The sequence below is a fragment of the Billgrantia gudaonensis genome, from assembly GCF_900100195.1.
Lineage (GTDB): Bacteria > Pseudomonadota > Gammaproteobacteria > Pseudomonadales > Halomonadaceae > Halomonas > Halomonas gudaonensis.
Map to the genome: position 1 here is coordinate 1 of NZ_FNES01000014.1, position 56243 is coordinate 56243.

A 56243-nucleotide genomic window follows, 5' to 3' on the forward strand; every position below is an offset into this window, starting at 1 on the left:
CACCAGCTCCGAGGTGCCGGGATGGGCGGAGTGGGCCTTGACGATCACCGGACAGCCGGCGGCCAGCGCCGAGGCGGTGTCGCCGCCGGCCACGCTGAAGGCGAGCGGAAAGTTGGAAGCGCCGAAGACGGCGACGGGGCCGAGTGGAACATGACGCTGGCGCAGGTCGACTCTAGGCATGGGTTCGCGCTCGGGCAGCGCCGGATCGAGGCGCACGTCGAGCCATTCACCGGCGCGCACCACGGAGGCGAACAGGCGCAGCTGGCCGCAGGTACGGCCGCGCTCGCCCTGGATGCGTGCCTGGGGCAGGCCGGTCTCGGCCATGGCACGCTCGACCAGGGCATCGCCCAGGGCCTCGATCTCGCTGGCCACGGTTTCGAGGAAGGTCGCGCGTTCTTCCAGCGTGGACTCCCGGTAGCTGGCAAAAGCCATTTCGGCGAGTTCGCAGGCCTGGACCACCGCATTGCGATCCAGTCCGGGGTAGTCCGGGGCCAGAGCCTCGCCGGTGGACGGATCGATGGCGCGGATGACCGCCTGGCCGCCGGTAACGGCTTGCTGGCCAATCAGGGAAGTGCCTTGTGGGGTCATGCTGTCTCCTTGGATTGCCGGATTCAGTTTTCCTGGTACTGCAGATAGAGGTTCCGGGACCTGTTGAGGTGCTGGAACATCGTTTCCCTGGCCGCCTCGGCATCGCGGGCCAGGATCGCCTCCAGGATGTAGGCATGCTCTTCCTGGACGCGTTCCAAATAGCGCGCCGCCGCGGCGGGATTGATATCGATGCTGAGCAGCTTGGCCCGTGGGATGCCACTGGGACTGAGCTGCTCGTAGAGTTGATCGAAGACGGGGTTGTGAGTGGCCCGAGCAATGGCATGGTGGAACTCGTAATCCTCGACCCTGGCCAGGCTCTGCTCGGCGTGAGCCTGAACGAAGGCGGCATGCGTGGCCTCGATACGGCGACGATCCTCGGCATCGTGGCGCAGCGCGGCAAGCTCGGCCGCCGCAGGCTCCATGGCCAGACGCAGCTCGAGGACGTGCAGGATGTCCTCTACCGTAGTGGAACTGATGCGCTCTGCCGGGCGCGCCTCGACGGCCTCGGCGCGCAGCACCGTGGTGCCCACGCCGCGCCGGGTCGCCACCAGGCCCAGGGACTTGAGATGCGTCATCGCTTCACGGATCACGGTGCGGCTGACGCCAAAGGAATCGCACAGTTGGCTCTCGGTGGGCAGTTTTTCACCCACCTTGACCTTGCCCTCCAGGATCAACGCTTCGAGCTGATCGGCGACGTGGGCGGAGAGGCTGCCTTGCCTCGCCACCCTATTCAGCTTGAGTCCCGCTGTCTCTGCCGACATCTCCCTACCCCTTGCTAAGCAATGACGCCACGTCCAAAAAGTATGACTTTTAGTCTAACAGCCAGTTGCCCCTCAACGCACCAGCGCCGGACGCTTGGGATCGAACTCCCAGCCGGGGATCAGGTACTGCATCGCCATGGCGTCGTTGCGACTCGTCACGTCAAGGCTCTGGTAGAGGCGGTGGGCTTCCATCAGTTTCTCTTCATCCAGCTCGACACCCAGGCCCGGCGTCTTGGGTACGCTGAGCTTGCCGTCGCGAATCGGGAACGGTTCTTTGGTGATGCGCTGCCCATCCTGCCAGATCCAGTGGGTATCGATGGCCGTGATCTCGCCCGGACAGGCCGCGGCCACATGGGTCATCATCGCCAGCGAGACATCGAAGTGGTTGTTGCTGTGCGAGCCCCAGGTCATGCCCCACTCGTTGCACAACTCGCCGACCATCACGGCGCCCTGCATGGTCCAGAAGTGGCAGTCCGCTAGGGGAATGTCCACCGAGTTGAGCTGCACGGCGTACTGCAACTGCTTGAAATCGGTAGCGATCATATTGGTGGCGGTGGCTAGGCCGGTGCGCTTCTTGAATTCCGCCATGGTCTCACGGCCGGAGAAACCGCCCTCTTGACCGCAGGGATCCTCGGCATAGCCGAGCAGGTGCTTGATCGGCTCCAGCACGCGCACCGCCTCGTCGAGCTTCCAGGCACCGTTGGGGTCGAGGGTCAGACGCGCCTCGGGGAAGGCCTCGTGCAGCGCGCGGATGCAATCGGCTTCTTCCTCGCCGCGCAGTACGCCGCCCTTGAGCTTGAAGTCCTTGAAGCCGTAGCGGTCGTAGGCGGCCTTGGCCAGGCTGGCGACGGCATCGGGCGTCATGGCCTCGCGATAACGCACCTCGTCCCAGGCATCCTGCGGTGCGTCCGCCTTGGGATACGGCAGGTCGGTCTTGTCCGGGTCGCCGAGCAGAAACAGGTAGCCCAGGGCCTCGACCTCGTCGCGCTGGCGACCGTACTGGCCCAGCAGGTCGGCCACCGGCATGCCCAGTGCCTGGCCGAAGAGGTCGAACAGCGCGGACTCGATGGCGGTGATGACGTGGACAGCCACCCGCAGGTCGAAGGTCTGACGGCCGCGCTCCTCGCGCCCATTCTTGGCCAGAAGCTGGCGTGCCCGGTTCAGGGTCTGCTTGACGTCGTTGACGCACGCTCCCTCGACCAGGGAGCGGCATTGCTCCAGCCCCTTGAGAATGCCGTCACTCGAGGGGATCTCCCCAACCCCGTTGTTCCCGGCATCATCCTCGAGAATGACCACGCAACGGATGAACCAGGGCGCGTGCCCGCCGCTGAGGTTCAACAGAAAGCCGTCGTAGCCGGCCACGGGAACGACCCGCATGCTCTTGACCTTGGGAAACCGAGCCATTTTCACGGTTGAGCTCCATCGCCATCCCTGAGCTCGACCAGTTCATCGTAAAGCTCAGCGGGAATCGCCACGCCCTCAGCCTGACTGCGCTCCCGGGCCGCATGACGACGCTGGGACGGTAGGCGCGCCCCCTGTACCACGACACCCTCGAATAGCGCTTCGGCCTGCTGTAGCCGTGCCTCGGCATCGGGTCCCAGGAAAGAGCGGGGGTCTAAGGCCAGGAGGAATTCACCGTGCTGAGGGGTTCCTTCTCCGCTGCCGTTCGCTGGCTGGGTCTGATGGCCCAGGCGATCACCGATCAGCGGACCGGCAAGCAGCTCGATCATCATCGACAGCACCGAACCCTTGTGGCCGCCAAAAGGCAGTAGCGCGCCAGCCAGCGCGGCTGTCGGGTCGGCCGTCGGCCGACCCTCAGCGTCAAGCGCCCAGCCTTCCGGAATCCGCTTCCCGGCACGGCGGTGGAGCTCGACCTCGCCGCGTGCCACCACACTGGTGGCGAAATCGAAGGTGAACGGCATGCCATCCGGACGCGGCCAGGAGAAGGCGATGGGGTTGGTGCCCATCAGCGGCGACCGCCCTCCCGCGGGGGCAACATAGGCATGGCTCGGCGTCATCGCCAATGCCACCAGACCCCGTTCAGCCAAGGATTCCACCTCGGGCCATAGCGCCGAAAAATGAAAGGCATTGTTGACGGCCAGTACCGCGACCCCGTAGGAACGGGCTTTCTCGACCAGGTGTTCCCGACCGGTCTCGAAAGCGAGCAGCGAACAACCACCCCGCGCATCGACACGTACCACCCCCGGTGCCTGGTCGATCACCTCGGGAACGGCGCGCGGGTCGACCCCGCCGTGCCGGAGAGTGCGCACGCAGTCGATGAGTCGATACAAGCCATGCGAGTGACACTCGTCGCCCTGGGCAGCCACGACGCTGCGAGCGATGGCGGCCGCATGGGCCGCGGAATAACCATGCCCCTCGAGAATGTCGACACTCAGTGTCCAGGCCTCATCGAGCGACAGTTTCACTGCTTCATCCATGGTTGCCCCGCCGATGTACAGGTCTTCATATGCCGCTCAAGCGTCATCGGGATGGCCTGATGTGGCAAACGGCCCGCCCTGGTAGATCACCGCCGGATCAGTGGGCAAAAGCTTCGCATCGAGCGCTTCCATTTCTTCGCGCCAGGGCTCCGAGCTGTCTTTGGGTACCCAGCCAAGAAAAGCGGCCTTGCTGTTGTCCCACCAGCGTTCGGCATTGTTCGAAAAGCCATAGACCACGGTATAGGCCAGTCGCGGGGTAACAATGGCACGCTGCACTAGGCTGATGAAATCCTCGGCACTCAGCCATATTGCCAACTTGCGCGTATCAGTGGGCTTAGGGTGGCACCAGCCGATACGCACACTGAGGGTCTCGACCCCGAACTTATCATGGTACAGGCATGCCAGATCTTCGCCGAAACACTTGGTTACACCGTAGAGCGAGTCGGGGCGATGCGGCACACCAGTGTCGATTCTTTGCGTCCGTTCGTAGTAACCAGTCACATGATTGGAGCTGGCGAAGATGATGCGCACGCCGTCGTCCTGCTGGCGCACAGCCTCGTAGAGATTGTAGGTGCCAACGATGTTGGCCTGCAGCAGGCTCTCCCAGGGCTTCTCCAGTGAAACGCCCCCCAGATGCACGATGGCGTCACAGCCCTGGACCAGCTCACTAACGGCCGCAGCATCGGCAAGATCACACGGTACTAGCTCCTCATGGCTGGCCGCCTCTCCGAGGTCAGCAATGTCCGAAAGCCGTACCGTATGGGCCAACTTCGACAGGTGTGGCCGAATGATGCGCCCCATACCACCAGCGGCCCCCGTTACCAGCAGACGATCGATCATATGCTTACTCCTTCAAGTAGTTACAGGAATCAGAAGCCGTACAAGGCCTCCGGGTTGTCGACCAGGATGCGCTGTTGCAACTCGGGGGAGGCCCAGTCGAGCAGCACGTCGAGCTGCTCGGCGTCGTCAGGATACTGTTCCCGGGGAACGCCCACATGCGGCCAGTTGCTGCCCCAGAGGATGCGCTCGGGGGCATGCTCGATGACTCGCCGCGCGATGGCCCCGATGTCGCCGTAATGCGGCCCGCCGATGACGCTGGCCTCGTAGCCGGCACAGATCTTGAACCAGGCATTGCCGTGATCCAGCAGGCGCAGAATCTCGTCGACACGTCGGTCGTCGGCAGCCACCGGCGGCATGAACTTGCCGATATGGTCGATGATGTAGTCGCCCTCGATGCGCTTCAGGCCATCGAGGTAGTCGTCGAGATAACGGCCGTTGAACTGCACCATCAGGTGCCAGCCGAAGGGACGAATACGGCGTTCCACGGCCAGCATGTCGTCATGCGTCACGGCGCCGCCGGGCAGATTCATGATGCGTGCACCACGCACGCCTCGCGCGTGCCAGTCGCGCAGCGTGGCCTCCGAGGTATCCGGCACCACGGCGGCCACGCCACGGGCCGCCTCGGTGCCCAACTGGTCGAGCGCTTCGAGCAGCGCACCGTTGTCGAGTTGATAGGCGTTCGATTGGGTCACCACCACCCGCTCCAGCCCCAGGCGCTGCTGTACCCGGCGGTAGTCGGCCACCGTGGCCAACTCGGCAATCGGAGGCCCCCCTGCCTGGCCGTCATGGCCCGGCAGGTAGAGATGGATATGGCAGTCGGTGGCGCCCCGCGGTGTCTCGAGCTGCGGTCGTGGTCCATCCAGCGGGCGGGTATTGGGGGGAATCGTCGCCATGCTTACGCCTCCTTCAATGCGTAGCGTGCCAGCGCATCACGCTCGATCTCGATGCCCAAGCCCGGTCCGTCGGGAATGGAAACCACGCCGTGGCGGTGCTCGAGGGGCGTCTTGACCACCGCTTGGCGGAAAGGGTTGTCGGTGCGATCGAACTCGAGGATCGGCTCGATGGGGTCGCGCCGCGGCGGATTGGGCAGCATCGCTGCCATGAACTGCAAACTGGCAGCGATGCATACGGCGGTACCCCACACGTGCGGCACCAGACGCACGCCATGCAGGGCCGCCATGTCGGCCACGCGGCGCATCTCGGAGAAGCCCCCCACGCCGCAGATATCGGGCTGCACAACGTCCACCGCGCGCGTAGTGAGCGGCTCGAGCATGGCATAGCGGCCGTGCCAGGTTTCGCCGCCGGCCACCGGGATGGGTTGGTCGGCACGCACCGCCCGATAAGCCGAGAGATGCTCGGGCAACACCGGCTCCTCGAACCAGTCGACCCCGAAGCGGGCGGCACGCTTGCCCACTTCCACCGCCTCCAGATAGTCGTAGCCGTGGTTGGCGTCGATCATCAGGCGCATCCCGGGGCCGATGGCCTCGCGTACCGCCTCGATGACGCGCAGATCCTCCTCGACGTCGAAGCCGATCTTGATCTTCACGGCGTGGAAGCCCTCGTCTCGATAGCCGGCCACCTCATGCGCGATGTCGTTGACTCGGTCCACCCCTTCGCGACGAAAGGAACCGGTGGCGTAGGCCTTCACGCTGTCGCGAAAACGCCCACCCAGCAGTGTCGAGACGGGCACCCCGAAACGCTTGCCCTTGATGTCCCAAAGCGCAATGTCGATACCGCTCAGAGCGGTGACGGTCAAGCCTCGCTGGCCCTGATCACGCAGACGGTTGTAGAGCTCGAGCCAGAGCTTCTCGGTCTCCAGCGGATCGCGGCCGATCAGGCCCGTGGCATAGGCTTGGACGACGGCGGCATTGAGCAGGGCCGGCCCAAGGCACTCGCCCCAACCCACGGTGCCATCATCGCAGACGATCTCCACCAGACAGTGCTGGCGTCGCTTGAAGTGCATGGAAGCACTCTCGAAGGCCGTGTCCAGCTCGTGGTCGAGAACATGAGTGTGTACAGCAGCAATCTTCATGTCGTATCAATCCTGTTGAGCGGGTCGTCACTGAAAGAAACGGGGTAGCGTCATCGACACCGCCGGCACGTAGGTCACCAGCATCAATGCCACGAACAGGGCGAGATAGAAGGGCCAGATGGTGCGCACGGCCTGCTCGATCTTGATCTTTCCGATGACGCAGCCGACGAACAGACAAGCTCCCACGGGCGGGGTGCACAGGCCCAGGCCCAGGTTCATCATCATGATGATGCCGAACTGGATCGGATCCATGCCGAACTCAGCGGCGACCGGCAGGAATATCGGCGTGCAGATCAGGATCAGTGCCGCCATGTCCATGATCATGCCGAGCCCCAGCAACAGCAGGTTGAGCAGCAGGAAGATCACGATGGGATTGTCGGAGAGCGCCATCAGCGCTTCAGTGAGCAGCTGCGGCACGTTGTACATGGCCAGGAGATAGGAGAACGCCGAAGCGCAGCCCACCAGGATCATGACCAGAGCCGTGGTGCGTACCGACTGCAACACTGCGGTCTTGAACGATTCCCAGCGCAGTTCGCGGTAGACCAGCCCAGTCACGACGATGGCGTAGATCGCCCCGAAGGCCCCGGACTCGGTCACGGTGAGAACCCCGGAAAGCACGCCACCGACGATGATCACTGCCGTCATCAAGCCCGGCAAGGCCTGGGCCAGGCTGATGATCAACACGTACCAGCCCGGAAAGGTCTCTCCCTTGTAGCCGCGCCGCACGGCCACCAGATAGGCGGCCAACCCCAGGGTCAGGCACATGAGGATACCCGGCACGATGCCCGCCATGAACAACTGGGTAACCGAAATGCCGCCCCCGGCAGCCACGGCATAGAGAATCATGTTGTGGCTGGGGGGGATCACCACCCCGGCCACCGACGAAGTGACCGTGACGTTCACCGCATAATCCGCGTCGTAGCCCTTTTCCTTCATGACCGGCACGAGAATGGAGCCTAGCGCCGAGGTATCGGCCACCGCGGATCCGGAAATTCCACCGAACAGCATGGAGGAACTCACGTTGACGATGCCCAGCCCACCGCGCAGCCTGCCCACGGCCGCCGAGGCCAGGCGTACCAGACGGGTGGAAATGCCGCCGTGCAGCATCAACTCACCGGCGAAGATGAAAAACGGAATGGCCAGCAGGGAAAACACCGAGATCCCCGACAGAATCCGCTGGAAGGCCACGAACAGGGGTAGACCTTCGTACATGAAGGTGACTACCGCAGCCAGGCCCACGGCAAAAGCGACGGGCGCCCCGGCCAGCAGGCCCAGGAAGAACAGGCCAAACAGAATGGCAAGCCCCATGGTCAGTGTTCCTCTTGACGATTGATGCCAAACAGGCGAGCCAGAATGTTGGCCAGAGCGAACACCGTGATGAGAACGCCACAGATCACCAAAGGAGCCGCACGCCAGCTTTCCGACAGACCGATCATGGGTATCGCCCTCTCCAGGTTGGTAGCGACCAGCCCCCAGCCTTCATGGGCCATGAAGCCGCCGAAGACGACCACGAAAAGATCGGCCAGGTAACGCCCTAGGGTTCGCAACGGTTCGGGCAACCCCTCACGCACGAAATCGATGCTCAGATGGGTATTGGCACGCACGCCGGCGGCTGCGCCCAGGCAGGTGATGTAGACCACCATCACCAGCGAGGCCTGCTCGACCCAGGTTGGCGTGTCATTGAGCACATAGCGCCCGAACACCAGCCAGCCGAAGATCGCGATCAACGCAACGAGCAGCACACCGGCCACCACCATGCAGCACCAGGCGATACCGTCCAGAATGCGACGGAGGATTTGTTGGAGTCGGTCCAGGTTCACGGTTGCCTCGGGCGATTCGAGATGAACTCTCACGCAGTACGCCTCCTGCCCTCCCGGCTTCATACGTCCGGGAGGGCACCATGGTCAGCGATCAGTTGGATGAACGGATGGCGTCGATGAGCTCTTCCAGATCGGGGTTTTCCTCGATGAAGCCGGCATAGACCGGTTCCATCAGGTCCTGGAAGGGAGTCTTGTCTTCGATCTCATTGATTTCGACGCCGGCATCCAGAACGATCTCACGGCTCTCTTGCGAGCCCTCGACCCAAAGTTGGCGCTGCATTTCGGAAGCCTTGATCGCCTCTTCGCGAACGATCTCTTGGTCTTCCTCGGAAAGCGACTCCCAGCTCGCCTTGGCAATGCACAGGCACTCCGGAATGATCAGGTGCTCGGTGAGTGAATAGTATTCAGCGACCTCATAATGGTTGCTTGACTCGAAGGATGGGTAGTTATTCTCCGCGCCGTCGAGAACGCCCGTCTTCAAGGACTGGAAGACTTCCCCGTAGGCCATGGGCGTCGCATTGCCGCCCAGCGCCTCGATCATTTCGACATAGAGGTCGTTGTTCATGACGCGAATCTTCAGACCTTCGACATCCTCCGGCGTCTCGATCGGATGGCTGGTGTTGTAGAGGCTACGTGCCCCGGAATCGAACCACGACAAGGCAATCAGGTTCTTATCGGCCAAGGCATCGGCAAACTGCTGACCAATCTCGCCGTCCATCACTTCATGCATATGATCGATGCTATCGAAGATGAATGGCAGAGAAAGCACGTTGGTTTCATTCACGATGGGACCCATGGGACCCATGTTGAAGTTGGCGAAATCGAGGGCGCCATTGCGGGTCTGCTCGATGGCATCCGGCTGATCGCCGAGCACGCCATTATTGTAGACCTGCGGCTCGATGCGACCTTCCGTTCTCTCGGCCACGCGCTCGGCGAAAGCCTCCAGTGCCTCGGTATTGGGGTAGCCCTCGGGGTGGATGTTCCAACCCCGCCAGCCTTCTGCCTGCACCGGCAGCGACATGGCACCCATGGCAGCCGCAACGGCCGCAGCGCAGACGGTTTTCTTCATGAACGTTGTTGTTTGCATGATGAGTCCTCGTTAGATTTCTGGCGATTCGGGAAAGGCGTTATAGTTGTTTAGCAGTTTCCACCAGCGTCTCCAGCTGATGGCACTCTTCGGAAGTCGGCATGATCAAAGGCGCCCGGACACTGCCGGCCGGGCGGCCGATGATCTCGGCGCCGGCCTTGATCAGACTGACGGCATAGCCTTTCTTCCGATCCCTGAGGTCCACGAAGGGAATGAAGAAGTCGTTGGTGATCTGCTTGACGACCTCACTGTTTCCCTTGCGCAGCTCCTTGTAGAACTTCACTGCCATATCGGGCACGAAGTTGAACACGGCAGATGAATAGGTATTGACACCGATGGCGAGATAGGCTTCGGCAAAAATCTCGGCGGTCGGCACGCCACCCACATAAGCGAGTCGATCGCCGACCGTCTTGACGATCTTGTTGAGTGCTTGTATGTCGCCCTTGCCATCTTTCAAACCGACGAGATTCGGGCACTGGGCAACGAGCTTCTGTACCGAGAAAGCATCGAGCACCCCGTTTCCACGGTTATAATAGATGACGTTGAGCTCGGTCGAGTCGCAGATCTGGCGTGCATAATCGACCAACCCCTCCTGAGGACACTCCGTCAGGTAAGGAGGCATCAACAGGATGCCGTCGGCACCCGCCTCTTCGGCTGTCCTGGCAAAGGCCTTGCCGCTCTCGACGCTCAAACCCGCACTGGCGATCACCGGCAGTTTGCCGTCAACCGTCTCCACGGCCACGCGCACGATCTCGCGGAACTCGTCGAGTGACAGGTTGAAGAACTCTCCGGTACCGCCGGCCACGAAGATGGCGGAAATATCGTGGCTGATGAACCATTCCAGCCGCTGACGATAGCTCTCGCCATCGAAACGACCCTCGGTATCGAAGTCGGTGATGGGGAAGGACAAGAGCCCATCGCTCAGGGCCTGCTTGACGTCTGCTCTGGAAAACTTCACCCGGTCGTCCTCTCGTTGCGCCGCTAGTGAAGTCGACTGACATCGCGCATACGGCATGGCAATCGACTTTGTAATACATCATACAATGAACCCTAGACGGAGAGCGCATGTATGACAATATCGACCATGGTCGAATCCCATGAACGCGTGATGAGCCTGCAGAAAAGCGACGGCCGTTCCCGAATCGTCGATTCGGTACGGCAATGGCGGCAACCGTGTCAGCCGCGACGCTGAATCACCGAGCGGCTTCAGGTCACCGCCTGAGGCGGTTCGATCAAACGAGATCCGCCGGGGCAGTGAAGTGCAGCAGCCGCGCGCAGCCTGCCGCCCAGACGTCGGCCTCGAGCTCGGCCACGGCGGCAGTGGGAAAACCGAGGCCACGCTCGGCTCGCCCCTCTACCAGCAGGCCAGTGAGCGCCCCCACCAGCGGCATATGGCTCACCAGCATCACCGGACCCTGCCCTGTGCGTTCGAGCAGCCAGTCGACGACGGCCTCAGGTGGATCGTCGGGAGTCACGATCGGCAGCCTTTCATGCGCGATGTCCAAGGCCGCGGCAACCGCTTCGGCCGTCTGCTGCGCACGCACGTAGGGGCTGGCGACCAGTCGCAAGCCGTCGAGGTCGTCGCGTCCGGCCAACCGGTTCGCCATGCGCTCGACCTCCCCTTGTCCGCGAGCGGTGAGTTCACGCGCCGCATCGGGGCTTCCCGGCCCGGCCTCGCCATGGCGCATGATCAGCAGGCGCTCACTCATCTCGGGCCTCCCCTTCATCGCCGGCCTCCACGCGTCGATGGGCCTTCTGGACGTCTTCCCGCGGCAGAATGAACTCCACGTCGCTGCTCTGTTCGCCGCGCATCAGCAGACGGGCCATCTCGCGCGCCGGCACGCCCTCGAAGAGCACCTGATAGAGACCCTCGGCGAGCGGCATGTAGACGCCCTCCTCTCGCGCCTTGTTGCGCACCAGGCGAACGGTATTGACGCCCTCGGCCACCTGCCCCAGCGCCTCGACGGCTGCGTCCAGCGTCTTGCCCTCGCCGAGCGCATGGCCGACACGGTAATTGCGCGACAGGCTGGATGAGCAGGTGACGATCAGATCGCCCACGCCGGCCAGCCCGAGAAACGTCATGGGGTTGGCACCGCGTGCCACGGCGAAGCGCCCCATCTCCGCCAGGGCTCGCGTCATCAGCATGCTGCGGGTGTTCTCGCCCATGCCCAGCGCCGCAGCCATCCCGGCCGCGATGGCATAGATGTTCTTGAGCGAGCCTCCCAGCTCGACCCCGTAGCGGTCGTTGCTGGCATAGACGCGGAAGTAGTCGCAGCCCAGCGCCTGCTGAACCCGGGTGCGCGTCAGGGCATCGTCGCTGGCCACCACCGTGGCGGTGAGCTGCTTCTGGGCGATCTCGGTGGCCAGGTTGGGGCCCGAGATCACGCCGATGTGACTGAACCCCGTCTCCTCTTCGAGGATCTGGCTCATCAGCTTGAAGCCATCCTCCTGGATGCCCTTGGTGGTGCTGACCAGGATCTGCTCGGGCTCGAGCCAGGGAAGCGCCTGACGCACTACATCGCGAAACGCCTGGGAAGGAATCGCCACCAATACCAGCTCGGCCCCGGCGAGTACCTCGGCCATGTCGTTGGAAGCCCGCACGTTGGGATTGATGGCATAGTCGGGCAGATAGCGGACGTTGCGGTGTTCACGGTTGATCTGGGCGGCGAGAGCGGGGTCGCGTAGCCACTGGCGAACCTCGGCGCCGTTGTCGGCGGCGATGCTGGCCAGGGCCGTGCCGAAGCTGCCGCCGCCGAGCACCGCCACCCGCTTGAGTTGATCTGACATGGTCGCCCCATAGCAAGACAAGGATGCTGGCATTGTAACGAAAAACGCCCTCGCCACGGGACGATCCCGGCGAAGGCGTCACGCTGGCCGGGCCGGATGACGACCCGGGATCGAACGTCAGTCGATGAGGGGTAGCAGCGAGTCGATGCTTTGCCGGGCATCCCCATAGAACATCCGCGTGTTCTCCTTGAAGAACAGCGGGTTCTCGATGCCTGAATAGCCCGTGCCCTGGCCGCGCTTGCAGACGAAGACATGCTTGGCCTTCCACACCTCGAGAACCGGCATGCCGGCGATCGGGCTGTTGGGGTCTTCCTGGGCGGCCGGATTGACGATGTCGTTGGAGCCGATGACGATCACCACGTCGGTATCGGGGAAGTCGTCGTTGATCTCCTCCATCTCCAGCACGATGTCGTAGGGTACCTTGGCCTCGGCGAGCAGCACGTTCATGTGCCCCGGCAGACGACCGGCCACCGGATGGATGCCGAAGCGCACGTTCTTGCCGGCGGCGCGCAGCTTGCGCACCAGCTCGCTGACCGCATTCTGGGCCTGAGCCACCGCCATGCCGTAGCCCGGCACGATGATCACGCTGTCGGCGTCGTTCAAGGCGCTGGCCACGCCGCCCGCATCGATGGCCACCTGCTCGCCTTCGATGGCCGCGGCTTCGCCCTGACTGCCGCCAAAGCCGCCGAGGATGACGTTGATGAAGTTGCGGTTCATCGCCTTGCACATGATGTACGACAGAATGGCACCCGAGGAGCCCACCAGTGCCCCGGTGACGATCAGCAGATCGTTGGAGAGCGTGAAGCCGATGGCCGCCGCCGCCCAGCCGGAGTAACTGTTGAGCATCGACACCACCACCGGCATGTCGGCACCGCCGATGCCCATGATCAGGTGCCAGCCGATGAAGAACGACAGTGCGGCCAGCAACAGCAGCGTCCAGAAGCCCGCACCGTTGAGATAGGCGACGGCCAGCACCAGGCACAGCACGGCGGCTACCGCATTGAGCATGTGTCCGCCGGGCAACTGCCGTGGCTTGCCGTCCACCTTGCCGGCCAGCTTGCCGAAGGCGACTACCGAACCGGTGAAGGTCACCGCACCGATGAAGATGGCGAACACCACCTCGAGCTGCAGGAAAGTCAGCTCGGCCGGCGTCTTGGTGGCCACCAGGGCGGCGAAGGCCGAGAAGCCGTCAGTCGCAGCACCGGCCGCCTGGGCTGCGGCGACCCGGGTACGCTCCATGTCGGCATTCCAGGCCACGAAGACCGCGGCCAGGCCAACGAAGGAGTGCAGCGCCGCCACCAGCTGCGGCATCTCGGTCATCTCGACCTTCTTGGCCACGTACCAGCCCGCTCCGGCGCCGACGATCATCATCGGGATCATCCACCAGTAGCCGCCGATGCCCGGCCCGAAAGCGGTGAAGAACACCGCCACCGCCATGCCGACGATGCCGTACCACACCGCCCGTTTGGCCTTTTCCTGGTTGCTCAGCCCCCCCAGCGAGAGGATGAACAGCACGCTTGCCGCGATCGAGGCGGCAGACACGAATCCTTGACCCAACATAGTCTCTCTCCGCCGCTCAGGATTTCTGGAACATGGCAAGCATCCGGCGCGTGACCAGGAAGCCCCCCACGATGTTGATGGTGGCGATCAGCACCGAGATCGCTGCCAGCAGCGTCACGATGCCGCTGCCCGAGCCGATCTGCAGGATCGCCCCCAGCAGGATGATGCCCGAGATGGCATTGGTCACCGCCATCAGCGGCGTATGCAGTGAGTGGCTGACCCCCCAGATGACCTGGAAGCCGACGAAACAAGCCAGCACGAAGACGATGAAGTGCTGCATGAACGACGCCGGCGCCACCTGGCCGAGCAGCAGCATCAAAGCCCCGCCAACGCCCAGCAACGTCACCTGACGCTTGGTCTGCGCCTTGAAGGTGGCAAGCTCGGCGGCCTTCTTCTCCTCCGGAGTCGGCTCCTTCTCCTTGGGTTTGGGCTTGGCCGCAGCGATGGCCTTCACCTTGGGCGGCGGCGGCGGGAAGGTGATCTCGCCCTGGTGGGTCACCGTGGCGCCACGGATCACGTCGTCTTCCATGTCATGCACGATCTTGCCGTCCTTCTCGGGGGTAAGATCGGTGAGCATGTGACGGAGGTTCGTGGCGTAGAGCAGCGAGGCCTGGGTGGCCATGCGCGAGGGAAAGTCCGTGTAGCCGACGATCGTCACGCCATTGTCGGTCACGATCTTCTCGTCCGGCTTGGTCAGGTCGCAGTTGCCGCCCTTCTCGGCGGCCAGGTCGACGATCACCGAGCCCGGCTTCATGGCCGCGACCATGTCCTCGAGCCACAGCTTGGGCGCCGGCTTGCCGGGGATCAGCGCCGTGGTGATGACGATATCCACGTCCGGCGCCTGCTCGCGGAACAGCGCCAGCTGCTTCTCGCGGAACTCGGGGCTGGAGGGCGCCGCGTAACCGCCGCTCTCGGCACCGTCCTGGCTCTCATCGAAGTCGAGGAACAGGAACTCGGCGCCCATCGACTCGATCTGCTCGGCCACCTCGGGGCGCACGTCGAAGGCGCGCACCACGGCGCCCAGGCTGGTGGCCGTGCCGATGGCGGAGAGTCCCGCCACCCCGGCGCCCACCACCAGAACCTTGGCCGGCGGCACCTTGCCCGCGGCGGTCACCTGGCCGGTGAAGAAGCGTCCGAAGTTATTGCCGGCCTCGATCACCGCCCGATAGCCGGCGATGTTGGCCATGGACGACAGGGCATCCATCTTCTGCGCCCGCGAGATGCGCGGCACCATGTCCATGGCGACGACGGTGGCGCCCTTGGCGCGGCACTGCTCGAGCAGCGCCTCGTTCTGCGCTGGCCAGAAGAAGCTGATCAGCGTCTGTCCTTCGCGCAGATGGCCCACCTCCTCGTCGAGGGGCTCGCGCACCTTGATCACCACCTCGGCATCGCGCCACAGCGCCTCAGCGCCATCGACCACGGTGACGCCAGCACGGCGGTAGGCATCGTCGTCGAAACCGGCAGCGGCGCCGGCCCCGGATTCTATCAAGCAGTCGTGTCCAAGCTTCTGGATGAGCTGCGCGCTGTCAGGTGTCAGCGCGACGCGCGCCTCACCGTTGGCGAGCTCCTTGGGTGCACCAATCTTCACGTTGGATCTCCCTTGTGGTTATTGATAAACCTGCAAGTGTCGGCACGGTCATTCATACCTGACGGTGCCGCGATGCACAACCGGCGGCCGGACGGACGACAGCCTCCCCCAATGTAGCACTATCCGGCTGAAATTTCGGGAGAAGCGCACTCCGTTACGTTGACGTAAAGCGCGCCAGTAACGCAGTAGCGGATACGCTCAGGCCGCCCGAAGGCGGCCTGAGCAGGACATCGGTGCCGCCGTGGCGGCGCCGATAGCGGGGTTGCGTCAGGCGCTCAACAGGGCGTTGAGTCGCTTGACGTAGGCGGCCGGGTCGTCGAGCTGACCGCCTTCGGCGATGATCGCCTGATCGAGCAGTACGCGCGCCAGGTCGCCGAACCCCTCGCCCTCGGCCGCCTCGAGGCGAGCCACCAGGCCGTGTTCGGGGTTGAGCTCGAGGATCGGCTTCACCTCGGGCAGCTTCTGGCCGGCGGCCTCCATGATGCGGCGCATCTGGAAGCCCATCTCGTGCTCGGGCAGCACGACGCAGGCCGGGGAATCGGTCAGGCGATGGGTCACCTTGACGTCCTGGACCTCGTCGCCGAGCGCTTCCTTGACGCGCTTGACCAGCTCCTCCTTGGCCTTGGCGGTTTCTTCCTGGGCCTTCTTCTCCTCCTCGCCCTCGATCTCGCCGAGGTCGAGTTCGCCCTTGGCCACGTCGACGAAGCTCTTGCCGTCGAACTCGGTGAGGTGGCTCATCAGCCACTCGTCGATGCGGTCGGAGAGCAACAGTACCTCGATGCCCTTCTTGCGGAAGATCTCGAGATGCGGGCTGTTCTTCACTGCATTGAAGCCATCGGCGACGATGTAGTAGATCTTCTGCTGGCCCTCCTTCATGCGCTCGATGTAGTCGGCCAGGGACTGGTCCTGGGTGGCGCTGTCGGTGTGGGTGGTGGAGAAGCGCAGCAGCTCCGCGATCTTCTCGCGGTTGGCGAAATCCTCCGCCGGGCCTTCCTTCAACACGCTGCCGAAGGTGTTCCAGAAGGTCTGATAGGCCTCCTTGTCCTTGGCCAGTTTCTTCAGCATGTCCAGCGCCCGTTTGGTCAGTGCGCTCTTGATCTTCTCGACCTTGGGGTCCTGCTGCAACAGCTCGCGGGACACGTTGAGCGACAGTTCGCGGGTGTCCAGCACGCCCTTGATGAAGCGCAGGTAGAGCGGCAGGAACTGCTCGGCGTCGTCCATGATGAAGACGCGCTGCACGTAGAGCTTGACGCCGCGCGCGCCGTCACGCTCATAGAGGTCGAAGGGCGCACGCCCCGGCACGTAGAGCAGGCTGGTGTACTCCAGCTTGCCCTCGACCTTGTTGTGGCTCCAGGTCAGCGGATCGCTGAAGTCGTGGGCAACGTGCTTGTAGAAGGCCTTGTACTCGTCGTCGGAGATCTCGCTCTTGGGGCGCACCCACAGCGCGGTGGCCTCGTTGACGGTCTCCCAGACGGTACGCTCGGTGCCCTCGATCGGCTTGCCCTCGTCATCGCGGTCGCTTTCGACCTTGGGCATGCGCACCGGCACCTCGATGTGGTCGGAGTACTTGCGCACCAGGCTCTTGAGACGGAAGTCGTCGGCGAATTCCTGAGCGTCTTCCTTCAGGTGCAGGACGATCTCGGTGCCGTGGCGCGCCAGCTCGGCGTCGGCCACGGTGAACTCGCCCTCGCCCCTTGAGTGCCACTCGACGCCCTCTTCGACAGGGGTGCCCGCCTTGCGGGTGCGCACCGTGACCTCGTCGGCGACGATGAAGCTGGAGTAGAAGCCCACCCCGAACTGACCGATCAGTCGGGCATCCTTCTGCTGCTCACCGGTGAGCTGCTTGAGAAACTCGGCGGTGCCGCTGCGCGCGATGGTGCCGAGATTCTCGATCACCTCGTCGCGGTTCATGCCGATGCCGTTGTCGCGCACGGTGACGGTACCGGCCTCGCTGTCGTGCTCGATCTCGATGCGCAGTTCGCTGTCGCCTTCATAGAGCGCATCGTTGTCCAGTGCCGCATAGCGCAGCTTGTCGCAGGCGTCGGCGCCGTTGGAAATCAGCTCGCGCAGGAATATCTCCCGATTGGAGTACAGGGAGTGAATCATCAGATGCAGCAGCTGCTTGACCTCGGTCTGGAAGCCGAGCGTTTCCTCGCGGGTAGCAGTGGACATGGACCTTTCACCTCATGGCTTGAACCAGCGGCGACGCCCCGATGGCGCCGCCCGTCAATGAACTGCCAAGCGATATGGGGGTCCATCGAGCGATTTCAAGCGTCCTCCGCCGGATGCATCAACACGAAGTGAAGTCGGGCCGTGGCCACGGGTTCGGCCTCGCTGCGCTGCCAAGCCGATACCTGCACGTTGGCCAGACGCCGGCCCTCGCGCAGCAGCGCACAGCGCGCATGGGTGGGCTCGACGCGGGCGGTACGCAAGTAGTCGATGGAGACGTCGACGATGCGTGGCAGCCGCGGTTCTCGGGTGGCGAGCATCAGATCCAGCGTCGCGGCGGTCTCCATGAAGGCCGCCACCACGCCGCCGTGCAGCGCCGACAGCAGCACGTTACCCACGTTGCCTTCACGGGGATCGAGCCGAAAGAGCACCCCTTCGCCTCGGGGGTCCGGCCCGGCGCTGACGCCGATGCGACGGGCATAAGGGATCAACGCAAGCCAGGCGGCAACGTCGCCCTCGGCACGGGTCTTCTCCAGCCAGGCCACGTCGTGGAAACCTTCAAACATGGGATGGCTCCTCGGCAAACAGCGCTTCGACGAGCCCCGCCGGCGTATTGCGTGGCCCCAGGCGCACGAAGTTGGCAATGCCCCGGGCGACGGGACGCTCCTCCGACTCCTGCCACAGCAGTCCCTCGGTGAAAACGATCGACTCGGAGACACGCACTGCCCGCGCACGCGCCCAGATCGGATACCCGCCCACGGCCGGCCGATAATGATCGACGCGCAGGTCGAGCGTCGGACACACCTCGGGAGTCGGCAGCGCGCAGAGCACCGAAGAACCGCAGGCCGTATCGAGAAGCATGGTGAGTAGCCCGCCGTGAACCAGGCCGCGAGAGACATCCCCGAGCAGGTCGTCATGCCAGGGCTGACGCATGAGCACCTCGGGAGGGTCGACCGCCATCACCTCCAGGCCCAGCTCACGGGTGTGGGGGATCACTGTCACGAAACGCGTCAGCGCCCGCTGCCACCCTTCGGGACTCACCCTCGCGCTCACCCCGCCTTGCTCTCGCTGACTCACGCTGGCCTCCCGCACTGAAACTATCGTTTGATCGACATTCCCGAAGCCTAGCGGCGAGCCACGGGCAAGGCAAGCGAGGCTAGCGCTCACTATCCTCACGAGACGCTAATATATGGGGATTTGGCATCTACCCTCTACTCAAAACGCCTATCTTGGGCGAGGATGACGGACGTTGACCCCAACCGGCCGGAGGCCGATATCATGCGCCCACGCCCCCTGACTCGCCGTATCGCCGCCTGGTTCACCGCAGCCTCCCTGTGTTTGATGGCCCCTTCCCTGTTCGCGCAACCCGGCGATGCCTCGCTGCGCCACGCGCTCGAGGCGGCACGCGCGCAGCAGTGGAACAAGGTCGACATGGCAGCCATCGAGGGACACCCGCTGGTCGGTTACATCGAATATCATCGCCTGCGCGAGCGGCTGCCCAACATCGAACCCGAGCGCATCCTCGCCTTCATCGAGCGCTATGCCGACTCGCCGCTGGGCGAGTGGCTGCGCGGCCAGGCCATCGCCCGCTATGGCGCGGCCGGCCGTTTCCGCTTCCTGCGTCAGGTCGCCGACGGCGAGCCGAAAGGCACGCATCGCCGGTGCTATTACCATACGGCCCTGCTGGACACCGATCCCCAGACCGCAGCCGAAGGGGGCCGCGCGCTCTGGCACGTCGGCAGCTCCCAGCCCGAGGCCTGCGACACCCTGTTCGATACTCTGCGCAGCCGAGGCGAGATCGGCGAGCAAGAGATCTGGGAACGCCAGACCCTCGCCTGGCAGCAGGGCGAATCCGGCCTGGTGCGCTACCTCGGTGGCCTGCTTGGCAATCGCTGGCAAGAAGCGAATGCCGCGCTGAACCGTTTGCAGCAGGATTTTTCCGCCGTCACCGAGGTACCCCGCTGCATCGGCCCCGAATGCCGCGGCAGCGATGCGCTGTTTACCGCAGCCATGCACGGCTTCACGCGCGCCGACACCGAAGCCGCGCTAGAGGCCTGGCAGCGGATCGCTCCACACCTCCCCCTTTCGGAAAACGCCTACGATGCCATCGAGCGCGACCTGGCCTTCTACCTGCTGGTGCGCGACATCGACGCCCACGCCGGCTGGCGCGACGAAGTGGTCGCCCGCCTGAACGAGCCGGATCTACTCGAGCTGCGCGTGCGTACTGCACTCGCCGAGCGCGATTGGCAAGGGGTGATCGACTGGGTGCATCGCATGCCCGACGACCCACGGCAGGAAGCGCGCTGGCAGTACTGGCTGGGTCGCGCTCTGGAGCAACTGGGCGATCCGTCCACAGCACGCCAGGCCTATGCAGCGGCGGCGGACCAGCGCAGCTTTTTCGGGTTTGCCGCAGCCGATCGACTGGGTCAACCCTATGCACTCAACCTGGAGCGCAACGCCGTTAGCGAAACGGACCGCGAGCGGGTGGCCGCCTGGCCGGCCGTCGAACGCACCGAGGCACTGCTGCGCATCGACGAGCCGGGGTTGGCCGCCAGCGAGTGGTATGCCGCCGTGGCTCGCGCAACCCCCCAGGATGCCCGGGCCCTGGCCGACTATGCCGCACGCCGGGGCTGGCACGCCAAGCTGGTCCAGACCACCATCGCCGGCAATCTCTGGGATGCCCTGGAATGGCGATTCCCCTCAGCCTACCGCGATGACTTCCAGCGCTGGGGCAGAACCACGGGGGTCGACCCCTATCTGCTGATGGGCATCGCCCGGCGCGAAAGCGCCTACAATCCCAAAGCACTCTCCCCCGCCGGGGCGCGGGGGCTGATGCAGCTGATGCCAGGGACCGCCCGCCAGGTCGGCCAGCAGTTGGGCATCGGCGATCCGGGACTCCATGGGGTGCTCGATCCGGCCCTCAACATCCGACTGGGAAGCACCTACCTGCGCGACATGCTGGAGCGCTACCGCGGCAACCGACTCGCCGCTGCTGCGGCCTACAATGCCGGCCCCGGCCGCGTCGACCGCTGGCTGCGCGATGGCCCGGAGGCGTTCGACCTGTTCGTGGAAAGCATTCCCTTTCGCGAAACCCGCGACTACGTCCAGGCCGTGCTCACCTATCGGGTGATCTTCGAGAGCCTGGCCAATGGTGGGGACAGCGACGGGGTCTCGCTACTCAGCGCGGCAGAGAAACGCGTTCGCTACGACGCCTCGTTGCTGGCTAGGAACTGAGCTGCGGGCTGCGGGCTGCGGGCTGCGGGCTGCGGGCTGCGGGCTGCGGGCTGCGGGCTGCGGGCTGCGGGCTGCGGGCTGCGGGCTGCGGGCAATAGCCTAACTCGCCCCTCGAAACCCGCAACTCGAAACCCGTGGCTCGAGGCTCGTGGCTCGAGGCTCGTGGCTCGTGGCTCGTGGCTCGTGGCTCGTGGCTCGTATCTCGTAGCTCGTAGCTCGTAGCTCGTGACCTCGAGGATCAGCCCGGCTGACGCTCCAGCGCCAGCTTCAGTCCAAAGACGATCAGCACCGTGCCGGTCAGCCCATTGAGCCAGCGGGAGAAGGCACGGCTCGCCAGCAGCCGCCCGATGCTGCTCACCATGACCGCAATGGCGATCTGCCAGAGGTTGGCAATGACGAAGTGCACGCCGGCCAGGAACAACGACTTGACCAGCGCCGGGTCGCCCGGGGCGATGAACTGCGGCAGAAAGGCCATGTAGAAGACCACGGTCTTGGGGTTGAGCACGTTGGAAAGCAGTCCTTCGCGCAGCGGCCGCCACGCCGGCACGCGCGACTGCCCGTCTTGGCCCACGCCAGCCACGGGCAGCGCCTGTCCTCGACGAGCCGCCAGGAGGCTGGCCAGCCCCAGCCAGATCAAATAGGCCGCCCCCGCCAGCTTGAGCACACCGAAGGCCCAGGCCGACTGCAGCAGAATCAACGAGATGCCCAGCGCCGAAATGGCGGCGTGCACGAAGAGCCCACAGCAAATGGCCAGGCTGGTGAGCACGCCGTCGCGCACGCCACCGCGCGCCGTGTTGCGGATCACCAGCAGCGTGTCCACCCCGGGACTAAGGGTCAGCAAAGTGATGGCGATCAAGAACGGCCAGAACTGGGCATCCAGCAGCATGAAGGGGCTCCTCCGCAGGTCGAACTGCCAATGGCAGTGGTGTCCATTCTACCCGATCCCGCCCTTCAGGAGGCACGAGGCCCCTGCCAAGGAAGCGACGTTTCTTCTCTGGACGCTCTCGGAATTTCACTCTACATTGGTGATTGGCGGGCAACGGAGCCGGTGGCAGCGCTCAGCTTGACGCTTCCTTCGGCCCTGATGCATCATCCGCTGCGTTGGACAGCAAGTAGAACGACGTCAGTTGTATTTCGATTTGTCGATACACCCGAAGCGCACTCTCACTTGTCTTGCCCACGCACTTCGGGCCCGGCACGGCCGTGTGCCCAGCACGATCCATCAGTAAGAATGCAAGGAAATCGACAATGGCAACTGGCACTGTCAAGTGGTTCAACGACACCAAGGGCTACGGCTTCATCTCTCCGGACGACGGCGGTGACGATCTGTTCGCCCACTTCTCCGAGATCCAGGCTGAAGGCTTCAAATCCCTTCAGGATGGCCAGAAGGTGTCCTTCGAAGTCACCCAGGGCAAGAAAGGCCTTCAGGCTTCCAACATCCGGGTGACCGACTGAGGCCTAGCCTCGGTCGGTACGTCTTCGCTCAGGCGACGGCGATCCGCAAGAAAAGGCCCACCTCGGTGGGCCTTTTTCGTGCCTGAACGGTTTCAGTCGCCGTTCGACGGTTCGGGCACTTCGAGCTCATCGAGCCCCTCGGTGGGATCGCGGCGCTCGGCCTTCTCGAACTGCTCGTCGAGCTCGCGCTGCGCCTCCTTGAAGCGCCTCTCCTGCTCCTCGATGATGGCATCGACGTCGCGGCGGGTCGGCTCGCCAGCCTGGGCAGCCTGCTCGTCGAGCTCGCTGCCGCCGGGTTCGGGCAGATCGTCGGAGGGCTCGAGCTCGCTGTCGAAGTCCAGGGCGTCGTCGTCCATCGGCTCGAGGGTCGGTGACTCTCCCTCGACCTCTTCGAACTGCTCGTCGAGGCGCCGCTGCGCTTCCTCGAAGCGACGTTCGGTTTCCTCGATGATGGCGTCGATATCGGAACGTGTCGCTTCGCCCGGCAAGGCCCCCCCTTCTTCCAGAGTCTCGGTCGGGGATTCGCCCAGCGTCTCGGCGTCGGGGTCGACCTCCTCCTCGGGCGCCAAGTCGTTTTCCTCCCCTGCAGCCAGACCGTTCTCCTCGGCATCCGACGTCGCCTCGCTTTCCGTCGACGGTTCGGCGGCATCGCCTTCGGTCTCGCTCACGGCCTCTTCGGACTGGTCATTCTCCGACGACTCATCGGCGACACCCCCACCGCTCTCGGTAGCGCTCTCCTCTGCCGCGGGAGCCTCGCTCTGCTCGGGCGCCTCGCTTGCGGCATCGTCACCGTCGTCACTACAACCTGCCAGGCCGAGCGCTACCATGAGCGCTACGGCCGCAAGTTTCCATGGTGTCTTCACCATTGGCCATCTCCTGAATTCGGGGGGCTCATTGCAGCAGAGCCAAGGCATTCAAGCAAGATCGAGCTCACGAAATCAGGTAGCGAACAACTGGCCTTCGATATCGCGGAATGCTTTGAATTCAATGGCATTGCCGCTGGGATCGCGAAAGAACATCGTAGCCTGCTCACCGGGCTCGCCCTTGAAGCGAACGTACGGTTCGATCTCGAAACGCACCCCGGCGCCGGTCAGTCGATCGACCAGCGCTTCCCAGTCGGCCATCGTCAGCACCACGCCGAAGTGCGGCACGGGCACGCCATGGCCGTCCACCGGATTGCGGTGATCGCCGACGCCCTCGTCGCCCAGGGCCGGATTGAGGTGGCAGACGAACTGATGGCCGTAGAGGTTGAAATCGACCCAGGTATCGCTGGAGCGCCCTTCTGGACAGCCCAGGAGCTCGCCGTAGAAGCGCCGCGCCTCGGCGAGATCGCGAACCTGCACGGCCAGGTGGAAGGGAGTCAGCATCGTGTTGCCTCCGATTCGGTCAGGGAATGTAAGCACCATATTGCCGCAGAGCGCTGGCATTGGACAGAGCACCGAACCCACGCCGCGAGCCAGGAATGAAATATGATAGATTGCCTCCACGGCATGATCGCCGCCAGTGCCGACCAGTACCAGGGAGCCGGACTTGAAAGAACAGTTGAGGGACTTTCTCCACGCCCTGCTTCACGCCATGCGCAACCTGCTGCCGATCATCGTGGTGGTGGTGGCCTTCCAGGCTCTGCTATTGCGCGAGTGGCCGGAAGGCGGGCTAGACATGGCCGTCGGCTTGTTGATCGTGGCGGTGGGAGTCGCGCTGTTCCTGCAGGGGCTGGAACTGAGCATCTTTCCAGTTGGCAAGCGGCTTTCCAACCAGTTCGCCCGGCGCGGCTCGCTGCCCATTCTGATGGCCTTCGGTTTTGCCATGGGATTCTCGGCAGTGGTCGCCGAGCCGGCGCTGATCGCGGTAGCCGCGCAGGCCGAACAAATCAGCGAAGGGCGTATAGATTCCCTGATCCTGCGGCTGATCGTCGCCGGCTCTGTAGGCCTAGTCATGGCACTCGGCGTGCTGCGGGTGATTTTGGGCCACCCCATCCACTGGTACATGATCACCGGCTACGTACTGGTGGTTCTCGTCACCTTCTTCGCTCCCGAGGAGATCGTCGGGCTGGCCTACGATTCGGGGGGGGTCACCACCAACATCGTCACCGTTCCACTGATCGCCGCGCTGGGCATCGGCCTCGCCTCTTCGATTCGCGGCCGTAACCCGCTGATCGATGGCTTCGGCCTGGTCGCGTTGGCCGTCATGGTTCCCATGATCAGCGTCCAACTGTACGGCACCCTCGTCTATGCCGACGGTGGCAACATGCCTGCCAACGCCGACCTGATCAGCACCGGTAATGACACCCAGCCAACGTCCGGCCCGCTACAGGCCATCCTCGACCTACTGGGCATGCTACGCGACGTGCTGCCCATCATTCTGGTGGTACTGTTCTTTCAATACGCCGTACTCAGACGCCACCTCGCCGACCCTATCAAGGTGGGAATCGGTTTCGCTCTGGTGATCGTCGGCCTCTACGCCTTCGTCATCGGCTTGAAACTCGGCCTGTTCCCCATCGGCCAGCGCATGGCCGAACAACTCATCGCCTTCGACAGTTGGCTTTGGGTCTATCTCTTCGCCTTTGCCATCGGCTTCGCCACCACCATGGCGGAACCTGCTCTGATCGCCGTGGGGCATCAAGCGGAAGAAGCCGCCGCCGGCAAGATCCAGGGCAGCGTCATTAGGCTGCTGGTGGCGCTAGGCGTGGCCGTCGGCATCACCATCGGCGTGCACCGCATCATCAGCGGAGACTCCATCCACCACTACATCATTGCCGGCTACCTGCTGGTGATCCTGCTGACTGCCCTGGCACCGCGCTACATCGTAGCGCTGGCTTTCGACCTTGGTGGCGTCACCACCTCCGAGGTCACCGTACCGCTGGTGACGGCACTGGGCATCGGCCTGGCCAGCCAGATCGACGGCCGCAACGTACTGATCGACGGTTTCGGGCTCATCGCCTTTGCCTCGATCTTCCCTATCGTGACCGTAATGACCTATGCCATTCTCATGGAGAGGGTGGTGCGACCACGAGGTGAGACATCATGAAGTTTTCCCTGCTAGTGGCGATCGTCCCAGAAGACATGGAACAGGAGTGCATCGATGCCGCCACGGAAGCTGGTGCCGTCGGCATGACGCTGATGACGGGCCGAGGCATCGGCGGCGAGCGCAAGAAGACTTTCTTCGGACTGACCTACGAGGGGAGTCAAAGCATCTTGTTGGTGACCCTGGAGAAGAGCCTCTCGCTCAAGGTGCTCAAGGCGATTCGCCATGTCCTCAACCCCACTGGCGAGGACTCCAAGGGACTGGTGATGACGCTGCCCGTGGAACACCTCGGAGGTATCGAGATGTCGCAGGTCAAACGCTTCGAAGAACGGATCCGACACGAGGTCTGACTCACTGGACGGAGAAAAAGCATGCTGGTCAAGGACATCATGATGCGCGACGTGGTGACGGTCTCCCCCTTCGCCACCCTGCGAGACGCCCTGAGCCTGATGAAGAAGCACAACCTCAAGTGCCTGGTCGTGGAACAGCAGGATGCCCACGACGCCTGGGGGCTGATCACCTATACCAATGTTCTCAAGACGATCGTTGCCGAAGCGGGTGACATCGACCTGATCAACGTTTACGACGTCTGCGCCAAGCCGGCCATCGGCGTCGGCGAGTCGCTAGACGTGCGCCATGTCGCTCGGCTGATGACCGACAGCGTGGTCAAGCGGGTTCTGGTACTGGACGACAACAAGCTCGTCGGCTTGGTCACCATGGACGATATCGTCGGCACCGTGCTAGACATGATCGACTGACAACCTTGGAAGGCCCATGCAAGATTTCTTCTCCTGGCTCGGCAGCTTCCTGGGCGAGTTGATCCGTTTCGTGGTCGACCTGCTCAGCCGCCTCTACCATCACGTCAGCGACGCCGCCCGCGGCTTCCTGGACGGCCTGACCGAATCGCTGGGCATCGCCCCGTCACTGATCAGCGTGGCCATACTGGCCATCGGGCTGTGGCTGCTCTACCTCGCCCTGCGCGCGCTGCTGCGACGGCGGCTGATCGCCACCGTCGTCTGGGGTGTGTTGGGGGTGATGGTACTGAGCTGGCTGATCTCCTGATTGGCCCTTTATTGAGCTAAAGCCTTTTCCACCACTTCGTAGACGTTGGGCGAGAGCTCTTCGGCGCGGATGCGCTCGAGTTCGCGTTTCATGAGTTCCTGCCGCCCTTCGTCGAAACGCTGCCAGCGGGTCAGCGGGGTGATCAGGCGCGCGGCGATCTCCGGGTTCAGACGGTTCAGCTCGATCACCACGTCGGCGAGCAACTGGTAGCCCTGGCCATCGGGACGATGGAAGTTGACGCGGTTCTGCCCGGCGAAGGCGCCGACGAGGGCGCGTACCCGGTTGGGATTCTTGAGCGAGAAGGCCGGGTGATCCATCAGGAAACGCACCCGCTCGAGGGCATCCGACTGCGGCCGGGTGACCTGGATGCTGAACCACTGATCCATCACCAGCGGGTCATGGGCCCACTTCTCGCCGAAGGCGCGCAGCGCCGGGTCGGACAGGTCGTCGCGCGAGCTGTGGGTGAGCAGGGTCAGGGCGTGGCGCACGTCGGTCATGTTGTGGTCCGCCGCGAACTGCTGCTGGGCATGCTCGATGCCGGCGTCGTCCTCGATCGCCACGAGATACGCAAGCGCCACGTTCTTGAGGCTGCGCGCACCGATCTGCTCGGGCTCCGGCGCATAGGGGGCGTCACTGCGGTTCGCCTCATAGACGGCGAGGAAGTCGTCGCGCAGGGCGAGCGCCAGCGACTGCTTGACGAAGGTGCGCGCGGCATGGATGGCGTCGACGTCCACCAGCGGCTGCTGCTCGGCGATGTAGGCCTCGGAAGGCAGGGTCAGCATCTCGGCGAGCACGGCCTTGTCGTCGGTCGTGTCGGCCTGGGCGAGCAGACTGCGGAAGGCCTCGACGACACGCGGGTCCATCACCTTCTCGACGCCGTTGCGGTGGGCGGCGATGAGATCGTCCAGCGCCAGCAGCGCCAGGCGCTGGCCGGCATCCCAACGGTTGAAGCCGTCGGAGTCGTTGGCCAGCAGGAAGGCCAGATCCTCGCGGCCGTAGGGAAAGCGCAGCTTGACCGGCGCCGAGAAGCCGCGCGCCAGCGACGGCACCGGCGCTTCAGCAACATCGCTGAAGACGAAGGTCTGCTCTTCCTCGCGCAGGTGGATCACCGTATCGCGCCCCAGCTGCTCTCCCTCCAGCGTCAGCGTCAAATCTTCGCCTGACTTGGTGCCCACCAGCCCCATCCGAATGGGTATGTGCAGCGGCAGCTTCTCCGGCTGGTCGGGCGTGGCCGGGGTGCGCTGACGCAGGGTGAGCCGATACTCGCACTCGGCGTAGTCGTACTCGCCGTGGGCATCGATCTCCGGCGTACCGGCCTGGGAGTACCAGCGCAGGAACTGGGAAAGATCCTGTCCCGAGGCTTCGGCCATGCAGTCCACGAAGTCCTCGATGGTCACCGCCTGGCCGTCGAAGCGCTCGAAGTAGCGGTCGCTGCCGCTGCGGAAGGCCTCCCAGCCCACCAGGTTGCGCAGCATGCGCACGATCTCGGCGCCCTTCTCGTAGATGGTCAGGGTGTAGAAGTTGGAGATCTCGATGTAGTGATCGGGCCGCACGGGGTGGGCGGTGGGGCCGGCATCCTCGGCGAACTGTGCAGTGCGGAAAAAGGCCACGTCCTGAATGCGCTTGACCGGCGCCGAGTTGGTATCGGCAGAAAAGCACTGATCGCGAAAGACCGTGAAGCCCTCCTTGAGCGAGAGCTGGAACCAGTCTCGACAGGTCACCCGGTTGCCCGACCAATTGTGGAAGTACTCGTGGGCGACGATGCCCTCGACGCGCTGGAAGGCCGCATCGGTAGCGGTATGGGGATGAGTCAGTACCGCCGCCGAGTTGAAGATGTTGAGCCCCTTGTTTTCCATGGCGCCCATGTTGAAGTCGTTGACCGCCACGATCATGAACAGGTCGAGATCGTACTCGCGGCCGTAGGTCTCTTCGTCCCAGCGCATGGCGCGCTTCAGCGAGGCCATGGCGTGGTCGGTCTTGTCGAGATTCTCCTCCTCGACCCAGATCTGCAGGGTCACCTCGCGACCGCTGGCGGTGGTGAAACGGTCCTCCACCTTCTCGAGATCGCCGGCCACCAGGGCGAACAGGTAGCAAGGCTTGGGGAAGGGATCCTCCCAGGTGACGAAATGCCGGCCGCCCGGCAGCGTGCCCCGCTCCACCGGGTTGCCATTGGCGAGTAGCACCGGCTCGCGCTCCACGTCCCCGATCACCGTGGTGGAGAAGGTGGCCATGACGTCGGGGCGATCGGGGTAGAAGGTGATGCGTCGGAAGCCCTCCGCCTCGCACTGGGTACAGTACATGCCATTCGACTGGTAGAGCCCTTCCAGGGCGGTATTTTCCTGGGGAGCGATCGTCACTTCGGTGTCGAGCTGGAAGCGTTCCGGCACCCGGTGCACCGTCAGTCCATGCTCGTCCACGGCGTACTCGTCCTCACCCAGCGGCTGGCCGTCGATGGCGATCGCCTCCAGCGTGAGCTGTTCGCCGTCGAGGACGAGCGGCTCCGCCGCTTCGCGCTCGGGGTGTCGCTCCACGTGCAAGCGAGCTTTGACCCGCGTCGCAGCCGGGTCGAGATCGAAAGAGAGCTCGGCATGCGTCACACGGTGGGCGGGCGGTCGATAGTCGCTCAGGTAGGTGGGCTTGGGGTCGGACATCGGGAAATGGCTCCTGTCGGAAATCGACCGCCATTGTACGGTGGCCGCGCCCCGAACCTCAAAGCACCGCGCGATCAGCGCCGCGACGGCGACGCGGGAACCGACCCGAGACTCGGTTCCGGGCGGGTCACTATCCATACGCCAACGAGTGACAGCCCGGCCACCAGAGCGGCTTTCAACCACACCACGCTGACCGTCAGGGCGAGCACCAGAATCGACACGCCCAGGGCCAACACGGCGAGGTACTTGGCATGACGCGGAATGGCGCGCTCGCCTTCCCAGGCCACCACGGTGGGTCCGAATCGCGGGTGTTCGCGTATCCACAGGGCAAAGCGCGGCGAGCCGCGCGACGCCGCCCACACTGCCAGCAGCATGAAACAGGTGGTGGGCATCAGCGGCAGGAAGGCACCGATCACGCCCAGCGCGAAACTCACCCAGGCGAGAGCGAGATAGGCGACACGGCGCACTGTCGGCATGTACGTCCTCCCGGTCGACTCCGCATGACGGCGGCAATGGCATGCGTGCCTACATTCAAGCGCATTCGCTGCCGGCTTGCCAATCGGCTGTGACTATGAAGGCGGTTGGCGCGCCCCTACTAAAAAAGCCCGCCGAGAGGCGGGCCGGCGAGCCGTTCGCAACGGCTCATTGGATGGGGATCTCGCGACGGTTGGACTTCACCTCGCCGCTGCGCGGCACGGTCACCGTCAGGACGCCGTTGGCGAAGGAGGCCTTGATGTCCTCGGCCTTGGCATCCGCCGGGAGATCGAGCACGCGGCGGAAACTCCCATAGGAGCGCTCCACACGCTGATAGCGATCCTCCTTGGTGGTGCTCTCCTGACGCTTCTCGCCCTCGATGATGAGCCGCTGATCGTCGAGGGTCAGCTTGACGTCCTTCTCGTCGACGCCCGGTACCTCGACGGTGATCAGATACTCGTGATCGCGCTCTGCGATGTCGAGCTGCGGCCGCAGCAGCGCCGGCATGTCGCCGAATCGACTCTCCAGCGAAGGCATGCCGAACTGGCGCATGACGTTGTCCATCCAGCGATCCAGTTCCTGGTGCATGCCCAGCAGCGGCGACAGCTCACCGCGGCGAGGTTGCTCCACCGGGGTGCCCGCTGCGGGAGCGTCGTTTGCCTCGCTCTTGAACCAGTTCCAGGGAGAAAACTTCTGCAGATTCATACGCCACCTCCTTTGTTCGAACATGACGCAAATCGCTAACGATACTGGCTATCTACGTTCTTAGAATTGGTGGCGCACCGGCGATTTTCAAGGTGACCTGCACGAGCCTTGACCTGGATCAGGCCAGCCTGGATTCCGTCATGCATCAATCGCGAAAATTATTGAATTGCAAAGGAATGTCCGGGCCATCCTCGGCCTTGAGCAGGGCCATGGCGCTTTGCAGGTCATCGCGCTTCTTGCCCGTCACCCGCACCTGATCGCCCTGGATCTGCGCCTGCACCTTGAGCTTGCTGGCCTTGATGCGCTTGACGATGTCCTTGGCTTCCTGGGCCTCGAGCCCCTGCTTGAGGCGCACCGTCTGGCGGGCACGCACGCCGGAGAGCTCTGGCTCGGCCACGTCCATGCAGCGCGGATCGATCCCTCGGGCGATGAGGCGGTTGCGCAGCACGTCGAGCATCTGCCGGAGCTGGAAGTCGACCTCGGCCTGCAACGTCACCGTCTCGCCCGAAAGCTCGAAATCGGCGCTGACGCCGCGGAAGTCGAAGCGCCCCTGGATCTCGCGATTGGCCTGATCCACGGCGTTGCGGGCTTCGTGCTTGTCGAATTCGGAAACGATATCGAAGGAAGGCATGGCGGCGTCCTGATCACGATGAAAGAGAGGCGCGTTGCGCCATGCGGCAGTCTACACCATGGGCGCTTCACAGGGTTGCCTGAGCGCCTTCTCCATCTGCCAGCCGTCACAGCCGTCGGCGTAGTAGTCATCGAGCCAGCGACTCAGTCGGTAGCCCATGCGACGATAGAGTCTCAGCGCGACCCGGTTGTCGGCGCGCACCTCCAGGCTCAGATACTCCGCCCCCCGCTCGAGCGCTTCTCGTTCCAGTGCCTCCAGCAGGCGACGACCAATGCCGGCGCCGCGAGCGTCGGGATGCACGCAAAACGAATAGAGACGTACCCGCACGCTGCCTCGCCGAAACAGCAGCATGCCATAGCCCAGCAGCGCGCCTTGCTCGTCCTCGGCCACCAGGGTCAGGGCATGGCCCCGGTTGAGCAGGTGCCAAAGCTGGCGGCGACTGAAGCGGTCATCGGCGAAGGCGATCTGCTCGAGGTGAACGATGGCATCCAGGTCCTCGGTCCGTCCCTGGCGCAGGGTGATGTTCATGGCGACACTCCCGGGGCTGTGTAGCGGATTGTCACCACGCCTGGCGCGCCTGTCAGCGCCTGACTCGATGAATTTTTTTCAGCTGGGGCCCGACTTGTCCGCCGCCCCCCTCAAGGGCATGCTTGGCGGGCACGACTCTTCTCCACTCGCCGGAACTCCGCCCATGTGCCCACTGCGTATCGTCGTCGACCGCCTGGATGACTGGCGCCCCTACTACCCCACCGAAGACCTGATCAGCGCCGACGACTTCCTCGCCATCGACCGTCGCCACCGGGCGGGCAACGGCGAGGCGGAGCGCGCCACCCACGTCATCAACCTGTGCAGCGACCTGGACTACCTGGGCAACGGCTACTACGTGTCGCTGCTCGCCCAGGCGCGCAGCCAGCGCGTGCTGCCCACGGTGGAGACGCTCAACGCCCTGTCACGCAAGGCGCTCATCGACCTCGAGCTGGCGAGCCTCGCGCCGCTGCTCGCCGACCTGGCACGCAAGGAGCAGCTGGCCGGCGACTCCCTGGTGCTGCGGGTACTGTTCGGCGAGTGCCTCGAGCCGGGCCTGGCCAAGCTCGCACGGCGTCTCTTCGAGCGGCTGCCCTGTCCGTTGCTGGAGGCCCGCCTGGTCAAGCGACAAGGCGAATGGCGCCTGGCCCGCTTGAAGCCGCTGCGCCTGCGCGATCTGGCCGCTGCCGAGCAGGATCTCTTCGCCACGGCTCTCAATCGCCATTCGCGCAAGGTGTGGCGCACCCCCAAGGCGCGCCGGCGCTACCGTTTCGACCTGGCGATTCTCGTCGACCCCCAGGAAGCCCTGCCGCCCAGCAACCGCAGTGCGCTGCGCGCCTTCATCCGCGCCGGTCGCCGGCTGGGCATCGACGTCTCGCTGATCACCAAGCGGGACGCGGGGCGTCTGGCCGAGTTCGACGCCCTGTTCATCCGCGAGACCACCGCACTCGACCACCATACTTACCGAATGGCTCGCCAGGCCGAACATGAGGGACTGGTGGTGATCGACGCCCCTCAGGACATCCTGCGCTGTACCAACAAGGTCTATCTGCACGCCCTGCTGCGCGCCCGCGGCGTCCCCGCCCCGGAGGGCCGCCTACTGCAGCGCCGTGACCGCGGGCGGCTCGCCGAGCGCCTCGCCGGGCTGAGCTTCCCCCTGGTGCTGAAGGTGCCCGACGGCAGCTTCTCGCGCGGCGTGGTGAAAGTCACCGACCCCGAGCATCTCGAACGCGAGGCTGCCAAACTGTTCGAGGCCTCCGCGCTCCTGTTGCTGCAGGAGTGGCTGCCCACCGAGTACGACTGGCGCATCGGCGTGCTCGACGGCCAGGTACTGTTCGCCAGCCGCTACTACATGGCACGCGGGCACTGGCAGATCTACGACCACTCGGGCACGCGCGTGAAGAGCGGGGGCTTCACCACGCACGATCCCGCCGACGTACCGCCCGACGTGCTGCAGGCGGCCCTCAAGGCATGCCGGTTGATCGGCAACGGCCTGTACGGCGTCGATATCAAGCAGAGCGGCAACCGGACGGTAGTGATCGAGGTCAACGACAACCCCAACGTGGATGCCGGCATCGAAGATGCCCGGCTGGGCCGCGCCCTCTTCGACCGCATCATGGGCGTCTTCCTGGCGCGCATGGAAGCGCAGCGCCGCCAGGCCGGCTGAGCGACGTTCCGAGCGCACCGGACCCTCGAAACGTCGAAGGCCGGGCAAGAACCCGGCCTTCGATACTGCGGCGCCACTCGGCAGCGGCGTTGCTCGCCAGCGCTATTCGGCGAAGGGATTGCGCAGGATGATGGTCTCGTTGCGATCCGGGCCGGTCGAGATGATGTCGATGCTGGTGCCCACCTTCTCCTCGAGGAAGCTGATGTAGGCACGAGCATTGGTCGGCAACTCCTCGACGCGCTTGATGCCCAGGGTCGACTCGCTCCAGCCGGGCAGGTCCTCGTAGAGTGGCTCGATGGCTTCGTAGCCCTCGGAGTCCACCGGATTGTCGAGCACCTCGCCGTCCTTGCTGCGGTAGCCCACGCAGACGCGGATGTTCTCCAGGCCGTCGAGCACGTCGAGCTTGGTCAGGCACAGGCCGGAAACCGAATTGATCTGCACCGCATGGCGCAGCGCGACCGCATCGAACCAGCCGCAGCGGCGCGGACGACCGGTGGTGGCACCGAACTCGTGGCCCTTCTCGGCCAGGTGGCGGCCATGCTCGTCGAACAGCTCGGTGGGAAAGGGCCCGGAGCCGACGCGGGTGGTGTAAGCCTTGGTGATGCCCAGCACGTAGTCCAGATAGAGCGGGCCCACGCCGGAACCGGTGGCGGTACCGCCGGCGGTGGTGTTGGAGCTGGTGACGTAGGGATAGGTGCCATGGTCGATGTCGAGCAGCGAACCCTGAGCCCCTTCGAAAAGGATGTTCTCGCCGGCGCGGCGAATCTGGTGAACCAGCCCCACCGTGTCGGCAACCATGGGCCGCAACTCATCGGCCATCTGCATGGCGGTGTCGAGCACCTGCTGGAAGTCCACCGGCTGCTCGCCATGGTAGTGGGTCAGCACGAAATTGTGATAGTCGAGCACCTCACCGAGCTTGGAGGCGAACCGCTCGCGATGCAGCATGTCGCCCAGACGCAGGCCGCGACGCGCCACCTTGTCCTCGTAGGCCGGGCCGATGCCGCGACCGGTGGTGCCGATCTTCGCCACGCCACGCGCCTTCTCGCGCGCCTGGTCGAGACGTACGTGATACGGCAGGATCAGCGGGCACGCCGGCGACAGGCGCAGCCGCTCGCGCACCGGCACGCCCTTGTCCTCGAGCTCGCGGATCTCCTTGATCAGCGCTTCCGGGGACAGCACCACGCCGTTGCCGATGACGCAGGTCTTGTCGGGGCGGAGGATGCCGGAAGGGATCAGGTGGAGGACGGTCTTCTCGCCGTCGATCACCAGGGTATGCCCGGCATTGTGGCCGCCCTGGAAACGCACGACCGCCGCGGCGGATTCGGTGAGCAGATCGACGACCTTGCCCTTGCCCTCATCACCCCACTGGGTGCCCAGTACCACTACGTTCTTGCCCATTGCTCTCTCGTCTCTCGTTGCTGCATCGCCGGCTGGCGTTGGCCAGGTTCGACCGGCGTGCCGGATTGAGTGACCGCCCCTGACAGGCTCTCGGCGGTCAGTCCGCTTGACTCACGCCGCGCTCACTCTTCCAGGTCCGCGACCTGCCACTGGCCGTCGCGCCACACTAGCTGTCGGCTGCAGCGATGGTCGCCAGGCCCCGTCGACTGCCCGGGCAACGCCTGCACCACGCGATCGCCACGGCCGCGCAGATCGGCGATCGCCTCGGCGACCCCCTCGCCTTCGGCGGGCGCCCAGATGCCGTCGCAGGGCGGCTCGTGCTGTCCCAGGGTGGCCAGCAGCTTGAGGTCCATGGAAAACCCCGTCGCCGGGCGTGCCCGCCCGAACGCACGGCCGGTGTCATCATAGCGCCCACCCTTGGCCAGTGCCTGGCCATAGCCGGGCACGAAGGCGGCGAACATCATGCCGGTATGATAACGATAGCCGCGCAGCTCACCCAGATCGACGTACAGCGCCACCTCGGGGTGCTCGGCGGCCACGCCCGCGGCGAGGACGCGCAGCCGCGCCAATGCCTCGCCGACCGCGGCCGGCGCCCCGGCCAGCGCATCGCGGGCGGCATCCAGCACCTCCGGACCGCCGTGCAGGGTGCCCAGGCTTTCGAGCATGTCCGCGATGCCAGGATCGCGAACGCTGGCCGCCACTTCGCTGGCCAATGCCCCCGGCGACTTGAGCGCCAGGGCGTCGTAGAGCGTACGCTCCTGGTCGACATCCAGCCTGGCGGCCTCGACCAGGCTGCGGTAGATGCCGACGTGTCCCAGCGCCAGGTGGAGCTCCTCGGCCCCCGCCGCCTGGAGGCTGGCCAACGACAGGCGCAGAATCTCCAGGTCCGCCTCGGGGCCGGCATGGCCGAACAGTTCGACGCCCACCTGCACCGGGCTGCGGCCACCCTGGTTCAGATCGGCCTTGGTGCGCAGCACGTTGGTGCAGTAGCACAACCGCGATGGCCCCTGGTGGCGCATCGAGTGGGCATCCATTCGCGCCACCTGGGGAGTGACGTCGGCGCTGGCGCCCATCAACCGGCCGGTGGCCTGATCGGTGAGTTTGAAGGTCTGCAGTTCGAGGTCGCTGCCGGTGCCGGTCAACAGCGAATCGAGAAATTCCACCGGTGGCGGCATCACCTGATCGTAGCCCCAGCGGTGGTAGAGATCGAGCAGCGCCCGGCGCAGCTCCTCCATGCGGCTTGCCTGGGGCGGCAGCACTTCGTCCATGCCGTCGGGCAGCAGCCAGCGGTCAGCAATGGTCATGGCATCCATCCTGAAAACGAGGGAATCGAGGCGGAGGGCAACCGGGAACGCCCACAAAAAAACCGGGCCACGCCCGGTTTCAGGATTCTACCACGTTTGTTCCCGGGATGAACCCCGCCCGGCATCGGCCGACGGGGTCGCCCGGCATTACGACTACTCCACGTCGAGCGTGTCCGGGCTCTTGAGATAGCGGAAGAAGTCGCTGGATGGATCGAGCACCAGCATGTCCTGGTCTTCGCTGAAGCTGTCGCGGTAGGCGTTCAGGCTTCGCCAGAAGCGGTAGAACTCCTGATCCTTGCCATAGGCTTCCGAGAAGATCGCTGCGGCTTCGGCGTCACCTTCACCGCGTAGCGTCTCGGCACGCTCGGTGGCCTGGGCCAGCAGCACCTGACGGCGGCGATCGGCGTTGGCGCGGATGCGCTCCGCCTCTTCCTGCCCCTGGGCACGCCATTCACGGGCTTCGCGCTCACGCTCGGAACGCATCCGCTCGTATACCGCCGAGGAGACATCCTCGGGCAGGTCGATTCGCTTGACGCGGATATCGAGGATCGCCACCCCGAGCTCGTCGCGCAGCAGGTCGTCGAGCTCGTCGGTAGGCCCCGTCATCAGGTCGTCGCGACGCTCGGCGATGATCTGTTGCAGGTCGAGGCGACCGAACTCGTTACGCAGACTCTCGTCGACCCGCGGCTGGATCAGCCGAGTGGCCATCATTTCGTCACCCGAGGTGGCCTCGTAGTAGCGAGTGGGGTTGACCACTTGCCACTTGACGTAGGAGTCGACGATCACCGCCTTCTGCTCCAGGGTCAGGTAGCGGCTGGGGTCGGTATCCAGCGTCAGCACTCGGGTGTCGAACTTGCGCACCGTCTGGGTGATCGGCACCTTGAAGTGCAGGCCCGGCTGGATGTTCTCCTCGACGACTTCGCCGAAGCGCAGCTTCACGGCACGCTCGGTCTCGTCGACCACGTAGAGGCTGTTGCTGGCCAGCCATGCCGCAGCGGCCAGGCCGCCGACGATGAGCAGGGAACGGTTGTTGATCATTTAGCGGCCCTCCCTGCGGATCCCACTGGAGTTGCTGTTGCTTTGGCTACCGCCCTGCGAGTCGAGGTTGCGCATGCGCTCCAGCACGCGCGGGTCGAGCTCGCCGCTCTCACCCTGTTGGGCGTCGGCGTTGCTGCGCGTTCCCCCCGGGCGCTGATCGAGTGGCAAGTACATGAGCGGTGCGTCGTCGCTGACGTCCACCAGAACCTTCGGTGTCTTGCCGAACACTTCGGCAATGGCATCCAGGTAGAGGCGTTCGCGCATGATCTCCGGTGCATTGCGGTACTGGGCCAGCAGCGCATTGAAGCGGTTGGCCTGACCCTGTGCCTCGGCCACCACGGACTCGCGATAGCCCTGGCCCTGCTCGATCAGGCGCTGCGCCTGACCCTGAGCCGCGGGGATGATGGCGTTGGCATAGGCCATGCCTTCGTTGATGGTGCGCTGACGATCCTCGCGGGCGCGGATCACGTCATCGAAGGCGTCGATGACCGGATCGGGCGCCGAGGTGGACTCGATGTTGATGGTCTGCAGACTGATGCCGGTGCCGTAGCTGTCCAGGTAGGACTGCAGACGACTGGCCACGGAGCTGCCGAGAATCTCGCGCCCCGAAGTCAGGATCTCGATCATGTCGGTACCGCCCACCACGTGGCGCAGGGCGCTGTCCAGCGCATTCTCGATGGAGAGCTGCGGGTTGCGCACGTTGAGCATGAAGTCGCGCGGACTCGCTACCTGATACTGAGCCGAGATCTCGACCTCGACGATGTTCTCGTCGCGGGTGAGCATCGACTGGGTCTGGGTCAGCGAGCGCACGCGGGTCACGTTGACCATGCGCACGTCGTCGATCAGCGGCGGGTTCCAGTGCAGGCCCGGGGTCACCACTTCCTGGAACTTGCCGAAGCGCAGTACGACACCACGTTCGGCCTGATCGACCAGATAGAAGCCGGAAGCCGCCCATACCGCCAGGGCAATGACGACCAGCAGCCCCGGCAGGGTGAAGGCATTGCGTGGACGCCCCCCACCGCCCTTGCCGCCTTTACCGCCGCCCTTGCCGCCACGGCCGCCCAACAAGCCGTTGAGCTTGTCCTGAAACTTCTTCAGTGCCTCATCGAGGTCCGGTGGCCCCTGATTGCCGCCGCGGTTGCCGCCGCCTCCGCGTCGCCCCCCGCCGCTCCACGGATCATGCTGGTTGCCACCACCAGGCTCGTTCCAAGCCATACGTCGTCTCCACTCTAGCGTTGCCTGCCGATACCGTCGCACGGTCGGCGCGGCGTCGGTTGCCATCCTGTCGGCGCCTCAAGCGCCATGGCCCTGTTCTGTCATGTGCGTATCGCCCGGCAAGCTCACGGCTCCCACACCGGACGCTCCTGCAGTTCGCTCGGCAGATAATCCTCGGCGCGCTCGCCGAGCCGAGCCATCAGCTGCAGGAAGTCGCGGCGCGGCAGGCGAATCACCAAGCGCGTACGCCCGGCGTCGTCGAAACGCTCCTCGCGCACCGCCCCGAGCTCGTGCAATCCCGCCCGCAGGCGGCCCTGTTCGGGAGCGAGCGTGAGCGAAAAGTCGATCACGTCGTCGGCCAGGCACTCCGAAAGCGCCTGGTAAAGCAGGTCGATACCGCGCCCCTGCTGGGCCGAGAGCCACACCACCTCGGGCCGCCCCTGACCGTCACGCTCGATGCGCGGAGCGCTGTCGAGCAGATCGATCTTGTTCATCACCTTGAGCATCGGCACCTCGAGGGCGCCGATCTCATCGAGCACTCCCTCCACCTGCGTGACGTTGAGCTCGCGATCCGGATCGGCGGCGTCGATCACGTGCACCAGCAATGCCGCCTCCGCAGCTTCCTGCAACGTGGCCTGGAATGCCTCGACCAGCTTGTGCGGCAGGTGGCGGATGAAGCCTACGGTATCGGCCAGCACCACCGGCCCCACGTCGTCGATCTCCAGGCGGCGCAAGGTCGGGTCGAGGGTAGCGAACAGCTGATCCGCCGCATAGACCTTCGACTCGGTCAGCGCGTTGAAGAGCGTTGACTTGCCGGCATTGGTATAGCCCACCAGCGAGACGCTGGGAATCTCGGCTCGCGAACGCGCTCGCCGATTCTCGCTGCGCTGGCTGCGCACCTTGTCGAGACGCTTGTGGATCGCCTTGATGCGCGAACGCAACAGCCGGCGGTCGGTTTCGAGCTGGGTCTCGCCCGGCCCGCGCAGGCCGATGCCGCCCTTCTGACGCTCCAAGTGAGTCCAGCCGCGCACCAGGCGCGTGGACATGTACTCCAACTGGGCCAGTTCGACCTGCAGCTTGCCCTCATGGGTGCGTGCCCGTTGAGCGAAGATGTCGAGGATCAACCCCGTGCGATCGAGTACGCGACAAGCGAGCGAACGTTCGAGATTGCGCTCCTGCGACGGGCTCAGCGCATGATTGAAGATCACCAGTTCGGCCCCGTGCACGGCCAGCGCGTCACGCAGTTCCTCGACCTTGCCAGTGCCCACGAAAGTGCGCGGGTCTGGGCGCTGTCGGCTACCGGTCAGCAGCGTGGCCGGCTCGGCTCCCGCGGAGCGCACCAGCTCCAGGAATTCGCCCGGGTCCTCACGCTCCCGTTCGTCCTGAAAGTCCACATGCAGGAGTACCGCCGTCTCGCCGGCGTCGGGGCGCTCAAAAAACAATCACTGACCTCACTCGTTGTTTTCCGGCTGGGCAGCGGGATCCTGGGGCGGCAGACGCACGTTGCGCGACGGAACCACCGTGGAAATGGCATGCTTGTAAACCATCTGGCTGACGGTGTTGCGCAGCAGGATCACGAACTGGTCGAAGGATTCGATCTGCCCCTGCAGCTTGATGCCGTTGACCAGAAAAATCGATACCGGAATGCGCTCCTTGCGCAGAATGTTCAGGTATGGGTCTTGAAGGGACTGCCCTTTGGACATTTTGCCTCTCCCTAATGGTTTTCTTTGAGGGGTGGAAGTTGTGCTGTTGGGGCGGGTCACCCGGCCACTCGAAGCGCTCATCTTACGCTAACCGACCGATTCGCGCACGAGTTTCAGAACCGCCTGGCGCGCATCGTCGGCATCGGAATCGATCCACTCCAGCCCCGGCCAGCGCCGCAGCCAGGTCAACTGCCGCTTGGCCAACTGCCGCGTCGCCACCACGCTGCGGTGACGCAGGCCCGCGAGATCGCCCTCGCCCTCCAGATACTCCCAGACTTGACGATACCCCACACACTTCATCGATGGCAGCCCGGCATGCAGATCGCGTCGTTCCTTGAGCGCTGCGACTTCATCGATCAGACCGGCAGCCAGCATGGCATCGAAGCGTTCAGCGATACGCGCATGCAGAACCCGGCGATCTACGGGGCCGACCCCTATCGACAGCGTTCGCCAGGGAAAGGTTTCAGGACGCTGCTCGCGCCAAAGTTCGGTGAGAGTACGGCCGCTGATGCGGTAGACCTCCAGCGCGCGCATCAACCGCTGCGGATCGTTGCGGTGAATGCGCGCCGCCGAGGGGGGGTCGACGCGAGCCAACTCGACATGCAGAGAGTCGAGCCCGTGGCGGTCGGCCATCGCTTCCAGCTCGGCTCGTACTGCCGGATCGGAGGGCGGCAGATTGGCCACGCCCTCCAGCAGCCGTTGGGCATACATCATGGTACCGCCCACCAGCAGCGGGATGCGTCCAGCCGCGGTGATCGCGGTCATCTCGCGCCGGGCATCGGCGCGAAATTCCGCCGCCGAGTATGGCTCGGCCGGATCGCGGATGTCGATCAGACGGTGTGGCGCCCGCTCGAGTTCCTGCGGCGAAGGCTTGGCGCTACCGATGTCCATGCCGCGATAGACCATGGCGGAGTCCATGCTGATCAGCTCGACGCCCAGCCGCTCGTGGAGCTCGATGGCCAGGTCGGTCTTGCCGGCGGCGGTAGGGCCCATCAGGAGGATGGCGAGGGGACGTTCGTCGAGCATGCGGGCTCCTGAAGAGGCTGATCCGGCGACAGGTCTACGGGGAGGCGCTGTGAATCCTTCCCGGGACGCTACCGATTCCATCCCTGGAATCGGACCTCCTCTGCGACCTGTCCCCGGCGCCTCTCGTAAAACGGCACGGTTCATTACATCGAAGTTCACTGGCCGCGCAGGAACAGGCGGTCCAGCTCCTTCAGGCTCATCTCGGTCCAGGTGGGACGGCCGTGGTTGCACTGCCCGCTACGCTCGGTGCGCTCCATGTCGCGCAACAGCGCATTCATCTCGGCCAGGGTCAGCTGGCGATTGGCACGCACGCTGCCATGGCACGCCATGGTAGCGAGCAGCTCATTGAGATGGGCCTCGACGCGGTCGGATCGGCCATAGCGCTCCAGGTCGCGGAGCATGTCGCGAACCAGCGCCTCCACGTCGGCATTGCCGAGCAACGCCGGCACCTGGCGCACCAGCAGCGTCTCCGGCCCGGCCGCGTCGAGTTCCACGCCAAAGCGCGCGAAGGCCTCCCGTTCGGCTTCGGCAGTGGCCACCTCCGCGGCACTCGCCGCCAGCGAGACCGGCACCAGCAGCGGCTGCGCCTCCAGGGTTCCCTGGTGCACCTGCGTCTTCATGCGTTCGTAGACGATCCGCTCGTGGGCGGCGTGCATGTCGACCACCACCAGGCCCCGCTCGCTCTGGGCGAGAATGTAGATACCGTGAAGCTGGGCCACGGCATAACCCAGCGGCGGCGCGCGCGTGGCATCTTCCGGGGCGAGCCGGGGTGCCGCGGATGCCGGTGCGCCCCGACGTTCGGCCGTGGCCACGTCGGCCGCGGCACCGCCAGCGCCGGGCGAGGCCGGCTGAGGCGTCAGCAGCGTCTCTTCGTGCTGGGGATGCAGGGCACGGTAGCCCTCCACGAAAGCGCGAACGCGATCCGGACTCGCGCGCTCCGCACCTTCGTGCAACGCCATCGGCTGCTGCTGCCAGCGTCCGGCCGCCTCGCGCACCTGTCGCTCGTCTTCGACGGCCGGCTGGGGCGTTTCGACGCCAGCGCCTTCGCCGGGGCGAGCCTCGGCCAGCGCCCGATGCAGGCTGGAGAAGAGAAAGTCATGCACCAACCGGCCGTCGCGGAAACGCACCTCGTGCTTGGTGGGATGAACGTTGACGTCCACCACTGCCGGATCGAGCTGGAGATAGAGCACGAACACGGGATGCCGGCCATGGAACAGCACGTCGCGATACGCCTGGCGAATGGCATGCGCCACCAGCCGGTCGCGCACCACGCGACCGTTGACGAAGAAATACTGCTGGTCGGCCTGGGCACGCGAGTGGGTCGGCAGCCCCACCCAGCCCGACAGACGCAGGTGGCCGGCCGACAGATCGAGGTGCAGGGCATTGTCCAGGAACGTCTTGCCCAGCAGAGCGGCCACGCGTCGTTCGTGGCCCGCCGGATCGTCGGCGGCCGGTAGCTGGTGCACGGTCTTGTGGTTGTGGCGCAGCGTCCAGGCCATGTCGAAGCGCGACAGCGCCAGGCGCCGAAAGGCTTCTTCCACATGGCCATACTCGGTCTTCTCCGTACGCAGGAACTTGCGCCGCGCCGGCGTATTGAAGAACAGATCGCGCACCGTCACCGAGGTACCGCGAGGGTGCGGCACCGGTGACACCCGAGGCTCCATCTGGCGCCCTTCGGCGACCACCCGCCAACCGGCGGTGGGATCGTCGTCGACGTTGGAAGCCAGCTCCAGGCGCGACACCGAACTGATCGAAGCCAGCGCTTCGCCGCGGAATCCGAGACTGGCCACGCCCTCGAGCTCTTCGAGGGAAACGATCTTGCTGGTGGCATGCCGCGACAGCGCCAGCGGCAGATCCGCCTCTTCGATGCCGCCACCGTCGTCGCGCACGCGAATCAGCCGGGCACCCCCCGCCTCGAGCTCGACCTCGATACGCCGGCTGCCGGCATCGATGGCGTTCTCGACGAGTTCCTTGACCACCGAGGCGGGGCGCTCCACCACCTCGCCGGCGGCGATCTGGTTGGCGAGTCGCGGGTCCAGAACCCGGATACGACGCTGTTCTGACATATCACTCCACGAAAGCTGGAAGCTGGAAGCTGGAAGCTGGAAGCTGGAAGGTATCATGTCGCCACCGGCGTCTGAATCAAGAGTCTTCTTCCAGCTTACAGTCCGCGCAGCGGACGATCTTCCCGCTCCCGGCGAAGCCGGGGACTTCAAGCTTCCAGGCGCAAAGCGCCGCTCTTCCAGCTTACAGCTTATGAACGGGGTATCCGCAGCACCTGGCCGACGCGAATCACGTCGCCGTTGAGCTCGTTGGCCTGCTTGAGCTGGGCGACGGGGACCTGGTGTCGGGCCGCGATTTCGGACAGCGTATCACCCGGTTGGATGCGGTACTCGTCGCCGCCGGTGCTGCGCTGGTTGTCGCGCTGCCAGGCCAGCAGACTGGCCGGCGGCGGATTGCGCTGGAAATGATCGCGCAGCCCGCTGAACAGGGCTTCGGCGAGCTGTTGCTGGTAAGCGCCATCGAGCAGGCGGCGCTCCTCGTCGGGGTTGGAGATGAACCCCGTCTCGACCAGCAGCGAAGGAATGTCCGGCGACTTGAGCACCATGAAGCCGGCCTGTTCCACCCGCGGCTTGTGCAAGCGGTTGACGCGCCCGAGCCGATCCAGCACCTGGCCGCCTATCGACAGCGAATCGTTGAGCGTTGCGGTCATTGTCAGATCGAGCAGCACCCCGCGCAGCACTTCGTCCTTGTCCTTGAGCGACAGATTGCCATCCACGCCACCGATCAGGTCGGACTGATTCTCGCTCTCGGCCAACCACTGGGCGGTCTCCGAGGTGGCGCCACGCTGAGAGAGTGCATAGACGGAACTGCCGTTGGGCCTGGGGCTGTTGAAGGCGTCGGCATGGATCGACACGAAGAAGTCCGCCTTCTGCTCGCGGGCAATGCGAGTCCGCTGACGCAGCCCGATGTAGTAATCGCCATCGCGGATCATCACCGCGCGGAAGCCCTGCGCCGCGTCGACTTGCCGCTGCAGGCGGCGCGCGATCTCGAGCACCACGTCCTTCTCGCGCGTTCCGCTGGGACCGATGGCACCGGGATCCTCTCCACCGTGGCCGGCATCGATGGCAATGATGATGTCGCGCTTGGGATGCGGCTTGGCCGGCTGCGTCACGACCTCCTCGGCCGCGTCCGCCGTGGTCCTGCCTTCACGATGCGCGCGTTCGGCGGCGATCTCCTGCTCGCGGATCATCGCTTCGATGGGATCGATGGGATTCTCGACCGCACTCTCGCCCGGGTATTCCATGTCCACCACCAGCCGGTGTCCATACTGATCGTTGGGCGGCAGCGAGAAATGTCGCGGTTCGATGTCGCGGCTGAGCTCCAGCACCACGCGCAGACCGGTTCCGTCACGGATACCGCTGCGCACCTCGCTGATGGCGCTGCCATCGAGATCGAGGCGCGCCAGATCGGTATTGAGGCCGCTCCGTTCCAGGTCGATCACCAAACGTGACGGATCGTCGAGCATGAAGACCTCGGCATCCGCCGCGGACGAAAGGTCGAAGACCAGTCGCGCATGATCGGGTGCCGCCCACAGGCGCACGTTGTTCACTTCGGCGGCACCGGCCGGCAGCGCGAACAGCGCCAGCCACGACGCCAGCCAGACACTGCGCCAGCGCTTCGGAAGGGCACACCAGCGACATAGACGCCCCAGTCCGCTCATGTCGCGTCACGCTCCTCAGCGAGATCGATAACGTCCAGCGAAGGCACTTCGGCAAGGCGCGCCAGAGCCTCGCGACCCAGTGCGGTATGGGCGACCAAGCGCGCTTCACGCCCCGGCACGGCCACTTGCAGGGTGATTTCCAGATCCGGCTCCGGCAACCAGCCGGCACCGCGACTCGGCCATTCCACGAGGATCAACGCCTCCTCGCCGAACAGGTCGCGCCCGCCGATGAACTCCAGTTCTTCCGGATCGCCGAGTCGGTAGAGATCGAAATGGAACAGTCGCTGCCCATGCAGTTCATAGGGCTCGACCAGCGTATAGGTCGGGCTCTTCACCGCTCCGGTATGGCCGTAGGCACGCAGCACGCCGCGTGCCAGAGTGGTCTTGCCAGCCCCCAGCTCACCGGCCAGATGCACCCGTCCACGGCCGGCCAGGGCGCGCCCCAGGCATTCGCCAAAGGCGACCTGGCGCTCTTCGTCATCGAGTCGCACACGCATCATCGCTACCTGTCCTGCACCATGCCCGGGAAGGAATATCGGGATTGACCAGTTGTCGCGCATAGGATGCCAGATCGCCTGCCAGCAGGCCACGCTCGCCCCGCTCACCAGCGGCCTGGTCGGCCGCTAGCGCATGCACCACGACCCCGACCCAGGCAGCGAGGGCCGGCGTCAACCCCTGAGCGATCAGGGCGCCGAGCATGCCCGAAAGCGCATCGCCCATGCCGCCGGAGGCCATGCCGGGATTGCCGTAGGGGCACACGACGAGCCCCTCGTCACTGACCACCAGGCTGCCGGCTCCCTTGAGCACGACCACGCCACCCCGCCGCCGCTGCAGTTCGGTGGCTGCCGCGGGGCGGTCGGCCTCCACCTCCGCGGGACTCACGCCCAGCAGACGAGCCGCCTCACCGGGGTGCGGGGTGAGTACCCAATCATCGTGCCGTTCGTTCGCCCACTGCGCGGCCAGGAGGTTGAGGCCGTCGGCGTCCACTACCAGGGGGCGTTCGGCCGCCAGCGCGGCCTGCAGCATGCCCTGCCCCCAGGCTCCCTGCCCCAGCCCCGGCCCCACCACCAGCACGTCCGCCGCTTCGGGCAACGCACCCAGGTCGGTGGCACCACGCATGGCGTGGACCATCACCTCGGGACGGCGCACCAGGCTCGCCGTGACATGCTCCGGCGCCGTGGCCAGGCTCACCTTGCCGGCACCGAGGCGTGCGGCGGTTTCGCTGGCCAGCAGTGCCGCCCCGCCGAAGCCGGGGGCTCCGCCCAGCACCAGGACATGGCCCATGTCGCCCTTGTGGGCATCGCGGGCACGCCGCGGCAGCAGCGCCGGAATCAGCTCGGCATCGAGCAATCGGGCGGCCGGCAACAGATCCCGCTGGGACGATGCATCGACGCCCAGAGGCTGGAAGTCCACCGTGCCGGTGAGCGATGGCGCCCGCCCGGTGTGCAGGCCCAACTTGTCGCCGATGAAGGTCACGGTGCGCTCGGCGCGCACGGCAACGCCCAGCTCGGCACCGCTGTCGGCAGCCACCCCCGAAGGAATGTCGATGGCCAGCACCGGCCGGTCGCTGGCGTTGATGGCCGCGATGGCCTCACGCATGGCACCGCGCACCTCGCCGCCGAGGCCGGTGCCGAGCAGCGCATCGACGATCACCTCGCCGGTGAATGCCAGGCCGGGCTGCCAAGGCTCGAGGCCCACGCCGGCTGCGTCGGCCATCTCGGCGGCGCGAGCGGCATCGCCGTCGAGCGCCTCGGGCATCTTGAGCGCGATGCGCTGCACATGGAGCCCGGCCGCGGCGGCAAGCGCCGCCAGCACGTGACCGTCGCCACCATTGTTGCCGCCGCCGCACAGCACCGTCAGACGACGCACGTCCGGCCAGCGGGTCAGGAGACTCTGCCAGGCAGCCGAGGCGGCCCGCTGCATCAGCGCGAAGCCGTCGATGCCGCCGGCGATGGTGCGACGGTCGAGCTCGCGCACCTGCTCGGCGCGGTACAGGGGGCGCAGGGAGGGCAAGCTCGCGGCACGATGCGGTTCGGTCATCCGGTGTCTCCCCTTTCAGCAATGCCGTATCATGGTGGCCACCGCTGCATGGCCATTATCAAACAGCGGTTCGTTACTTTTGTGAAGTGTGTCCGCATATTGGCGGATTCGCCAATCCCCAGCTTCTCTTGCGCGATATTTGCCCGATCATGAGCTGCGTGACCTGCGCTACCGACACCGACCTGTCCGGCCTGGCCGATACCATCAAGCAATGGGGGCGCGAGCTCGGCTTCCAGCAGGTGGGGATCACCGACATCGACCTGGCCGAGGACGAGCGCCGCCTGGCGCGCTGGCTCGACGCCGGTTACCAGGGCGAGATGGGCTTCATGGCCAAGCACGGCACCAAGCGCACTCGCCCCGCGGAGCTGGTGCCGGGCACCCTGCGCGTGATCAGCGTGCGCCTGGACTATCTGCCCGCCGAGGTGGAGAGCGCCAAGGTACTGGGCCAGCCGCAGACGGCCTACGTATCACGCTATGCCGTGGGGCGCGATTACCACAAGCTGATGCGCAAACGGCTGGCAACGCTGGCACGGTGGATCGAGAACGAAGCGGGTCCCTTCGGCCATCGCGCCTTCGTCGACTCCGCCCCGGTGATGGAGCGCGCCCTGGGGCGCAAGGCCGGGCTCGGCTGGGTGGGCAAGAACGCCATGCTGCTCAATCCGCGAGCCGGCTCCCTGTTCTTCCTCGGCGAGCTGTACGTCGACCTGCCGCTGCCCGTGGACCCGCCCTTCGAAGGCGACCACTGTGGCAGCTGCAGCGCCTGTCGCACGGCCTGCCCCACCGGTGCCATCGTCGAAGACCGGGTCGTCGACGCCCGGGCCTGCATCTCGTACCTCACCATCGAACTGCACGGCGCCATTCCCGAGCGTTACCGCGAGGCGATGGGCAACCGCGTGTTCGGCTGCGACGACTGCCAGCTGGTATGCCCCTTCACCCGTTTCACCCGCGCCTCGCGAGAACCGGACTTCGCCCCACGCCACGACCTCGACCGGGCGAGCCTGCTGTCGCTGTTCGCCTGGGGCGAGGAGGAGTTCCTGGACAAGACCGCCGGCAGCCCGATACGGCGCATCGGCTACGCACGCTGGTTGCGCAACCTGGCCGTGGGGCTCGGCAACGCGCCCTGGAGCGAGGCCGTCGAAGCCGCCCTGCGCGCGCGCCTCGCCTACCCCTCGGACCTGGTGCGCGAGCACGTGCGCTGGGCGCTCGCCCGCCAGCGGGAGAAGCGCCAACAACTGATAGCCGTAAGCCGTGAGCCGTGAGCCGTGAGCCGTGAGCCAGGAAATGGCCCTCCACCTACGGGTAAAAAAGTTTTTCTTACAGCTTACAGCTCATGGCTCCCGGCGAAGCCGGGCTCATTCCTCCTCGTCGCTGTCGTCCTCCTCCAGGCGCAGAAACGTCCGGCGGTAGTGCGCCAGCTCGGCGATGGACTCCTTGATGTCGTCCATGGCCAAGTGCACGTTGCGCTTCTCGAAGCCCGCCTGGGCGCCGGGATTCCAGCGCTTGGCCAGCTCCTTGAGGGTCGAGACATCGAGGTTGCGGTAGTGGAAGAAGGCCAGCAGTTCGGGCATCTCGCGCTCCAGAAAGCGACGGTCCTGATGCACGCTGTTGCCGCACATGGGCGAGGTGCCAGGGTCGACGTACTGGCGTAGAAAGGCCAACGTCTCGCGCTCGGCCTCGGCGGCGGTCACGTGGCTCTGCCGCACGCGCTCGGTCAGTCCCGACGCGCCGTGGGTCTTGGTACACCACTCGTCCATCGCCTCGAGCAGCGTGTCGGGCTGATGAACGGCGATGATCGGTCCCTCGGCCACCAGGTTGAGGTCGTTGTCGGTGATCAGCGTCGCCACCTCGATGATACGCTCGCGCTCGGGATCGAGGCCGGTCATTTCCAGATCGATCCACACCAGGCGCTGCTTGCGGGGATCCGGCTCGTTGCTCGTTTTGGCCATGGCCACTTCCTTGCAGGGCGTCGCATCGCCTGGCTGGCGACAGCGGACGCCGTGGGTGAGTACAATACGCCCATTGTACCGAGCTTCAGGGGCCCATGAGCAAACGCAAGCTTAGCCGCCAGCAGCGCTGGCGCATCGACAAGATCCAGGCCGAGCGCGCCGCGCGGGTCGCCAAGCGCAGTGCCCGTGATGAGGGCGCCCTGCAAGCCGGCGAGCTGGGCAGCGAGCAACCGGGCCGGGTGATCGCCCACTTCGGCCGCACCATCGAGGTGAGCGCCGACGAGAGCGACACGCCGATACGCTGTCACCAACGCGCCAACCTCGACGCTTTGGTCACCGGCGATCGCGTCGTGTGGCGCGCCGCCTGCAATGCCGAGGGCCGGATCGTCGATGGCGTGGTAGTGGCGCGCGGCGAACGCGACAACGTCCTCGAGCGCCCCGACGCCTACGGCCAGCTCAAGCCGGTGGCCGCCAACATCGACCAGATCCTGATCGTCTTCGCCGTGGAGCCCGCCCCCCACGCCAACCTGATCGACCGCTACCTGGTGGCGGCCGAAGCCACCGGCATCGCCCCGGTGCTGGTGCTCAACAAGATCGACCTGCTGCCCGAGGAGGGCGGCGTGCTTCGCGAGCTGCTCGATCGCTACTCGGCACTCGGTTACCCGGTGGTGACCACGACCACCGCTCGCGACACGGGGCTCGATGCCCTGCACGCCCAGCTCGCCGGTCGCACCTCGGTGTTCGTCGGCCAGAGCGGCGTGGGCAAGTCTTCGCTCATCGACCGCTTGTTGCCGGATGAGACCTTGCGCATCGGAGCCCTTTCGAAAGATACGCGCAAGGGCACGCACACGACCACCACGGCACGGCTGTACGCTTTTCAACACGGCACCGCCGGCGACAACGCCAGCCGCGGCGAACTGATAGACTCTCCCGGCATCCGTGAATTCGGCCTGGGCCATTTGGACGAACGCCAGATTGCCGAGGGCTTCATCGAGTTCCGCCAGTTCCTGGGACGCTGCCGCTTTCGCGACTGTCGCCACCGTCAGGAGCCCGGCTGCGCCCTGCACGAGGCCGTGGAAAGCGGCGAGATTCACCCCGAACGCTTTGCCAGCTATCGTCGCATCGTCGAAGGCCTGGCTTCGGGCTAGCCTGAACAGGACCCAGATCAGGAGATCGCCATGAGTTCCGAAGACAATCTGTTGCCGCTGATCGTCGAGCCGGGGCAGCTCGCCGAGGTGCTGAACGAACCCAGCCTGCTGGTGATCGACGTGCCGTTGCGCCCAGAGAGCCACGCCGACGGACACGTGCCGGGCGCCGTCTTCCTCGACCACCGTCGGCTGCTGCGCGGCGAGGGCGAAACGCCCACCGACGCTCCCTCCGCCGACGCGCTGTCCCGCCTGTTCAGTGAGCTGGGGCTGACCCGCGACACCCACGTGGTGGCCTATGACGACGAGGGTGGCGGTTGGGCCGGGCGCCTGCTATGGACCCTGGAACTGATCGGCCATACCCGCTACTCCTACCTCAACGGCGGCATTCACGCCTGGCGGGAGAGCGGCCAGCCGGTGTCCCGTGAAAGCCGCACTCCCACCCCCAGCGACTACCGGGCGGAGATCCTGCACCCCGAGGTGCGCATCGATCGAGTGGAACTGCAAGAGCGCCTGGGCGAGCCGGGGCTCGCCATCTGGGACGCCCGCTCGCGCGAGGAGTACGACGGCCAGCGCGGCAACAACCGTCGTCTTGGCCACATCCCTGGCGCCGTGAACTTCGAGTGGACCCGGGCCATGGACCGCGAGCGTAGCCTGCGCCTGCGCGACTACGCCGAGCTGATCACCGAACTCGAGGCGCTGGGTCTCACGCCCGACATGGAGATCGTCACTCACTGCCAGAGCCACCACCGTAGCGGCTTCACCTGGCTGGTGGGGCGTGCCCTGGGCTTCACCCGGATGCGCGGCTACGGCGGCTCCTGGCAGGAATGGGGCAACCGCGACGATACCCCCGTGGAGCGCTGAGCGCTTCGCGCTGCTCCGAGCTGCGGGCTACGAGCATCGAGCCATTGGTAGTAAGATAGCGACCTAGCCCGCAGCCCGTAGCCCGTAGCCCGTAGCCCGCAGCCCGTAGCCCGTAGCCCGTAGCCCGTAGCCCGTAGCCCGTAGCCCGTAGCCAGAGTATCCCCTTGTCGCCATCACGCCTCTTCTCCCTGATCCAGTATCCCCTGCCCCACCACCTGCTGTCGCGGCTGGTGGGGCGGCTGGCCGAATGCCGCCTGCCGTGGCTCAAGAATGCCTTGATTCACGCCTTCATCAAGCGATTCGAGGTGGACATGAGTCAGGCCCAGGAGCCCGACCCCAGCGCCTACCCCACCTTCAACGCCTTCTTCACCCGCGCCCTGAAGGCCGATGCCCGGCCCCTGGGCGACGGCGTGCTGTGTCCCGCCGACGGGACCCTCTCGCAGTTCGGCGCCATCGAGGCGGGGCTGCTGCTCCAGGCCAAGGGGCACCGCTACGCCATGGCCGATCTGCTCGGCGGCGACACCGTGGCGGCACGCCGCTACCTCGGCGGCAGCTTCGCCACCGTTTATCTGTCGCCCCGCGACTACCACCGGGTGCACATGCCGCTCGCCGGCACCCTCACCGAAATGGTCTACGTGCCGGGACGGCTCTTCTCGGTCAATGCCGCCACCACGGCTCACGTCCCCAACCTGTTCGCCCGCAACGAGCGCCTGGTGTGCCACTTCGACACCGAGCAGGGCCCCATGGTCATGGTGCTGGTGGGTGCCATGATCGTCGCCGCCATCGAGACGGTGTGGGCCGGCCAGGTCACGCCGCTGTCGGGTCAGGTCCAGCGCACGCGTTTCGACCGGCCGATCCACCTGGAAAGGGGGGCGGAGATGGGCCGCTTCAAGCTCGGCTCCACGGTGGTCATGGGGTTCGCCGAGCCGGTGGATTTCGCCGATATGCCACTCGGCGGCATGGTCAGCATGGGACAGACGCTGGGGCACTTGGCAACGCTTCGCCAGGGACGCCGGGGACAGGCCCCGAGCGGTGAGGACGGCATACCGCTCGGGATGCATCGCTAGCAGTGCGGCGTGGCGAAGGCCATCACCTCCGCCACGCTCGCCTTGCCCAGCGCCAGCTGGATCAGCCTGTCGAGGCCCAGCGCCACGCCGCTGCCCGCCGGCATGCCAGCCTCGAGCGCCGCGAGCAGGCGCTCGTCGACGTCCACTTCGGTCAGACCTGCCGAGCGGCGCACGGCATTGTCGGCGGCGAAGCGCTCGGCTTGTTCGGCGGCGTCGGTGAGTTCGTCATAACCGTTGGCGAGTTCCAGCCCTTGGTAGTAGAGCTCGAAGCGCGAGGCCACCCAGGCACCGTCCTCGGGGTCGCGATGGCGCCGCGCCAAGGCCGCCTGGCTGGCCGGGTAGTCCACCACCACGTCGAGGCCACCGCGGCCCAGCGCCGGCTCGATGACCAGGCTCATCAGCAGGTCGAGGCAGTCGTCGCGGGTCGCATCGTCCATGTCCAGCCCGCCGCGCTCGCCGGCCAGTCGTCGCAACTCGGCCAGTTCGGCGACGAAGGGGTCGAGGCCCAGCGACTCCCGGAACAGCTCGCGATAGCGGCGAGGCCGCAACGGCCCCGGATGACAGCCCAGGACGGCATGTATCAGCGCCGCCGCCTCCTCGATCAGCGCCTCGAGCGCGAAGCCGGGGCGATACCACTCCAGCATGGTGAATTCGAGGTTGTGGCGACGCCCCGTCTCGCCGTCGCGAAAGCTTTTCGCCAGTTGGAAGATGGGCCCGCTGCCCGCAGCGAGCAGGCGCTTCATGTGGAATTCCGGCGAGGTCTGCAGCCATAGGCGCTCTCGCCCAGCCGGCGTGGTCGCCTGGCAGGAGAGCGACGCCAGGTGGAGGTCGGTGCTGCCACCATGGCCCAGCACCGGCGTCTCCACCTCCAGCACGTCGCGCTCGGCAAAAAAGGCGCGCACCTCGGCCAGCAACCGCGCCCGTGCGCGCAGGGTCTCGATGGATGCGGTGGGGCGCCAGTCGGTAGGCATCGAGAATTCCTCCAGCAAAGACGTAGGCCACGCACTTAAGCGTGGCCTACGTTGGGCAGCATGAAACCGCGGCTTGCCGGCGACAGGTCTACGAGAGGGCGCTGTGAATACATCCCTGTACGCTACGCCGCTAACAGCACAAAACGTCCTAGCGCCCTCTCCGAGCGATGCTCAGGCTAGGCGAATCCCGAGTAAGGCAGCGGAGTTTAGCAGCGCTAAATGAGCAAGCCGTCTCGGGATTCAACGACGTATGAGCGAGCGCAGGAAGGGCCGCACCTCACGCGCGGGAGACGTACTCACCGGACCGCGTATCGATCTTCAACACTTCGCCCTCGTTGATGAACAGCGGCACGCGCACCACGGCGCCGGAGGAAAGCGTCGCCGGCTTGGAGCCACCCTGGGCGGTATCGCCCTTGACGCCCGGATCGGTCTCGGTGACCTCCAGCTCGATGAAGTTGGGCGGCGTGACATTGATGACGTTGTCGTTCCACAGGGTCACGGTGTAGGCCACCTGCTCCTTGAGCCACTTCTCGGTATCGCCCAGCGCCTTCTTCTCCACCGGGTACTGCTCGAAGGAGCCGTCCGTCATCATGAAGTACCACATCTCGCCGTCGCTGTAGAGAAACTCCATCTCCAGTTCCAGAACGTCGGCAGCCTCCAGGGATTCACCGGATTTGAAAGTACGCTCCCAGACCCGTCCGGTCATCAGGTTGCGCAGCTTGACGCGGTTGAAGGCCTGTCCCTTGCCCGGTTTGACGAACTCGTTCTCGAGAATGGTGCAGGGATCGCCGTCCAGCATCACCTTCAGACCACCCTTGAATTCGTTGGTAGAATACGTCGCCATGATCGCTCCATGTTCGAGCGCGCCCCCGATAGGCATCGGGGGCGCGCATGAGGTGACATTCGGCGAGAGCAATCTCGCCAACATTGACTGGTGGACTGCATGATAACCCGAAGCCCTGCCGATTTGCAGCGAGCACGCCAGCGGGAGGCCATCCCGCTGGCCGTGACGCCCGACTGGCAAAGCCAGCTCGCCCGGGCGCTTCGCGACCCCCAGGCGCTGTGTAAACGGCTGAAGCTCGATCCGGCATGGCTGCCCGGCGCCGAAGCGGGCCACCGACTCTTCGAAGTCCGCGTGCCGGAAGCCTTTCTGGCCCGCATGCGCCCCGGCGACCCTCACGACCCACTGCTGCGCCAGGTGCTCCCCCTGAGCGAAGAGGCGCGCCCCATGCCGGGTTACGTGGCCGACCCTCTAGAAGAGGCCGCACACACGCCGGCCCGCGGGCTGATCCACAAGTACGCCGGCCGCGCGCTGCTCATTGCCAGCCCCGCATGCGCGGTGAACTGCCGCTACTGCTTCCGCCGCCACTTCCCCTACGCAGAGAATTCCCCGTCGAGAGCACAGTGGGAACGCACGCTGGACCACTTGCGCGACGACGCCTCGATCCACGAGGCGATCCTCTCCGGCGGCGACCCTCTGGCCGCCAGCGACCGCCAGCTCGCCTGGCTCGTGGAGCGGCTCGGTGCCATCCCCCACCTCAAGCGCCTGCGAATCCACACGCGCCTGCCGGTGGTGATCCCCGATCGCATCGATCCCGCCCTGATCGACTGGCTCGCTGCCACTCGCCTGCAGAAGGTAGTGGTACTGCACGTCAACCATGCCAACGAGATCGACGCCGCCGTGATCGACGCCTGCGAGCGACTGAAGCGGGCCGGAGCGACCCTGCTCAACCAGAGCGTACTGCTGCGCGGCGTCAACGATGACATCGCCGCCCTGGCCGAACTTTCCGAACGCCTCTTCGAAGCCGGCGTTCTACCCTACTACCTGCACGTGCTCGACCCGGTGGCCGGCGCCGCGCATTTCGACGTATCCGACCGTGAGGCTCGCGAACTGGTCGCGGGCCTCAGGGAGGGGCTGCCGGGCTTCCTGGTTCCGAAGCTGGTCAGGGAGATTCCCGGCGAGGCGAGCAAGACCCCTCTTTAGCTCCACCACCATCGCCAAACGGCCGCACTGGCCATGCCCAATGCAATGGCCAGCAACGGATTGCGCCAGGCGATGGCCACACCGCCGGCGGCCAACGCCGCCAGCTTGGTACCGCCATCGCCATGCACGACCATCGGCGTGATCACGGCGATCAAGACCGAACTCGACATGGCATCGATGAAACGACGCACCCTGGCACCCAGCGGCACGTACGACATGACCAGCAGGCCCAGTACCCGCGACCCATAGGCGATGACCACCATGAGGCCAATCCCCGCCAACGACTGCCAGGCGACCGACGCGCTCATGACGCCGTCGCGCCAAACCAGCGCCCCGGCAACATCACGGCCACGGCTCCCCCCGTCATCGCCCCCACCATCACGTGCAGATAGGGAGGCAACCACCAGTAAGCCATCAAGGCGCTGATCGCTGCGGCCAGCCACGGCAACGCCATCAAGGCGCGCGGCCTGCCGCCGACCACGATCATCAGCAGGAAGCAGAGCATGATGACGTCGAGGCCGAAGCGCTCCGGCTCGGTGATCCCGCCCCCGAACACCAACCCTACCCCCGTGCCCACCACCCAGGCACTCCAGAGCGCAATGCCGCCGCCCAGCAGGATGCCGAGATTGCGTTCGCCACGGTGATACTCGCCCAGCGCCATGGCCCAGTTGGAGTCGGTCAGCAGGATCACCATGGCGAGCTGTTGGCGTCGCGGCAGCGGCTCGAGCCAAGGATAGAGCGCGGCACTCATGAGCATGTGACGGGTATGAATGGCCAGAGTGACCGCGGCCAAGGCCAGCAGCGGCAAGGGCGGATGCCAGAGCTCCAGCGCCGCGAACTGCGACGGAGCCGCGAACACGAACAGGCTCATCAGCATCGCCTCCCAGTCGGCCAACCCCCGATGGACGGCCGCCACCCCGAACGCCAGACCGAACGCCACCGTGAAGGCGGCCAGCGGCAGCATCATGCGAATCCCTCGCCAGGTCCCCTTGGCATCCAGCCGAATGGTTTTTTCCTTTGACATCATGTTGTTGAGCACCCAACGCCAGGACAGTCACGAAAAAACAAACAGATCTGTTTGTTTTTTTATTGAACGGAGTCTAGATTGAAACCCGTGCGTTCGCCATCCCGCAACGCGCCATCCAGATGACACCACACAACAGAAACAAGCTGCCGATCATCACGGACTGGAGAACAACATGACGCTTACCCGCAATCCGCTGGCACTGGCCGTCGCGGCGCTCGCCCTGCCGGCCCTCACCGCTTCGGCACAGGCCTCGACCTCGTTCATTGCCAACTCGTTCTACGACCAGCAGCATCCTCACTCCCGCTATGGCTACATCGAATGGGCCGAGACCGTCGAATCGCTCTCCGGCGGCGAACTGCAGCCCGAAGTCTATACCGGCACCGTGCTGCTGGCCCCTCGTGCCAGCCTGCAGGGCATCCAGGACAATATCGCCCAGGTCGCTCATCACGCTGCCGTCTACACGCCGTCCGAAATGCCGGTGGCCAACGCCGTGCAGGAACTGGGTTTCAACTTCGATGACCCCTTGATCGGCATCCTCGCCGTCACCGACTTCAGTCTCAACAACCCGACCCAGCTCGCCGAATGGGAGGAGCTGGACATCGTCTACCTCGGCGCCTATAACACGCCTCCCTACGTACTGTTCTGTCGCGAGCCGGTGCGCAATCTCGACGAACTGCAAGGCAAGCGGATCCGC

55 protein-coding genes (1 of these 55 running past the window's edge) are annotated in these 56243 nt (G+C 65.3%); 13 read left to right on the forward strand and 42 right to left on the reverse strand.

Annotated features, from left to right (window positions below; translation table 11 throughout):
* From BLP96_RS14955 to BLP96_RS15040, 18 genes are all read right to left on the reverse strand, one after another.
* A partial coding sequence (locus BLP96_RS14955; RefSeq protein ID WP_143005119.1) for an aldehyde dehydrogenase family protein occupies nucleotides 1–588 on the reverse strand: 588 nt, incomplete at its 3' end.
* 23 nt (nucleotides 589–611) lie between these two features.
* The gene (locus BLP96_RS14960; RefSeq protein ID WP_089687652.1) at nucleotides 612–1349 is read right to left on the reverse strand and encodes a FadR/GntR family transcriptional regulator; all 738 of its coding nucleotides are present in this window, start codon (nucleotides 1347–1349) and stop codon (nucleotides 612–614) included.
* A 72-nt stretch (nucleotides 1350–1421) separates the two neighbouring features.
* Nucleotides 1422–2753 (reverse strand): enolase C-terminal domain-like protein, encoded by a 1332-nt coding sequence (locus BLP96_RS14965; protein ID WP_089687656.1) that lies wholly within the window; start codon nucleotides 2751–2753, stop codon nucleotides 1422–1424.
* 2 nt (nucleotides 2754–2755) lie between these two features.
* Entirely contained in the window at nucleotides 2756–3775 is a 1020-nt protein-coding gene (locus BLP96_RS14970) for an Ldh family oxidoreductase (RefSeq protein WP_281182834.1), read from the reverse strand.
* Between the two features lie 48 nt (nucleotides 3776–3823).
* Entirely contained in the window at nucleotides 3824–4627 is an 804-nt protein-coding gene (locus tag BLP96_RS14975) for an NAD-dependent epimerase/dehydratase family protein (protein ID WP_089687663.1), read from the reverse strand.
* Between the two features lie 29 nt (nucleotides 4628–4656).
* On the reverse strand, nucleotides 4657–5520 hold the full coding sequence (locus tag BLP96_RS14980) for an amidohydrolase family protein (protein WP_089687667.1): 864 nt from the start codon (nucleotides 5518–5520) through the stop codon (nucleotides 4657–4659).
* Between the two features lie 2 nt (nucleotides 5521–5522).
* Entirely contained in the window at nucleotides 5523–6659 is a 1137-nt protein-coding gene (locus BLP96_RS14985; protein ID WP_089687670.1) for a mandelate racemase/muconate lactonizing enzyme family protein, read from the reverse strand.
* A 27-nt stretch (nucleotides 6660–6686) separates the two neighbouring features.
* The gene (locus tag BLP96_RS14990; RefSeq protein WP_089687674.1) at nucleotides 6687–7967 is read right to left on the reverse strand and encodes a TRAP transporter large permease; all 1281 of its coding nucleotides are present in this window, start codon (nucleotides 7965–7967) and stop codon (nucleotides 6687–6689) included.
* A gap of 2 nt (nucleotides 7968–7969) precedes the next feature.
* Nucleotides 7970–8512 (reverse strand): TRAP transporter small permease, encoded by a 543-nt coding sequence (locus BLP96_RS14995; protein ID WP_245682278.1) that lies wholly within the window; start codon nucleotides 8510–8512, stop codon nucleotides 7970–7972.
* Between the two features lie 58 nt (nucleotides 8513–8570).
* Nucleotides 8571–9566, reverse strand: coding sequence for a TRAP transporter substrate-binding protein (locus tag BLP96_RS15000; protein ID WP_245682279.1), 996 nt, complete (start codon nucleotides 9564–9566; stop codon nucleotides 8571–8573).
* 40 nt (nucleotides 9567–9606) lie between these two features.
* A complete protein-coding gene (kdgD, locus tag BLP96_RS15005; protein ID WP_089687682.1) occupies nucleotides 9607–10524 on the reverse strand; it encodes a 5-dehydro-4-deoxyglucarate dehydratase in 918 nt (305 codons plus the stop codon).
* 274 nt (nucleotides 10525–10798) lie between these two features.
* The gene (sixA, locus tag BLP96_RS15010; RefSeq protein WP_089687684.1) at nucleotides 10799–11275 is read right to left on the reverse strand and encodes a phosphohistidine phosphatase SixA; all 477 of its coding nucleotides are present in this window, start codon (nucleotides 11273–11275) and stop codon (nucleotides 10799–10801) included.
* Complete coding sequence (locus tag BLP96_RS15015) at nucleotides 11268–12353, reverse strand: NAD(P)H-dependent glycerol-3-phosphate dehydrogenase (RefSeq protein WP_089687688.1); 1086 nt, start codon at nucleotides 12351–12353, stop codon at nucleotides 11268–11270. The genes sixA and BLP96_RS15015 overlap by 8 nt, the downstream gene beginning before the upstream one ends.
* Before the next feature lie 117 nt (nucleotides 12354–12470).
* Nucleotides 12471–13913: an NAD(P)(+) transhydrogenase (Re/Si-specific) subunit beta gene (locus BLP96_RS15020; RefSeq protein ID WP_089687691.1), complete on the reverse strand. Its 1443-nt coding sequence runs from the start codon at nucleotides 13911–13913 to the stop codon at nucleotides 12471–12473.
* A 16-nt stretch (nucleotides 13914–13929) separates the two neighbouring features.
* Nucleotides 13930–15501, reverse strand: coding sequence for a Re/Si-specific NAD(P)(+) transhydrogenase subunit alpha (locus BLP96_RS15025; RefSeq protein ID WP_089687694.1), 1572 nt, complete (start codon nucleotides 15499–15501; stop codon nucleotides 13930–13932).
* 267 nt (nucleotides 15502–15768) lie between these two features.
* Nucleotides 15769–17673, reverse strand: a complete 1905-nt coding sequence (gene htpG, locus BLP96_RS15030; protein WP_089687697.1) for a molecular chaperone HtpG — start codon at nucleotides 17671–17673, stop codon at nucleotides 15769–15771.
* A 95-nt stretch (nucleotides 17674–17768) separates the two neighbouring features.
* Nucleotides 17769–18236, reverse strand: a complete 468-nt coding sequence (locus BLP96_RS15035) for a PaaI family thioesterase (protein WP_089687701.1) — start codon at nucleotides 18234–18236, stop codon at nucleotides 17769–17771.
* Nucleotides 18229–18747, reverse strand: coding sequence for a PaaI family thioesterase (locus tag BLP96_RS15040; RefSeq protein ID WP_089688024.1), 519 nt, complete (start codon nucleotides 18745–18747; stop codon nucleotides 18229–18231). Before BLP96_RS15040 ends, BLP96_RS15035 begins: the two co-directional genes overlap by 8 nt.
* Before the next feature lie 201 nt (nucleotides 18748–18948).
* On the opposite strand from BLP96_RS15040, the gene BLP96_RS15045 reads away from it, so the two are divergent.
* Complete coding sequence (locus BLP96_RS15045; RefSeq protein ID WP_089687704.1) at nucleotides 18949–20904, forward strand: transglycosylase SLT domain-containing protein; 1956 nt, start codon at nucleotides 18949–18951, stop codon at nucleotides 20902–20904.
* 238 nt (nucleotides 20905–21142) lie between these two features.
* On the opposite strand, the gene BLP96_RS15050 is transcribed toward BLP96_RS15045, so the two are convergent.
* Nucleotides 21143–21790: a LysE family translocator gene (locus BLP96_RS15050; RefSeq protein WP_089687707.1), complete on the reverse strand. Its 648-nt coding sequence runs from the start codon at nucleotides 21788–21790 to the stop codon at nucleotides 21143–21145.
* Between the two features lie 362 nt (nucleotides 21791–22152).
* Between BLP96_RS15050 and BLP96_RS15055 the strand changes: the two genes are divergently transcribed.
* Nucleotides 22153–22359 (forward strand): cold-shock protein, encoded by a 207-nt coding sequence (locus BLP96_RS15055; protein WP_089687709.1) that lies wholly within the window; start codon nucleotides 22153–22155, stop codon nucleotides 22357–22359.
* A 92-nt stretch (nucleotides 22360–22451) separates the two neighbouring features.
* Here the strand turns inward: BLP96_RS15055 and BLP96_RS15060 are convergent, their stop codons facing one another.
* Nucleotides 22452–23225, reverse strand: a complete 774-nt coding sequence (locus tag BLP96_RS15060; RefSeq protein WP_089687712.1) for a hypothetical protein — start codon at nucleotides 23223–23225, stop codon at nucleotides 22452–22454.
* A gap of 72 nt (nucleotides 23226–23297) precedes the next feature.
* Nucleotides 23298–23726 (reverse strand): VOC family protein, encoded by a 429-nt coding sequence (locus BLP96_RS15065; protein WP_089687718.1) that lies wholly within the window; start codon nucleotides 23724–23726, stop codon nucleotides 23298–23300.
* 163 nt (nucleotides 23727–23889) lie between these two features.
* On the opposite strand from BLP96_RS15065, the gene BLP96_RS20540 reads away from it, so the two are divergent.
* From BLP96_RS20540 to BLP96_RS15085, 4 genes are read left to right on the forward strand one after another with little or no spacing between them, the layout of a single operon-like run.
* Nucleotides 23890–25386 (forward strand): DUF1538 domain-containing protein, encoded by a 1497-nt coding sequence (locus BLP96_RS20540; RefSeq protein WP_340147977.1) that lies wholly within the window; start codon nucleotides 23890–23892, stop codon nucleotides 25384–25386.
* Nucleotides 25383–25733, forward strand: coding sequence for a P-II family nitrogen regulator (locus BLP96_RS15075; protein WP_089687723.1), 351 nt, complete (start codon nucleotides 25383–25385; stop codon nucleotides 25731–25733). Before BLP96_RS20540 ends, BLP96_RS15075 begins: the two co-directional genes overlap by 4 nt.
* A gap of 21 nt (nucleotides 25734–25754) precedes the next feature.
* On the forward strand, nucleotides 25755–26141 hold the full coding sequence (locus BLP96_RS15080) for a CBS domain-containing protein (protein ID WP_089687726.1): 387 nt from the start codon (nucleotides 25755–25757) through the stop codon (nucleotides 26139–26141).
* A gap of 16 nt (nucleotides 26142–26157) precedes the next feature.
* Entirely contained in the window at nucleotides 26158–26445 is a 288-nt protein-coding gene (locus BLP96_RS15085) for a hypothetical protein (protein WP_089687729.1), read from the forward strand.
* An 8-nt stretch (nucleotides 26446–26453) separates the two neighbouring features.
* Here BLP96_RS15085 and pepN read toward each other — a convergent pair whose 3' ends face one another.
* The 5 genes from pepN to BLP96_RS15110 all read right to left on the reverse strand — a co-directional run bounded on the left by pepN (nucleotide 26454) and on the right by BLP96_RS15110 (nucleotide 31434).
* Nucleotides 26454–29096 (reverse strand): aminopeptidase N, encoded by a 2643-nt coding sequence (gene pepN, locus BLP96_RS15090; protein WP_089687732.1) that lies wholly within the window; start codon nucleotides 29094–29096, stop codon nucleotides 26454–26456.
* A gap of 74 nt (nucleotides 29097–29170) precedes the next feature.
* On the reverse strand, nucleotides 29171–29572 hold the full coding sequence (locus tag BLP96_RS15095) for a YbaN family protein (protein ID WP_089687736.1): 402 nt from the start codon (nucleotides 29570–29572) through the stop codon (nucleotides 29171–29173).
* A gap of 166 nt (nucleotides 29573–29738) precedes the next feature.
* Nucleotides 29739–30275, reverse strand: a complete 537-nt coding sequence (locus tag BLP96_RS15100) for an Hsp20/alpha crystallin family protein (RefSeq protein WP_089687739.1) — start codon at nucleotides 30273–30275, stop codon at nucleotides 29739–29741.
* A gap of 145 nt (nucleotides 30276–30420) precedes the next feature.
* Nucleotides 30421–30906 (reverse strand): YajQ family cyclic di-GMP-binding protein, encoded by a 486-nt coding sequence (locus BLP96_RS15105; RefSeq protein WP_089687742.1) that lies wholly within the window; start codon nucleotides 30904–30906, stop codon nucleotides 30421–30423.
* A 51-nt stretch (nucleotides 30907–30957) separates the two neighbouring features.
* The gene (locus tag BLP96_RS15110; protein ID WP_089687747.1) at nucleotides 30958–31434 is read right to left on the reverse strand and encodes a GNAT family N-acetyltransferase; all 477 of its coding nucleotides are present in this window, start codon (nucleotides 31432–31434) and stop codon (nucleotides 30958–30960) included.
* Nucleotides 31435–31597: 163 nt separating this feature from the next.
* On the opposite strand from BLP96_RS15110, the gene BLP96_RS15115 reads away from it, so the two are divergent.
* Nucleotides 31598–33097: a RimK family protein gene (locus tag BLP96_RS15115; protein WP_089687749.1), complete on the forward strand. Its 1500-nt coding sequence runs from the start codon at nucleotides 31598–31600 to the stop codon at nucleotides 33095–33097.
* 102 nt (nucleotides 33098–33199) lie between these two features.
* Here the strand turns inward: BLP96_RS15115 and BLP96_RS15120 are convergent, their stop codons facing one another.
* From BLP96_RS15120 to BLP96_RS15170, 11 genes are all read right to left on the reverse strand, one after another.
* The gene (locus BLP96_RS15120; RefSeq protein WP_089687753.1) at nucleotides 33200–34495 is read right to left on the reverse strand and encodes an adenylosuccinate synthase; all 1296 of its coding nucleotides are present in this window, start codon (nucleotides 34493–34495) and stop codon (nucleotides 33200–33202) included.
* Nucleotides 34496–34617: 122 nt separating this feature from the next.
* Nucleotides 34618–35799, reverse strand: coding sequence for an ATP phosphoribosyltransferase regulatory subunit (locus tag BLP96_RS15125; RefSeq protein WP_089687756.1), 1182 nt, complete (start codon nucleotides 35797–35799; stop codon nucleotides 34618–34620).
* Nucleotides 35800–35952: 153 nt separating this feature from the next.
* Entirely contained in the window at nucleotides 35953–36837 is an 885-nt protein-coding gene (gene hflC / locus BLP96_RS15130; RefSeq protein WP_089687758.1) for a protease modulator HflC, read from the reverse strand.
* Nucleotides 36838–38052, reverse strand: coding sequence for an FtsH protease activity modulator HflK (hflK, locus tag BLP96_RS15135; RefSeq protein WP_089687761.1), 1215 nt, complete (start codon nucleotides 38050–38052; stop codon nucleotides 36838–36840).
* Nucleotides 38053–38177: 125 nt separating this feature from the next.
* Nucleotides 38178–39494, reverse strand: a complete 1317-nt coding sequence (gene hflX, locus BLP96_RS15140; RefSeq protein WP_089687765.1) for a ribosome rescue GTPase HflX — start codon at nucleotides 39492–39494, stop codon at nucleotides 38178–38180.
* 9 nt (nucleotides 39495–39503) lie between these two features.
* Nucleotides 39504–39755, reverse strand: coding sequence for an RNA chaperone Hfq (hfq, locus tag BLP96_RS15145; protein ID WP_089687767.1), 252 nt, complete (start codon nucleotides 39753–39755; stop codon nucleotides 39504–39506).
* An 87-nt stretch (nucleotides 39756–39842) separates the two neighbouring features.
* Complete coding sequence (gene miaA, locus BLP96_RS15150; protein WP_089687770.1) at nucleotides 39843–40781, reverse strand: tRNA (adenosine(37)-N6)-dimethylallyltransferase MiaA; 939 nt, start codon at nucleotides 40779–40781, stop codon at nucleotides 39843–39845.
* Nucleotides 40782–40936: 155 nt separating this feature from the next.
* Nucleotides 40937–42847: a DNA mismatch repair endonuclease MutL gene (gene mutL / locus BLP96_RS15155; protein WP_089687773.1), complete on the reverse strand. Its 1911-nt coding sequence runs from the start codon at nucleotides 42845–42847 to the stop codon at nucleotides 40937–40939.
* A 188-nt stretch (nucleotides 42848–43035) separates the two neighbouring features.
* Complete coding sequence (locus BLP96_RS15160; RefSeq protein WP_089687775.1) at nucleotides 43036–44505, reverse strand: N-acetylmuramoyl-L-alanine amidase; 1470 nt, start codon at nucleotides 44503–44505, stop codon at nucleotides 43036–43038.
* Nucleotides 44502–45002, reverse strand: coding sequence for a tRNA (adenosine(37)-N6)-threonylcarbamoyltransferase complex ATPase subunit type 1 TsaE (gene tsaE / locus BLP96_RS15165; RefSeq protein ID WP_089688027.1), 501 nt, complete (start codon nucleotides 45000–45002; stop codon nucleotides 44502–44504). Before tsaE ends, BLP96_RS15160 begins: the two co-directional genes overlap by 4 nt.
* On the reverse strand, nucleotides 44983–46545 hold the full coding sequence (locus BLP96_RS15170; RefSeq protein WP_089687778.1) for an NAD(P)H-hydrate dehydratase: 1563 nt from the start codon (nucleotides 46543–46545) through the stop codon (nucleotides 44983–44985). Before BLP96_RS15170 ends, tsaE begins: the two co-directional genes overlap by 20 nt.
* 149 nt (nucleotides 46546–46694) lie before the next feature.
* Here BLP96_RS15170 and queG point away from each other — a divergent pair, with 149 nt between their 5' ends.
* The gene (gene queG, locus BLP96_RS15175) at nucleotides 46695–47804 is read left to right on the forward strand and encodes a tRNA epoxyqueuosine(34) reductase QueG (RefSeq protein ID WP_089687781.1); all 1110 of its coding nucleotides are present in this window, start codon (nucleotides 46695–46697) and stop codon (nucleotides 47802–47804) included.
* Between the two features lie 93 nt (nucleotides 47805–47897).
* On the opposite strand, the gene orn is transcribed toward queG, so the two are convergent.
* Nucleotides 47898–48491 (reverse strand): oligoribonuclease, encoded by a 594-nt coding sequence (orn, locus tag BLP96_RS15180; RefSeq protein ID WP_089687784.1) that lies wholly within the window; start codon nucleotides 48489–48491, stop codon nucleotides 47898–47900.
* 95 nt (nucleotides 48492–48586) lie between these two features.
* Here orn and rsgA point away from each other — a divergent pair, with 95 nt between their 5' ends.
* From rsgA to asd, 3 genes are all read left to right on the forward strand, one after another.
* Nucleotides 48587–49639 (forward strand): small ribosomal subunit biogenesis GTPase RsgA, encoded by a 1053-nt coding sequence (rsgA, locus tag BLP96_RS15185; RefSeq protein ID WP_089687787.1) that lies wholly within the window; start codon nucleotides 48587–48589, stop codon nucleotides 49637–49639.
* A gap of 30 nt (nucleotides 49640–49669) precedes the next feature.
* On the forward strand, nucleotides 49670–50500 hold the full coding sequence (locus BLP96_RS15190) for a sulfurtransferase (RefSeq protein ID WP_089687790.1): 831 nt from the start codon (nucleotides 49670–49672) through the stop codon (nucleotides 50498–50500).
* Between the two features lie 164 nt (nucleotides 50501–50664).
* Nucleotides 50665–51567 carry an archaetidylserine decarboxylase gene (gene asd / locus BLP96_RS15195; protein ID WP_422666825.1) on the forward strand — a complete coding sequence of 301 codons (903 nt, stop codon included), beginning with the start codon at nucleotides 50665–50667 and terminating at the stop codon, nucleotides 51565–51567.
* Here the strand turns inward: asd and epmA are convergent.
* A complete protein-coding gene (gene epmA, locus BLP96_RS15200; protein WP_089687797.1) occupies nucleotides 51564–52538 on the reverse strand; it encodes an EF-P lysine aminoacylase EpmA in 975 nt (324 codons plus the stop codon). The two genes, asd and epmA, sit on opposite strands and share 4 nt — an antisense overlap.
* Nucleotides 52539–52815: 277 nt before the next feature.
* Nucleotides 52816–53382: an elongation factor P gene (efp, locus tag BLP96_RS15205; RefSeq protein ID WP_089687800.1), complete on the reverse strand. Its 567-nt coding sequence runs from the start codon at nucleotides 53380–53382 to the stop codon at nucleotides 52816–52818.
* Nucleotides 53383–53481: 99 nt separating this feature from the next.
* Here efp and epmB point away from each other — a divergent pair, with 99 nt between their 5' ends.
* A complete protein-coding gene (epmB, locus tag BLP96_RS15210; protein ID WP_089687803.1) occupies nucleotides 53482–54522 on the forward strand; it encodes an EF-P beta-lysylation protein EpmB in 1041 nt (346 codons plus the stop codon).
* On the opposite strand, the gene BLP96_RS15215 is transcribed toward epmB, so the two are convergent.
* Entirely contained in the window at nucleotides 54519–54830 is a 312-nt protein-coding gene (locus BLP96_RS15215) for an AzlD family protein (RefSeq protein WP_089687806.1), read from the reverse strand. The two genes, epmB and BLP96_RS15215, sit on opposite strands and share 4 nt — an antisense overlap.
* The gene (locus BLP96_RS15220; RefSeq protein WP_245682280.1) at nucleotides 54827–55549 is read right to left on the reverse strand and encodes an AzlC family ABC transporter permease; all 723 of its coding nucleotides are present in this window, start codon (nucleotides 55547–55549) and stop codon (nucleotides 54827–54829) included. The genes BLP96_RS15215 and BLP96_RS15220 overlap by 4 nt, the downstream gene beginning before the upstream one ends.
* 172 nt (nucleotides 55550–55721) lie before the next feature.
* Between BLP96_RS15220 and BLP96_RS15225 the strand changes: the two genes are divergently transcribed.
* A protein-coding gene (locus tag BLP96_RS15225) for a C4-dicarboxylate TRAP transporter substrate-binding protein (RefSeq protein WP_089687812.1) crosses the window boundary here: on the forward strand, nucleotides 55722–56243 show its start. It continues 615 nt past the right edge of the window; the window shows 522 of its 1137 coding nt (coding positions 1–522); the start codon lies at nucleotides 55722–55724; its stop codon lies beyond the right edge, outside the window.

What these genes read in the sequence shown, in the direction of transcription:
- BLP96_RS14960 (WP_089687652.1), bottom strand. Translation starts at nt 1,349, where the DNA reads ATGTCGGCAGAGACAGCGGGACTCAAGCTGAATAGGGTGGCGAGGCAA.
- BLP96_RS14965 (WP_089687656.1), bottom strand. Translation starts at nt 2,753, where the DNA reads ATGGCTCGGTTTCCCAAGGTCAAGAGCATGCGGGTCGTTCCCGTGGCC.
- BLP96_RS14975 (WP_089687663.1), bottom strand. Translation starts at nt 4,627, where the DNA reads ATGATCGATCGTCTGCTGGTAACGGGGGCCGCTGGTGGTATGGGGCGC.
- BLP96_RS14980 (WP_089687667.1), bottom strand. Translation starts at nt 5,520, where the DNA reads ATGGCGACGATTCCCCCCAATACCCGCCCGCTGGATGGACCACGACCG.
- BLP96_RS14985 (WP_089687670.1), bottom strand. Translation starts at nt 6,659, where the DNA reads ATGAAGATTGCTGCTGTACACACTCATGTTCTCGACCACGAGCTGGAC.
- BLP96_RS14990 (WP_089687674.1), bottom strand. Translation starts at nt 7,967, where the DNA reads ATGGGGCTTGCCATTCTGTTTGGCCTGTTCTTCCTGGGCCTGCTGGCC.
- BLP96_RS15000 (WP_245682279.1), bottom strand. Translation starts at nt 9,566, where the DNA reads ATGCAAACAACAACGTTCATGAAGAAAACCGTCTGCGCTGCGGCCGTT.
- sixA (WP_089687684.1), bottom strand. Translation starts at nt 11,275, where the DNA reads ATGAGTGAGCGCCTGCTGATCATGCGCCATGGCGAGGCCGGGCCGGGA.
- BLP96_RS15015 (WP_089687688.1), bottom strand. Translation starts at nt 12,353, where the DNA reads ATGTCAGATCAACTCAAGCGGGTGGCGGTGCTCGGCGGCGGCAGCTTC.
- BLP96_RS15020 (WP_089687691.1), bottom strand. Translation starts at nt 13,913, where the DNA reads ATGTTGGGTCAAGGATTCGTGTCTGCCGCCTCGATCGCGGCAAGCGTG.
- htpG (WP_089687697.1), bottom strand. Translation starts at nt 17,673, where the DNA reads ATGTCCACTGCTACCCGCGAGGAAACGCTCGGCTTCCAGACCGAGGTC.
- BLP96_RS15035 (WP_089687701.1), bottom strand. Translation starts at nt 18,236, where the DNA reads ATGTTTGAAGGTTTCCACGACGTGGCCTGGCTGGAGAAGACCCGTGCC.
- BLP96_RS15045 (WP_089687704.1), top strand. Translation starts at nt 18,949, where the DNA reads ATGCGCCCACGCCCCCTGACTCGCCGTATCGCCGCCTGGTTCACCGCA.
- BLP96_RS15050 (WP_089687707.1), bottom strand. Translation starts at nt 21,790, where the DNA reads ATGCTGCTGGATGCCCAGTTCTGGCCGTTCTTGATCGCCATCACTTTG.
- BLP96_RS15055 (WP_089687709.1), top strand. Translation starts at nt 22,153, where the DNA reads ATGGCAACTGGCACTGTCAAGTGGTTCAACGACACCAAGGGCTACGGC.
- BLP96_RS15060 (WP_089687712.1), bottom strand. Translation starts at nt 23,225, where the DNA reads ATGGTGAAGACACCATGGAAACTTGCGGCCGTAGCGCTCATGGTAGCG.
- BLP96_RS15065 (WP_089687718.1), bottom strand. Translation starts at nt 23,726, where the DNA reads ATGCTGACTCCCTTCCACCTGGCCGTGCAGGTTCGCGATCTCGCCGAG.
- BLP96_RS15075 (WP_089687723.1), top strand. Translation starts at nt 25,383, where the DNA reads ATGAAGTTTTCCCTGCTAGTGGCGATCGTCCCAGAAGACATGGAACAG.
- BLP96_RS15080 (WP_089687726.1), top strand. Translation starts at nt 25,755, where the DNA reads ATGCTGGTCAAGGACATCATGATGCGCGACGTGGTGACGGTCTCCCCC.
- BLP96_RS15085 (WP_089687729.1), top strand. Translation starts at nt 26,158, where the DNA reads ATGCAAGATTTCTTCTCCTGGCTCGGCAGCTTCCTGGGCGAGTTGATC.
- pepN (WP_089687732.1), bottom strand. Translation starts at nt 29,096, where the DNA reads ATGTCCGACCCCAAGCCCACCTACCTGAGCGACTATCGACCGCCCGCC.
- BLP96_RS15095 (WP_089687736.1), bottom strand. Translation starts at nt 29,572, where the DNA reads ATGCCGACAGTGCGCCGTGTCGCCTATCTCGCTCTCGCCTGGGTGAGT.
- BLP96_RS15100 (WP_089687739.1), bottom strand. Translation starts at nt 30,275, where the DNA reads ATGAATCTGCAGAAGTTTTCTCCCTGGAACTGGTTCAAGAGCGAGGCA.
- BLP96_RS15105 (WP_089687742.1), bottom strand. Translation starts at nt 30,906, where the DNA reads ATGCCTTCCTTCGATATCGTTTCCGAATTCGACAAGCACGAAGCCCGC.
- BLP96_RS15110 (WP_089687747.1), bottom strand. Translation starts at nt 31,434, where the DNA reads ATGAACATCACCCTGCGCCAGGGACGGACCGAGGACCTGGATGCCATC.
- BLP96_RS15115 (WP_089687749.1), top strand. Translation starts at nt 31,598, where the DNA reads ATGTGCCCACTGCGTATCGTCGTCGACCGCCTGGATGACTGGCGCCCC.
- BLP96_RS15120 (WP_089687753.1), bottom strand. Translation starts at nt 34,495, where the DNA reads ATGGGCAAGAACGTAGTGGTACTGGGCACCCAGTGGGGTGATGAGGGC.
- BLP96_RS15125 (WP_089687756.1), bottom strand. Translation starts at nt 35,799, where the DNA reads ATGACCATTGCTGACCGCTGGCTGCTGCCCGACGGCATGGACGAAGTG.
- hflC (WP_089687758.1), bottom strand. Translation starts at nt 36,837, where the DNA reads ATGATCAACAACCGTTCCCTGCTCATCGTCGGCGGCCTGGCCGCTGCG.
- hflK (WP_089687761.1), bottom strand. Translation starts at nt 38,052, where the DNA reads ATGGCTTGGAACGAGCCTGGTGGTGGCAACCAGCATGATCCGTGGAGC.
- hfq (WP_089687767.1), bottom strand. Translation starts at nt 39,755, where the DNA reads ATGTCCAAAGGGCAGTCCCTTCAAGACCCATACCTGAACATTCTGCGC.
- miaA (WP_089687770.1), bottom strand. Translation starts at nt 40,781, where the DNA reads ATGCTCGACGAACGTCCCCTCGCCATCCTCCTGATGGGCCCTACCGCC.
- mutL (WP_089687773.1), bottom strand. Translation starts at nt 42,847, where the DNA reads ATGTCAGAACAGCGTCGTATCCGGGTTCTGGACCCGCGACTCGCCAAC.
- BLP96_RS15160 (WP_089687775.1), bottom strand. Translation starts at nt 44,505, where the DNA reads ATGAGCGGACTGGGGCGTCTATGTCGCTGGTGTGCCCTTCCGAAGCGC.
- tsaE (WP_089688027.1), bottom strand. Translation starts at nt 45,002, where the DNA reads ATGCGTGTGCGACTCGATGACGAAGAGCGCCAGGTCGCCTTTGGCGAA.
- BLP96_RS15170 (WP_089687778.1), bottom strand. Translation starts at nt 46,545, where the DNA reads ATGACCGAACCGCATCGTGCCGCGAGCTTGCCCTCCCTGCGCCCCCTG.
- queG (WP_089687781.1), top strand. Translation starts at nt 46,695, where the DNA reads ATGAGCTGCGTGACCTGCGCTACCGACACCGACCTGTCCGGCCTGGCC.
- orn (WP_089687784.1), bottom strand. Translation starts at nt 48,491, where the DNA reads ATGGCCAAAACGAGCAACGAGCCGGATCCCCGCAAGCAGCGCCTGGTG.
- rsgA (WP_089687787.1), top strand. Translation starts at nt 48,587, where the DNA reads ATGAGCAAACGCAAGCTTAGCCGCCAGCAGCGCTGGCGCATCGACAAG.
- BLP96_RS15190 (WP_089687790.1), top strand. Translation starts at nt 49,670, where the DNA reads ATGAGTTCCGAAGACAATCTGTTGCCGCTGATCGTCGAGCCGGGGCAG.
- epmA (WP_089687797.1), bottom strand. Translation starts at nt 52,538, where the DNA reads ATGCCTACCGACTGGCGCCCCACCGCATCCATCGAGACCCTGCGCGCA.
- efp (WP_089687800.1), bottom strand. Translation starts at nt 53,382, where the DNA reads ATGGCGACGTATTCTACCAACGAATTCAAGGGTGGTCTGAAGGTGATG.
- epmB (WP_089687803.1), top strand. Translation starts at nt 53,482, where the DNA reads ATGATAACCCGAAGCCCTGCCGATTTGCAGCGAGCACGCCAGCGGGAG.
- BLP96_RS15215 (WP_089687806.1), bottom strand. Translation starts at nt 54,830, where the DNA reads ATGAGCGCGTCGGTCGCCTGGCAGTCGTTGGCGGGGATTGGCCTCATG.
- BLP96_RS15220 (WP_245682280.1), bottom strand. Translation starts at nt 55,549, where the DNA reads ATGATGTCAAAGGAAAAAACCATTCGGCTGGATGCCAAGGGGACCTGG.